Here is a 57,671-nt window from a genome sequence, read left to right on the forward strand (position 1 = left end):
GGTATAGGTGGCTGGTACCTCGGGTACTGGAGGCCATCTCCCCTATTTCTTCCTCAGTTACGCGCGCACGCCTCGCACTCATCCGGATGACGAGAACCCCAACCTTCCCGTGGAAAAGCTCTACAAAGAGCTGTGCCGCGAGATACTGCAGCACACGTCGCTGCCCGCGGGCGTTCCCCCGGGCTTCATGGACATGGACATCCGCCCGGGCGTCGAGTGGGACAAGCGCCTGGCCAAGGAGCTGGCCACCTGCCGGGTCTTCGTCCCTCTCTACTCGCGCCGCTACTTCCAGAGCGAACAGTGCGGAAAGGAATGGGCCGCCTTCGACCTGCGCAGGCGGTTGCATCTCGACGGACGACGGGACATTCCCGAAGTGATCGTCCCCGCGTTCTGGGTTCCGGTTCCGGACTTCGAACTCCCAGATATGGTCAAATCCATTCAATTCACCCATCCGGACCTTGGGACGCACTATCTCGAACGAGGCCTCTACGGCTTGATGAAGATCAGGAGATACCGCGACCATTACAAATCCGCCGTGGACGCGCTGGCCCAGCGCATCATCGAGGTGGCCGAGGGAGTGCGGCTCCCCCCGATCACGCCGTGCGACTACGGCAGCATGAAGAGCGCCTTCAACCGCGACGAGGAACGCCGTTTCCTGATAGCCGTCCTCGCCCACACGACGGCCACGCGTACGGCGGTGCGGGACTCCCGGTTCTACGGGTCCTCTCCGTGCGACTGGAGCCCCTACCACCCCGAGGACCTCCGCCCGGTGGCGCAGATCGCCGCCGGCATCGTGCGCCACCTGGGGTTCGAACCCGACATCGGGACCTTCGACCACCATCAGGACGAGCTGCTGGGCACGGGGGCGCCGAGTTGCCCGGGGATCGTGCTGCTGGACGTGTGGACGGCCCTCGACCCGCGGCTGCGCCCGTTACTCGAGGCGTTCGACCGGGCCGACAAGCCGTGGGTGGGCGTGGTCGTGCCGTGGAGCGGCACCGACTCCCAGACCGGCCAGAACGCGGCGGAGTTACGCGCCGCCCTGCGCGCTCTGCTGCCCGCGAAGCTGGCGCAGGGCCGGCCGGCCGCACGGCGGGCGATGAGCGACACCTCCACCGTGACCGGCTTCGAGATGGCGCTGCGGCCGGTGGTGGAGGCCGCGGGCAACTCCTACCTGCGGCACGGACGGGCGTTTCCGCCGCAGGTGCCCGGCAGCGGCCGCCCACGCCTGTGGCCGCTCACACCGGACGCCCCCGCATCCGGCAACCCCGCATCCAGGGGGCCCGCGCCCGATGACGCGCCAGGACGGAAGGGGAGTTAATGACCGAGTCCCAGGACGGCCACATCGTCACCTTCTACTCCTACAAGGGAGGGACGGGAAGGACGATGGCGCTGGCCAACACGGCCTGGATCCTCGCCTCCAACGGCCACCGCGTGCTGGTCGTGGACTGGGACCTGGAGTCTCCCGGCCTGCACAAGTTCTTCCGGCCCTTCCTCGACGGAGAGATGATCAGCGGCACGACCGGCGTGATCGACCTGATCAAGGAGTTCGCCTGGGCGGCGACCCGCCCCGAGCCGCGTCCCGCCGACTGGCACACGCGCTATGCCGACGTGGGGCGGCACGTCCTGTCGGTCGAGTGGCCCCACTTCCCCGACGGCGGGTCCCTCGACTTCCTGCCCGCCGGACGGCAGAACCGCGACTACTCCTCGCTGGTGTCCACGTTCGACTGGGACAACTTCTACGAGCGGCTGGGCGGAGGGCAGTTCCTCGACGCGCTGCGGGTGGACATGCGGCGCGGCTACGACTACGTGCTCATCGACAGCCGCACCGGCCTGAGCGACATCGCCGACATCTGCACCGTCCACTTCCCCGACACCGTGGTGACCTGCTTCACGCTCAGCGACCAGAGCATCGAGGGGGCCGCGCGGGTCGCGTCGGAGATCGCCGAGCGGTTCCCCGACCGCCGCATCAGAATCCTGCCGGTCCCCATGCGCGTGGACGACGCGGAGAAGGAGAAGCTCGACGCGGGCCGGGCCTTCGCCCGCAGCCAGTTCGAGGGGTTCCCCAGCGGCGTCGGCCAGGACCAGGCCGCAAGTTACTGGGGCGCCGTCGAGATCCCCTACAAGCCGTTCTACGCGTACGAGGAGACCCTGGCGACCTTCGGTGACACGCCCGGCTCGCCCGGCTCGCTGCTGGCCGCCTACGAGCGGCTCACGGGCGTCATCACCGGAGGCCGGGTCTCGTCCCTGCCCCCGTTGGACGAGGACCTGCGGCTGAGTCACCGCGAGCTGTTCGTCCGGCGCCGCCCGTCGCTGTCGAACGACGTCAGCCTGAGCTACGTCCCCGAGGACCGGTTGTGGGCGGAGTGGATCGCCGCCGTGCTGACCCAGGCCGGCATGCGGGTCCGTACGCAGGGAGGCGCACGCGAGGAGGACGAGAGCGGGCAGGCGCGGACGCCGGAGGCGGCGGGCCGCACGGTCGCGCTGCTGTCCCCCGCCTACCTGCGCTCGCGGCAGGCCCGGGACACCTGGCACGCCGCCGAAGGGCCCGCCATGCTGTCTGCTCACCTCCTTCCCGCCCGCGTGTCGGACGTCCGGATCCCGCAGACGTACGCCGACCCGCCCGCGCTGGACCTGTTCCGGCTGGACGAGCAGCACGCGGCCGCCGCGCTGCTGCGCGCCCTCGACCGCCCGGCGGGCACCGAGGCTGTGGGGCAAGGAGGGACGCCGCGGTATCCCGGCATCCAGCCCGCCATCCTGAACCTGCCGACGAGGAACGCCGCCTTCACCGGCCGGGGCGAGGTGCTGGAGCGGCTGCGTGACCAGTTGGTCGGCGGCAGCCAGGCCGTGGTGACCCAGGTGCAGGAGGGCCGCACCCAGGCCTTGTTCGGGCTCGGCGGCGTGGGCAAGACGCAGCTGGCCATCGAGTACGCCCACCGTTTCATGAGCGACTACGACGTCGTGTGGTGGGTGTCGGCCGAGCAGCCGGAACTACTGAACGGCGCGATGGCCGATCTGGCCGAGCGGCTGGGCATCAGGATCGGCGACAACCTGGCGGAGGCGGCGCTGGCGGCCAAGGACGCGTTACGGCGGGGCGAGCCGTACGCCCGCTGGCTGCTCATCTTCGACAACGCCAACAGCGCGGACGACGTGCAGACCTACCTGCCCGGCGGCTCCGGCCACGTGCTGATCACGTCGCGCAGCCAGACCTGGTCGCAGATCGCCAAGCCACTGGAGATCGACGTCTTCACCCGGGAGGAGAGCCTGGAGCACCTGCGGCGCCGGGTGGCCGATCTCGGCGACGAGGACGCCGACCGCGTGGCGGCCGCGCTCGGCGACCTGCCGCTCGCCATCGAACAGGCCGGGGCGTGGCTGCAGGAGACCGGCATGAGCGTGGACGAGTACGTCGACAAGCTCGCGAAGCAGCCCGTGCGGACGCTCGCGCTCGGAGACTCCCCGACGACCTATCCGACGCCGGTCGCCGCCACCTGGAACGTGTCGTTCCAGCGCCTGAGGGAGAAGTCGCCCGCGGCGGTCCGGCTGCTCCAGCTGCTGGCCTTCTTCGCCGCGGAACCGGTGTCGCTGTCCATGCTGTACGGCGACGAGACCGTGCGCTGCCTGGTCCCGTACGACGACTCGCTGCGCGAGAAGATCATGATCGGGCGGCTGGTGCGCGAGCTGAACAGGTTCGCCCTCGCCAAGGTCGACCAGCGCAACAACTCGGTGCAGGTGCACCGGCTGGTGCAGGCCGTGCTGCGCGACCAGATGGACGACGACGAGCGCGAGCGCACCGTCCACGAGGTGCACCGCATCCTCCTGGGCGCCCGCCCGCGTGAGGGCGACACCGACGACCCCGGCAACTGGCCGCGCTACGACGAGATCTGGCCGCACCTCGCCCCGTCCAACGCGGAGGAGTGCGACGAGGAGCAGACCCGGCAGCTGCTGATCGACCGCGTGCGCTACCTGTATCGGCGCGGCGAGTTCGACCGGGCGCTGAGCCTCGGCCGCCGCCTGGAGGAGCTGTGGATCAGGAAGCTCGGCGACTACGACCGGCAGACGCTCTACCTGCGGTTCCACATGGGAAACGTGCTGCGCTCCCAGGGCAGGTACATCGAGGCGTGCGATCTCAACCGGGCGATCCTCGACGACCAGCGCCGGGTCCTGCCCGACCCGCATCCCCACACGCTGCAGACCGCGGGGAGCCTCGCGGCCGACCTGCGCGCGCTCGGCGAGCTGAGCGAGTCGCTGCGCATGGAGCAGGAGACCTACGCGCGCACCAAGGAGCTGTTCTTCGACGACCACCCGCGCGTCCTCGCGGCGGCCAACAACCTGGCCGTCGCCCTGCGGCACGTCGGTGACATCGGCGCCGCGCGCCGGCTCGACCAGGAGACCGCGGACAAGCGCCGTGAGGTGCTCGGTCCCGCGCACCCCTTCACGCTCCTGTCCGAGACGAACCTGGCTCTGGACATCCGGGAGGCCGGGGAGTACGCGAAGTCGGCCGACCTGCTGCGCGAGACGCTGAACAGCTACGGCGAGGTGTCCGGCCCCGAGCTCCCCGACACGTTGAACACGGCGCGCAGCCTCGCCGTGTCGCTGCGGGAGACCGGCGCGCTCGCCGAGGCGCGGCGGCTCACCGAGACGACCTACGAGCGGTGTCTCCAGCGCTTCGGTCCCGAGTCGCCCGACACCGTCGCCTGCAAGCTGAGTCTCGCCTGCGACCTCGCCGCGTCCGGCGACAGGCGGCGGGCGTACGACCTCGCCTCCGAGGTCAGGGCCAGCTACGAAAGCAAGCTGGGCGCGGACAACCCGTACACCCTGATCGCGGCCAACAACCTCACGATCTATCTGCGGCACCTGGGGGAGCTCGCCGAGAGCCGGACGCTGGGCACCCGGACCCTCGCGACGCTGCGGCGCAAGGTCGGGCCCGACCACCCCTTCTCGCTCGCCTGCGGGGTCAACGTGGCCAACACGCTCGGAGACCTGCAGGACTACGCCGAGGCCGAGAAGCTGCAGCGGGACACGCTCGACCGGCTGCGCGCGGTGCTCGGCCCCCATCACCCCACCACGCTGATCTGCGAGGCCGACCTGGCCGTCACCCTCCGCGACGTCAGGCGAACCGACGAGGCACGGGTGCTGCGCGAGCCGCTACTCGGCCGGCTCCGCCGGATCCTCGGGGAGGCGCACCCGGTCATCGCGGCGGTGCTGGACTGGCGGCGCGTCGACCGCGAGCTGGAGCCGCTCCCCTGGTGACCGGGCCGGCCGGTCCGGTCAGGCCGCCCGTTCGTCCCTGGCGAGCCAGCCCAGCAGGTCGGGCAGCACGTGCAGGGCGTGGAAGTGCGCCGCGCCCCGCTGGATCCGCACCGTGGCGGTCGGTATCCGCCCGGCCAGCCAGCGGGAGTGGCTGACCGGTGAGAACACGTCGTCCTCGCCGTGCCACAGGAGAGTGGGGACCCTGATGTCGGCGGGGTCGAACCCCCATGGCGAGCAGAAGGCCATGGCGTCGTCGATCCAGCCGTACGCGGAGTTGCGCACGGCCTCCGCGTAGTTCTGCACCAGCATGGTCCGGATGCCGGCGTCCGCGATCACGCTCCTGTCCGGCTCGGGCAGCTCGTCGTAGAGGGCGTTGACGAGCCGTACGGGGTCCTCGCGGATCTCGGCGGCGGTCGGGCCGAGCCGCGCCGCGAGCCGAGCCCGTCCCTGCATGGCGGTCATGTACTCCGCGACGTTGCCCTCGGCCATGCCGTCGAACCAGTCGAGGCCCTCCGCCTCCGGCGGCGCGAGCCCGACGAGCACGGCGGCCCGGGTCACCCGGTGGGGGATCAGGGCGGCGCAGGCGAGCGCGTGCGGCCCGCCGCCGGAGCGGCCCACGACCGCGAAGCGGTCCAGCCCGAGGTGGTCGGCGATGGCGGCAACGTCCGCGGCGACGTCCCCCACGCTGCGGCCCTCGTGCCGGTCGGAGTCGCCGTACCCCGGGCGGTCGTAGGTGATGAGCCGCACGCCGAGCCGATAGAGCAGTCCTTCACGTGGAAGCGGGCCGATCCGGCTGCCGGGCGTCCCGTGGTGCAGGAACACCGGTCTGCCTCCGTGGATCTTTCCCCGTTGCGCGACCGCGAGGCGCCGCTCGCGATCCGCCGACCACACCCCGTCCGTCAACGCCGGGCCCTCCGTGTCGATCGTCGAAGGATCTCACGCCCAGGATCCTCCGAACCGGTGTAACGCGAAAGGGCCCGGCGGCCTCGGAACGGCAACACCTTTCCCGGACGGGCCCTGGAGCGCTCCCTTTTGGCGGGTTATTTTCGATAAAAGGCACGTGCCGCCCAGCGAAGGACGAGTATTTATGGCCTTTCCCGCGAGCTACGTGGTGCGTGCGGTATTCGCGGGCCTGGCGGTGGCCGCACTGGTGACCGGATATATCGGCCTTCAGACCTATGCGAAAACGCTGAATCTGCCGTCGGCTCCCCTCGACCTTCTCTACTGGGACCTGCAACTGTTCGTATTCGACTCCGCGCCGCTCGACGAGCCGAAACCGCTGCCGGCCCTGCTGGAGTTCGCCCGTTTCGCGGCGCCCGGCGTGACGATCTACACCCTCGTCGACGGAGCCCGCCTGCTGTTCGCCGCCGAACTGCGGCGGTTGCGGGCGCGCAGGTCGAAGGAGCACGTGGTCGTGTGCGGCACGGGATCGCCGGCCCTGGCCCTGGTGGAACGGCTGCGCGCGACGAGCACGCGGATCGTGATGATCGGCTCGGCTCCGGTGGCCACCACCGGTGATCGCCGGGTGCTCTACGTCAGGGGCGACGCGCGCAGCCCCGCGACCCTCCGAGCCGCCGGGATCCAGCGGGCCTCCGTCCTGTACGCCTGTGAGCCGGACAGCTCGGCCAACACGGCGATCGCACTGGCGGCGCACGGCGTGGCCAGAGCCCACGGCAGGCGGCCGCTGTCGGCGTACGCGCTGATCTCCGATCCCGACCTGTGCGCCGCTCTGCGGGCTCGCCGGCTGAGCCTTCCCGGCAGGCCCCGGCTGCGTCTCGACTTCTTCAACCTGGACGAGCTCGCCGCCCGGGTGCTCCTCGACCGGCACCCGATAGTGAACGAGCAGCCTGTCGTCGTCATCGGGCTCGACGCCTTCGGCCGCAGCCTGCTGGTCGAGATGGCACGCAGGCGGCGGCTGACCCTCGCGCCGTACCCGCTGCCCGTGACGATCATCGACGCCGGCGCGACCCGGACCGTCGAGGCCGTGTGCCGCAGATTCGAGTTCGTGGCCGAGACGTGCGCGCTGACCACGCACGAGGCGCCGCCCGGCGACCTGCCGCTGGGAGAGCTGCTGCCGTCCGAGCCGCCGCAGCGGGTGTTCGTGTGCCATCGCGACCAGGACCTCGCGCTCAAGACCGCGCTCACCTCGCTGCGCCTGTGGAACTGCGGGCCGGGGTCGCTCGTGGTGCGGGTCGAGGAGGCCGGCACCTTCAGCCGGGCCTTCGAGGACGTCCACCTGCTGGAGGGGCTGTCCGGCGCCCTGCGCGTCTTCGCGGTCAACGAGGAGGCCGGCGACCCGCGGCTCATCGGGGAGGACCTGGTGGAGACGCTCGCCCGGGCGATCCACGAGAGCTACCTCGCGGAGAACACGGCGCGGCGCCACGTGCGTGCGACCAACCCGTCGCTGGTGCCGTGGGAGAGCCTGCCGTCCCATCTGCGGGCGGCCAACCGGCGGCAGGCCGAGGACATCGGCCGCAAGCTGACGAGCATCCGCTGCGCCCTCGCTCCCCGTGTGGAGCCGGAGCTGCACTTCGCCTTCAAGGACTACGAGATCGAGCAGCTTGCGATGATGGAACACGAACGGTGGCTGCGGGACCTGGTCGCCGACGGATGGACCCGCGGCCCGGTCCGCGACGACGAGAGCAGGAGGCACCCCGACCTGGACAGCTGGGACAACATCTCGGACGCGGCGCGAGAGAAGGACCGCGACACCGTGCGGAACCTGCCGCGCATCCTCGCCACCGCCGGTTTCCAGATCGTACGGGTCGGCTGAGCGAGTGAGCGGGGTGCCCACGATCGCGTTCACCGGCCATCGGGGCCTGCCCAGGGACACGGCGGTCCGGGTCAGCCACGCCCTTCGGGCCGTTCTCGCCGGCCGGCACCGGCCGCTGGTGGGACTGTCGTGCCTGGCCGAGGGGGCGGACCAGCTCTTCGCCCGCGAGGTGCTGCGCGCCGGCGGCGAACTGGACGTGATCGTGCCCGCCGCCGGGTATCGGGAGAGCCTGCCCCGTGCGGCCCGGGCGGGATACGACGACCTGCTGTCACTCGCGCGGCACGTGCACAGGATGCCGTTCGAACGGCCGGAGCCGGTGGCGTACATGGCCGCCTCGGTCTTCATGCTGGAGCGGGCGGACGAGTTGCTCGCCGTCTGGGACGGGCTGCCGGCGCGCGGGTACGGCGGCACGGCCGACGTGGTCGCGCACGCCCGCGAGCAGGAGATGCGGGTGCTGGTGCTCTGGCCGCCCGGCTCCCGCAGGGACTGACGAAAGAGACGGGCACGAAAAGGGACGGGCACGAAAGGGACGGTCGGGGTGAACGTGGCGGCGGACAGGATCCGGCGGGTCGACGCGCTGCGCGGGTTCGCGGTGTGCGGGATCATGCTGGTCAACGCCTGGCAGCAGAGGGTGCGGCACGGGCCGACCTCGCTCGACTGGGTGATGGGCAACCTGTTCCAGAGCCGCTTCTATCCGATGTTCGCGTTCCTGTTCGGGTTGTCCTTCGCGCTGTTCCTGCGCTCGGCCCGGCTGCGCACGCGGCGCCCGCGCGTCGTCATGCTGCGGCGCCTGGCCGTGCTCGCGGCCCTGGGCGCGGGGCACATGCTGATCGATCCCGGCGAGGTGCTGCTGCCGTACGCGCTGCTCGGGGTGGTCGTGCTGCTTCCGGCGAGCCTGCTGCCCCGGGCGGCCGTGCTGCTGGTGGGCTGCGGCGTCCTGGTCGCCTCCGTGCTCGACCCCCATCCGTACGTGCTGATCACCGCGCTGTTCCTGCTCGGCCTGGCCGCCGCGCCCGAGGGGGAGGCGAGGAGGGGCGCCGGGCGCCTCGGCGGGGCCGACGGCCTGGGCAGCGGGCCGCTCCTCGGCGCCGCGTGCGGGACGGCGGCCCTGCTCGCGGCCGGGCTGACCTGGTGGTGGAACCACGCGCCGCCCGGCGGCGGGGTCTACCAGGCGGCGGCGCTGTGCGGCGCGGCGGCGTACGCGACGGCGTTCCTGCTCGTCGCCCGTCGTACGGCGGTGTTCGAGGCGCTGGGCCGGATGACGCTGACCAACTACGTGACGGGCACGACGGTGATCGTGCTGGCGATGCCGCTTCTGGAGGCCGACCGCACGGGGGCCGCCGTCGTGGTGCTCGCCGTCGTCACCGTCGCCGTGCAGGCGGTCTTCTGCAGGTGGTGGCTCGCCCGGCATCGGTACGGCCCGCTGGAGTGGGTGTGGCGCACGCTCACGTGGTGGGGCACCTCCCGGGGCATCTGGTGGGGCACGGCGGCGACCGGGCAGACTGTGATCCGTGACCCGCGTAGCGCTGTGCCAGATTCCCGTCGACCACGACCCGGAGACCAACCTCTCGACCGTGCGTGACGCCCTAGCACGGGCGCGGGGGGCGGACCTCGCCGTGTTCCCCGAGGCGACGCTCTCCCGGTTCGGCCCGGGAATCCTCGAGACGGCCCAGCCGCTGGACGGCCCGTTCGTCACCGGCCTCGCCGAGGCCGCGCGCGAGCACGGCACGGCCGTCATCGCCGGAGTCTTCGAGCCCGCCGCGGACGGCAGGGTGTGGAACACGGCCGTCGCCCTGCGGGAGGACGGCTCGCTCGCCGCCGCCTACCGGAAGATCCACCTGTTCGACTCCTTCGGGGCGAAGGAGTCGAAGCTGGTCGCGCCGGGGGACGTGCCGGAGGTGGTGGAGCTGGCCGGGCTCAGGATCGGCCTGATCACCTGTTACGACGTCCGCTTCCCCGAGCTGGCCCGCGCGCTGGTCGACCGGGGCGCGGACACGTTCGCCGTGATCGCCGCCTGGGGCTCGGGCCCGCTGAAGGAGGACCACTGGACGACTCTGGTGAGGGCCAGGGCCATCGAGAACACCACCTGGACCATCGCGGTCGGTCAAGCCCCCAATCCCGCCATACCGGACGGGTTCGGTGTGGGCCGCAGCATGCTCGTCGATCCGATGGGCGTCGCCCGGCATGACCTGGGCACGGGCCCCGGCGTGCTGATCGTGGAGATCGACACGGCGTGGACCGAGACCGCGCGCGCCACCCTCCCCTCGCTCGAACACCGCCGGCTCGGAGTCGGCAGATCGTAAACTTGGCCCCATGAGCGAGCCGGGACGCAGGACGCGGATGCAGAAGGTGGTTCCGCCGCGGCTGCTCGTGCCGTACCTGTCGGGCCGTCGCACGATCATCTCCGGCTACGTGTACCGGGTGCAGGACTGCGACCGCCTGACCACTCCGGCCGCGCTCGTCGAGGCCCTCGACCTGAGTTTCGACGGATCGGAGCTGACGCCGGACGTGCCCGAGCTGTACATCATGCGCTGGGACGCGCGGGACATCGACACCTATGTCGTCCCGTACGGCCCGCACATGGGCGGTGATTGGAGCGATGCACCACCCTTCACCGGGAACGGCTTCACCGCCTCGCGCGAGCAGGTGGTGCCGCAGTTCCACACGATGCCCATGCCGGTCCCCGCGGGCGCGGAGATCGTCCACCTCGGCGCGGCAGGGGAGCGTCCGTTCGCCGGGTACGACGGCCTGACCTGGCGGCCGGCGCGATGAGCGAGATCGAGCCGGTCGGCCTGGGATTCGTCGCCCGCTACCGCGACCGGGACTACGCCGCCGCGGTCGGGCCCGGCGGGGACGACGTCGTGCTGTTCAGCGAGACGCCGCAGGAGGGGTTCACCGCCGCGGGCGGCTACTGGCGACTGCGGGTGAGCCGTGCCACGCTGGAGCGGCTGACCCTGCTGCGCACGGTCGGGGCGTTCGGCGGCGAGCCGTGCCTCGTGCTGGACGAGGACGATGGCGGCGACGGTGGGGAGGGCGGCCTGCACATCGCCTACACCGGCCACAACGGCCTGAAGGCCGAGGCGCTCGGCTACTGGCTCGTGGACCACGGCGCCTACGAGGTGGTCGTGCCCCGCGACGAGGTCCACGCGATCCGGGTGGAGCGCGTCCCGGTGCCGCTCACCACTGACCGGCCGGACGGTCACGAGGGCCCGTGACGGCCCCGCGCCTCTGAGACGGCCGGTTCAGACGGCCGGTTCAGACGGCCGGTTCAGGAGCCGAGCGACCGATAGCGGGCGAAGCGGGCCGCCGTCCGCTCCTCCGCCGGGCGGTCGAGCAGGCCCGCGATCTCGTGTTCGAGCGTGCGGCCGACCCTGCGGCAGAACTCCTCCGGCTCGTACGCCGCATCGGGCCGTTCCGGCACGATCCGGTCCACGATGCCGTCCCGTCGCAGGTCGGCGGCGCGTACGCCCTGGGCGGCGGCGATCTCCGGGGCGAAATCGACGGTCCGGTACATCAGGGCCGAGGCGCCCTCCGGCGGGAGCGGGGACAGCCAGGCGTGCTGCGCGCTGACGACCCGGTCGGCCGGGAGCAGGGCCAGCGCGGCGCCGCCCGCGCCCTCCCCCAGCAGCAGGCACACGGTCGGCGCGTCGAGCATGACGAGGTCGGCCAGGCAGCGGGCGATCTCGGCGGCCAGGCCGCTCTCCTCGGCCGCCTTCGACAGCTCCGCCCCGCCGGTGTCGACGACCGTGACCAGCGGCAGGCCCAGTTCGCCGGCCAGGCGCATGCCGCGTCTGGCCACCCGCAGCCCGGCCGGGCCGAGCGTGCTGCCCGTCCGCTGCCGGCGCCGGTCCTGACCGAGGACGACGGCGGGCGCGGCGCCGAACCTGGCCAGCGCCAGCAGCAGGCCGGGGTCGCGCTCCCCCGTGCCGGTGCCGTGCAGCGGGGTCACGTCGCGTGCGCCGTATTTGAGCAGCTCGCGCACGCCGGGGCGGTCGTCGCGGCGCGAGCGGGTGATGGCCTCCCACGCGGGTACGGGTTCGGCCGGCTCTTCGGGTTCCCGGCCGGGCTCCAGCCCTTCGCGCGGGGCGCAGAGCACGGCCAGCACCCGGATGGCGATCTCCCGCGCGTCCTCGGCCGAGACGACGGCGTCGACCAGCCCGTGGGCGTAGAGGTTCTCCGCGACCTGGACCCCTTTGGGAAACGGATAGCCGTGCAGCGACTCGAACACCCGCGGCCCGAGGAAGCCGATGAGCGCGCCCGGCTCCGCGGCCGTCACATGCCCGAGCGATCCCCACGAGGCGAGCACCCCGCCCGTCGTGGGATGGCGCAGATAGACGACGTACGGCAGGCCGGCGGCGCGGTGCGCGGCGACCGCCGCGGTGATCTTCACCATCTGGGCGAAGGCCGGCGCGCCCTCCTGCATGCGGATGCCGCCGCTGGCGGGGGCGGCGAGCAGCGGCAGGCGCTCGGCAGTGGCCCTCTCGACGGCCCGGACGAGCCGCTCGGCCGCCGCCATCCCGATGGAGCCCCCCAGGAAGGAGAACTCGCAGGCGACGACGGCCACCCGGCGTCCGTCGAGCGTGCCCTCTCCGGTGACGACCGACTCGTCGTACCCCGTCCTGGCCCGGGCGTGGGCGAGTTCGGCGGCGTACTCCGAGCCGGGCTCGGCCCGGTCGCGCGGGGGCTCGTCCCACGACTTCCACGAGTGCGCGTCGAGCACCCGCGCGATCAGCGTCCGCGCGTCCGGCCTGGCCGCGTCAGCCGTGCTCATGGCGAACGCCGCTCCCGTCCGGCCAGCCAGTCGAGCACGGCGTCGTTGTCCTGGCCCAGGGCGGGAGGCGCCGCATGTCCCTCGCCGGCCGCCGGGGTTCCTGCTTGATCGTCACGGTCGAAGCGTAGCGGCGGGCCGGGGAGCTCGATCGGGCCGAGCACGGGATGATCGACGGTGACGACCAGGCCCTGCGACCGGACCTGGTCCCAGGCGTACACCTCGTCGATCGACCGGATCGCGCCCGAGGGCACGCCGACCTCGCGCAGCGCCGCGAGCCAGTGCTCGCGGTCGTGCGCCGCCAGCGCCTTCTCCATCTCGGCGATCAGCTCTTCCCGATGCGCGAACCTATCCCTGTTTGTCGCATATTTCGGCATTTCGGGATCTATGTCCAGTAGCTGGGCGACCTTGCGCCACTGCCCGTCGTTGGCCACCGCGATCTGGATCATGCCGTCCGCACAGTGGAAGGCGCCGTACGGGGCGATGGAGGCGTGGTGGTTGCCGCCGGCCCTCGGCACCGTGCCGGCGACGGTCCAGGCGGTGCCGTGATAGGAGTGCACACCCACGATCGACGCCAGCAGGGACGTCCTGACGACCCTCCCGCGGCCGGTGCGCTCGCGCTCGTACAGGGCCGCGACCACCCCGTACGCGCCGTGGATGCCCGCGAGCAGGTCGGCGATCGAGGTGCCGACCCGGTAGGGCTCGTCGGACGAGGGCCCGGTCAGCGACATCAGCCCGGCCTCCCCCTGGGCGATCTGGTCGTAGCCGGGCCGGCCGCCCTCGGGACCGTCGTGGCCGAAGCCGGTGATGGACAGGATCACCAGCCGGGGGTTGAGGGCGTGGAGGCGCTCGACGGGGAACCCGAGGCGGTCGAGCACACCCGTGCGGAAGTTCTCCACCAGCACGTCGCTCTGCCGTACGAGCCGCTCGATCAGGGCGCGGCCCTCCTCGGACTTCATGTCCACAGTGATCGACCGCTTGTTGCGGTTGGCCGCGAGGAAGTAGGTGGATATGGCATGGTCCGGGCCGACGAAGGGGCCCCATTCGCGCGACTCGTCGCCCGCCGGGTGCTCCACCTTGACCACATGAGCGCCCAGATCGCCGAGCATCTGCGTGCAGTGCGGCCCGGCGAGGGCCCGGGACAGATCGAGGACGACGATGCCGCTGAGAGGTCCCTGCACGGCCAGCCTCCACGGGGGTTGCTAAGGAGAACGTCCTTCGGTCTCCACCGGCAAGACTGCCAAATCGCCCCGCCCGAAGACAGCCCCCGGCCGTGCCTCCCGGCGCCCCGGGCGGCACGGAGCTGCCGGGCGTTCCCTGTCAGTGGTGAGTGCGATGGCCGCGCCACTGGTCCATCAGCCGGCGCACCCGCTGCCGGTTCTGCGGATCACGCGCCATGGTCTTGGCCTTCTCGACGTTCTCGCGCCCCTTGGGGGTCTGCAGGTATTCCCTGATGCGCTGGACGATAGATGCCATCTGTAACTCACCATCCCGTTTGTGCCGTTACTGAACGGCTACCCACCGGCACCGCCGCCAATCACCGGTGGCGGTCCGGGCATGGGGCCGGTGTCGCCCAGCTTCACCGGCATGCAGCGCGTTCGGACCGGTCGAATCGCGGGCGCCGGGCCTGTCACCGTCGTTCCGGCTCAGCCCCGAGGTCACTGGCCGGTCCGACCGCGCCGGGTTTCTGTCGCGGAGGCCGCGATCGCAGGCGCAGGTCGGCGTACACGCTCGCAGGAGGTGTGGAGGCCGTCCGTGCCGCGAGGTCCTCAAAGTAGATCCAGAAGTGCAGTCCGTGCTTGCGCCGCTCGGTGTACGCATACGGAGCCAGGGCGTCCCACAGGCGCACGATGTTCGTACCGTAGGAGCCGATGACCAAGCTCTGGTCGATCATCCCGTGCGCCACGAGTTTTCCCAGGTCGTCGTAGAACAGCCCGATGGTGTTCGCATAGGAACGTGCCTGCTCGGGCAGACCGCGCCAGCCTCTTTCGGCTTGGTATTCACGGGCCAGCGTGGTCAGCACATATTCCTGCGCCTTGAACCACGTCGCGCTCCGCGAGTGGTTGAAGGCCTCAAGCACCACCGGCAGGTGATTTCCACCACTGGCCAGGCGGATCTGCCGGAGAGTCAGGAGTACGGAGATGACGAGCGCCGTGAGGGAGATCGCCAGCGCGGCGACGTTCAATGCGGTAGTCGCGTCCACGAGCCGAATCTACAGGCCGCTTTCGTCGTTCCGGGAATGCACCAGCCAGCCCCATCACCCAAGGCAGGTGTTCTCGTATACGGCTTGCTCAGTTTCTGTGCACGCATGCAAAACATCCTGGGTCATCTGACTCAGAACCCGCCTTGGCGATGTTCCGCTATAGAGCGCCGGGTGGTCCGCCTTTTGCGCGAGTGATCGTTCCGCTGCCGCGGCAAGGGCAGAGCCGCGCTCAAGGTCGGAAAGACGTCGTATCCGAGCGCCCGCTTCGTCACCTGGCCGAGGCACGGCCGCCCCGCACGCACGACCGCGTGCTGGTCGCCGGGACGGAGCAGATCGTGCCCAACGCCACACCCAGCCACATGCTGCTGCACGGACTGCTGACGAGCGGCGCCACCACCGGCTCATCGGCGCCGCTCCGGCGGCATGTCAGAGGGTGTCCACCTCCGCGTGGGGGAGGCCGCCGGAGAGCTTGGGATAACCGGGGCCGCGGTCGAAGAAGGCGGCGGGGCGGGTCTCGCGCAGGCGTTCCCGCAGTCGCTCGGTCGCCTCCACGTCGACGACGACGTCGTCGCGGTCGCCGGTCAGCACGACGCCGTAGTCCTCCCGCGCGCCCTCGAACGACACCTTCCCGTCGCGGACGTCGGCGGCCACCTTCTCCACGGGCCGGTCGTACGGCGAGCCCCAGCCGCCTCCACCGGTGGTGCGGATGCGGATGACCTGCCCGGCGCGTACGGGGAAGTCGTCGACCAGGCCCTCCATCTCCACCCCGTCCACGGTGACCTGGAAGCGACGGCCCGCCCGGCCGCCGTTGACGCCCCAGCACGACAGGATCGAGCGGTCGGCGATCGACATGAAGGAGGCGTCGCGCAGCATGCGGATGTGCTTGTCGTAGCCCAGGCCGCCGCGGAACTCCCCCGGCCCGCCGCTGTCCACGGCCAGCCCCAGCCGCTCCACCCGGAACGGCCAGCGTGCCTCGGCGAACTCCACCGGGATGTTGCGGCTGTCGGGCACCACGTGGATGGTGTCCTCCCCGTCGGCGTACCAGCGCCCGCCCGAGCCGCCGCCGAGCACCTCGCGCATGAGGTAGGGCCCGTCGTCCGACTCGCCGTACACGCCGGTGTAGCGGATGGTCTCCTGGTCGGCGGGCATGCGGCCGCCGGTCGCCTTGGCCAGCACGCCCGCCAGCACGCCGAGCAGGCGCAGGATCACGAACGTACGGGCGTTGGTGGGCGCGGGGAAGATCGGCGTCAGCAGGGTGCCCTTCTCCGGGAAGACCATCTTGATCAGCGGCACGACGCCCTCGTTGACGTCGAGCTCGGCCATCCGTTCGGGCGTGTCGGCGAGGTTGCGCAGGATCGGCGCCAGCCACTTCTTCAGGAAGACGCCGTCGGCGTAGTCGCCGGCGTGGTTGATCGGCCCCTTGGCCTGCGGCGAGGTGCCGGTGAAGTCGATGGTCAGCGGGGTGTCCGCCGCGTGGTCGACGGTGAGCGTGATGCGCTGGGCGTGCAGGCGCGGCTCGTCCACGCCGTCGTGCTCGGCGTAGTCCTCCCAGACGTGCACGCCTTCGGGGATCTTCGCGAGCAGCTCGCGGCGGAACGTCTCGGTCGTCTTGCCGATGATGGCGTCGAAGCACGCCTCGACCGCCTCCCGGCCGTACCGGTCGAACAGCTCGCCGAGCCGCCGGGCGCCCATGAGGCAGGCCGAGCACTCCGCGTCGAGGTCCCCGGCCAGGGAGTCGGGCATCCGGGAGTTGCGCGTCATGATGGTGAGCGCGGCGCGGTTGGGCACGCCCTGGTCCCACAGCTTGATCGGCGGGACCATCAGGCCCTCCTCGAACGCGCTGCGCGCGTGCGACGGCATCGATCCCGGCACGGCGCCGCCGATGTCGTCGTGGTGGCCGAACGCCTGCACGAACGCCACGACCTCGCCGCCATGGAAGACCGGCACCGTCACGCACAGGTCGGGCAGGTGGCCGATGCCGCCCTCCGACAGGTAGACGTCGTTGTGGAAGAACACGTCGCCCGGCCGCATCGTCTCGATCGGGAAGTCGCGGACGACCGGCTGCACCAGCGCCGAGTAGGAACGCCCGGTCAGCTTGCGCAGCCGCACGTCGTGGATGCCCGCGCGGAAGTCGTGGGCGTCCCGGATCATCGGCGACCTCGCCGTACGCGCGATCGCCGTCTCCACCTCCTGCTCCACCGAGGCGAGCGTGCCCTCCACGATCTCCACGAGCACGGGGTCGGCGGTCCTACCGGTCATCGCTCACCACCACGAGGTTGCCGTAGTCGTCCATGGTCGCCGTGAAGCCGGGATGCACCGGCAGGGTCGATCCGTACTCCTCGATCACGGCCGGGCCGCGCACCACCGCGCCCGCGCCGAGGTCGGCCCGCCGGTAGATCACGGTCCTGGCCCACTGCTCGAAGAACACGTCGCGGGTCGCGACCGGGCTCGGCTCGTCCTCCTGGAGAGGCCTGTGCGCGATCTTCGGCCGGGTGATCGGGCCGATGCCCGACACCCGGAGGTTGACCCACTCGACGGCGTGGCGGGGGTCGTCGCGATAGCCGTACCCGTAGAGCCTCTCGTGCTCGGCGTGGAACCGCTCGGCGACCACGGCGAGCCATGCCGCGTCGACGGGGCCGTCGGGGGCGGGCACCCGCACCTCGTACGCCTGGCCGTAGTAGCGCAGGTCGGCGCTGCGCGCGTACACGTGCCCGGCGAATCCCTCCCGGTCGAGGGCGGCGGCGGCCTCGGCCTCCAGGCCGGCGAGGATCCCGGCGACCACCTCGGGTGAGGGATCGCGGGCGACGTACGTGCGGACGTAGTCGTTCTTCACGTCCACGGTGAGCAGGCCGAACGCGGACACGTTCCCGGGGTCGGGCGGGACGATCGCGGCCCGCAGCCCGAGGATGTCGATGAGCCGGCAGGCCAGCAGCGGCCCGGAGCCGCCGAAGGCGACCATCGGGAAGTCCCGCACGTCGAGGCCGCGCTGCACGGTGATCTGCCTGATCGCGTTGGACTGGTTGAACGCGCTGATCTCCAGGATCCCGGTGGCGCAGCGCTCCGGGGTCAGCCCCAGACGGCCCGCCAGCTCTTCGACTCCCGCCCGGGCGGCGGCGACGTCGAGGGGGATCTCGCCGCCGAGCAGGTGCGGGGGCACCCGGCCGAGGAAGACGTGCGCGTCGGTCACCGTCACCTCGGTGCCGCCCCTGCCGTAGCAGATCGGCCCCGGGTCCGCGCCCGCCGATCTCGGGCCGACCTTCAGCGTGCCCTCGGGGGACGTCCAGGCGATGGACCCGCCGCCCGCCCCGACCGTGACGATGTCGATCATCGGGATCTTGCACGGGTAGCGGCCGATGCTGCCCTCGGTCGTCAGCGACGGTTCCCCGTCCACCACGACGGCCACGTCGGTCGAGGTGCCGCCGCCGTCGAGGGTGATGACGCCCGGGTGCCCCGCGGTGCTCGCGATCAGCGCCGCGCCGAGGGCCCCCGCCGCCGGGCCGGACAGCACGGTCGTGATCGGCTGATGCACGACCTCGGCCGCCGACAGCACGCCGCCGTTGCTCTTCATCACCGAGAACGGCCGGCCCAGCCGCTCCGACAGGTTGTCGATGTATCGCCGCATGATCGGCTTGACCGCCGCGTCCACCAGCGTGGTCACCGACCGCTCGTACTCCCGGTATTCCCGCAGCACGTCGCTCGACAGCGACACGACCGCCTCGGGGTGCTCGCGCTCCAGCACCGCGCGCATCCGCCGTTCGTGCTCGGGGTTGGCGTAGGAGTGCAGGAAGCACACCCCGACCGCGGTGACCCCCCGCTCCCGGAACCACCGCGCGACGTCCGCGGCCTGCTCCTCGTCGAACGGCCGCACCTCACGGCCGAGGTGGTCGAGCCGCCCCCCGACGGTCCGCACCCGGTGGACGGGCACGATCCGCGGCGGCTTGACCCAGAAGTAGGAGTTGCCGTATCCGTCCGGCACGCTCTGCCGGGCGATCTCCAGGACGAACTCGAAGCCCTCCGTGGTGACGAAGCCCAGGTGCGACGTGCCGTCCGGGCGGTCCTCCAGCAACTGGTTGGTGGCGACGGTGGTGCCGTGGACGAGTGCGGACACGGCGTCGAGGGCGCGGAACCCCGCGTGAGCCTCGAGCACCTTGTGAACGCCTGCCATGAACCCGTCGGCCGGGTTGGCAGGAGTCGAGGGAGTCTTGGTCGTGACGATCCGGCCGGACTCCTCGTCGACGAGCACGACGTCGGTGAAGGTGCCGCCTGTGTCGACCCCGATGCGCACGCTGGACATGCTCCGTGTTTACCGATCGCCGCCGATCGGAAGAACCGGCGCACTCTGCCGAAGAATCGCCGTCCTGTCGTCAGACCCTGCCCGGACCGGCGGGCTCACACCGCGCAGGCGCCGTCGTCGCAGTCCTCGCCGCCCGGCACGCGTGCGGCCCTCTCCTGCGCCGTACGCTCCTCGACCTCCCGCAGGGCGGCCACGAGCGTCTCGACGGGCTGCGCGCCCGAGACGGCGAACTTCTCCTCGAACAGGAACAGCGGGACGGCGCGGACGCCGAGCTCGCGGGCGCGGGCCAGGTCCGCGCGCACCTCGCCGGCCCCCTCGCCCGTGTCCTCGACCCCCACCTCGGCGGCGAGGGCGGCCAGCGTGGCGGGGTCGCCGACGTCGAGGCCGTCGGTGAAGTGCGCCCGGAAGAGCCGGTCGGACATGTCCGCGTCGCGCCCCGCGCGGCCGGCCAGCCCGATCAGCCGGTGCGCCTCGAAGGTGTTGGCGGCGATCGCCCGGTCGAAGCGGAGCTCCAGCCCGTCCTCCGCCGCCACGCCCGCGACGTGACCGGTCATCTGCGCCACCTGGGCCGCGCCGCCGAACTTGCGCTGCAGCGCGCCCAGCAGCGGCTCACCGCTGGAGACCCCGTCCGGGTCGAGCTGGAACGGGCGATGGGCGACCTCGACGGGCCCCTCATAGAGGCGTACGGCCTGACGGAGACGGTGGTGACCGATATAGCACCAGGGACACACGACATCGGAGAAGATCTCGACTTTCACGACATGTCCCAACCAGCGCCTCCGACAGCCGATTCCCCGCCGGCGGGGAATCGCCAGGCCTTGCGGCCGCCTACTCGCAGCCGTATATTCGCGTACGAGTAAACAAGCAAGAGGGTGATCGTCGATGGCGAAGCGGCGCAAGGTGTCGAACCTGCTGGCGTTGGCGGTCCTCTCCGCGCTCGCCCACCGGCCGATGCATCCGTACGAGATGGCGGCGGCCCTGCGCGGCTGGAACAAAGAGCACGACATGGGGATCAAGTGGGGATCCCTCTACACGGTCGTCGGAAACATGGCCAAGCACGGGCTGATCGAGGAACTGGAGAGCAGCCGCCAGGGGCGCCGCCCGGAGCGGACCGTCTACCGGATCACCGAGGCGGGCCGGGAGGAGCTGGTCGACTGGACCCGGGAACTGCTCGGCGTCCCCCACACGGAGTTCCCGTGGTTCCGCGCCGGGCTGTCGGTCATGTCCGTGCTCCACCCGGACGACGTGGCCGGGCTGCTCACCGACCGGCTCGCGGCGATCAGGAGGGGGATCGCCGAGCTGGAGGAGCTCCGCGACCGTGACAGCCCGCAGGTGCCGCGTCTGTTCCTCATCGAGACGGAGTACGACCTCGCGATGCTCAAGGCGGAAGAGGGCTGGATCGCGGCCCTGCTCGGCGAGCTGACCTCCGGCACGTTCCCCGGCCTGGCGGAGTGGCGGGCCTTCCACGACGACGGAGGGCTGTCGGCCGAGATGAAGGAGCTCGCGGAAGACAAGATCACCGACATTTAGTCCTGGTGGCGGTGCTGCAACACCGCCACCAGGCAGACCTTCGAACCGGCATGTGGTGGCCCGAAGATGCGACGAACCGAGGATAACGGGTCTCCTCCCCTGGCGGTTCGGCGTGCACGTCAAACCACAGGAGGAGAAATGAAGCACGTCGCGATCATCGGCGGTGGCATCGCCGGTCCGGTCACCGCGCTGGCGCTACGCAGGGCGGGCATGGACGTCACCGTCTACGAGGCCTATCCGACCGGCGCCGACGAAGCCGGCGGATCGCTCGGCCTCGCCCCCAACGGCCTGGCCGCGCTGGAGATCGTCGGTGTGGCCGACGCGGTGCGTGCGGCCGCGCAGCCCACCACGCGCTCGGTCATGACGCTCGCCAACCGCACGCGCCTGGAGCTGCCCAGCCTGGCGGAGGTCGGACCGCTGCACATGGTGCGGCGCGCCGACATCTACCGGGCGCTCCGCGACGAGGTCGTGAAGCAGGGCATCACCGTCGAGTACGGCAGAAGGCTCACCGGAGTCGAGGGCACCACGGCGATCTTCGCCGACGGCAGCCGGGCCGGGTTCGACGTCCTGGTCGGCGCCGACGGCGTCCACTCCACCGTCCGCCGGCTCATCGACCCGGCCGCGCCCGGCCCGAAGTGGACCGGGATGCTCAGCCTGGAGGGCGTGTCGCCATACGAGGTGCCCGAGGATCCGGAGACGACGGTCTTCGCCTTCGGCAGGCGCGGCTACTACCTCTACTGGCGCAACGCCGCAGGCGGCACCACCTGGGGCGTCAACCTGCCCTACCACCGGCCCCTCTCCCTCGCCCAGGCCCGCGAGGTGCCGCGCGAGGAGTGGATGCGCACCCTGCGGGAGACGTACGGCGACGACGTGCCCGGCGGTGACCTCATCCGGCACACCCCCGTGGCGTCGATGCTGGTGACGGGGGCGCTCTACATCATGCCCAGCGTGCCGCGCTGGCACCGCGACCGGATGGTCCTGGTCGGCGACGCCGCCCACGCGCCGTCGAACAGCTCCGGCCAGGGCGCGTCGCTCGCGATCGAGAGCGGCGTCCAGCTCGCCCGCTGCCTGCGGGACATCGAGGACGTGCCGCAGGCGTTCGCCGCGTACGAGCGGCTCCGCCGCGGCCGGGTGGAGAAGGTGGCGGCGCGCACCGCCAAGATCATCCATGCCAAGACACCGGGCCGGGTCATGCAGAAGCTGATTCCGCTTCTCATGCCGCTGATGCTGAAGACGGTCATGAATCCGGACAGGACCGTGGGCCCGGAGCAGCGCTACCGCATCGACTGGGACGCACCGGTCGCCGCCGTCTCCTAGGCAGGCAACGAGACGACGACGGGCCGGTTCCGCCTCGGCGCGACCGGCCCGTCCGTGGGGGTCGCCGGAAGGCGCCGTGACCCACGACCCGATCGTTCGGCCTACCGGCGGCGGCCCTGGCGGCCGAGGAGCCAGCCGATGACGGCGCTCCCGAGCGCCACCCCGGCACCGGCGCCGAACGCCGCGAGCATCGTCCAGGCCGGCACGCCGTGGCGACGCGCCGCCGGGGCGGCCTCCCGCGTGAACACCCGGGGCGCGGCCTCCCCGGTCACCGCCGCCGTCACCGCCGCACGCTCGTCGCCGGCCACCGCCACCGGCCCCGCCGCGACGACGGCAGTGCCCGCGGACACGGCGGGGACCGACAGCAGGTGCCGCTCGACGGCGGAGAAGAACTCCCCCGCGGTCTTCTTGGCGACCGAGGCGAGCATCCGCTGCCCCACACCGCCGATCATGCCGCCGACGACGGCGTCGGCGTCGTAGTCGACCCGGGTGCCGCCCTCGGCGTCGCTGAGCCGTACGGCCACGGTCGCCTCGACCGTGCCGGGCGCGCCCTGGCCGCGCGCGCCGAGCGTGAACCGGCCGGGCTCCTCCTGGTCGCGCAGCGCCACCTCGCCCTGGTAGACGCCCTTGATCGAGGCGACCCCCGCCGTCACCGTCATCGCGTACACGTTCTCGCCGATCGTCTCCAGGCGCTCGCAACCGGGGATCGTCCGAACCAGGACGCCGGGGTCCTGGAGGGCGTCCCAGACCCGCTTGCGCTCCGCCGCGACCAGCGCGCTGCCTGAGACCTTCATGAGCCCACCTCCGATGCCGAGCACCCTAGAGAATCACCGGTTCGGCGAGAACGGCAAGATCTGCCCCGGCACGGCGTCGTGCTCGTGCAGAGTTCACATGCCCGGCGGCGCGGCCGGCTATCGGCCGTTGTCCGGCCCGCCACCGGGGTGAAGCCCCCGAGACGCGTACGCCCGTCCACCGGGCCTCCGCATGGTCAACCGCGCGGCGTACGGGGGAATCACCCGCGCGACGGACGCGGCACTTGTCCTCGTTCGCCCATCCTTGATCCCGTGCCTCCCCAGGAGGCGCTCCCGGCGGTTCGGGACCGTCGTCCCTGGCGGCCGGGACGATCCGGCCGCCATGGTCGGCACTGCAGGCAACGGGGACACGGCACCGCGAACGGGGCCCGGGCGGCGCTCCGCCCGGCTGTGACGAAGATCGCACACTGCGGAACCCCATTGCTCTACAGCTTGTAGTACTACTGAAGATAGAACTACAAGCTGTAGAGCTTGGCGTGAGGGAGACATGGACGCGCTTGACCTGGCACGGTGGCAGTTCGGGGTGACCACCGTTTACCACTTTCTCTTCGTACCTCTGACGATCGGCCTGGGCGTCTACGTCGCCGGGCTCCAGACCGCCTGGCTGCGGACGGGCAAGGAGCACTACCTCAGGCTCACGAAGTTCTTCGGCAAGCTCTTTCTGATCAACTTCGCCATGGGCGTGGTCACCGGCATCGTCCAGGAGTTCCAGTTCGGCATGAACTGGAGCGAATACTCGACCTTCGTCGGCGACGTGTTCGGCGCGCCGCTGGCGCTGGAGGCGCTGCTCGCGTTCTTCCTCGAGTCGACGTTCCTCGGCCTGTGGATCTTCGGCTGGGACCGGCTGCCCAAGCGGGTCCATCTCGCCTGCCTGTGGGCCGCCGTCATCGGCTCCAACCTGTCGGCGTACTTCATCCTCGCGGCCAACGCCTGGATGAAGCACCCGGTCGGCTACGAGGTCGTGGACGGCAGGGCCAGGATGACCGACCTGTGGGCGGTGCTGACCAACTCGACGGCCCTCGCCCAGGTGCCGCACGTCGTCGCCGGTTCGTTCGTCGTGGCGGGCGGGTTCGTCATCGCCGTCGCGGGCTACCGCATCCTGCGCGAGCGCGGCCTCCGCGTGCTGCCCGGCCGCCGGAACGCCCCGGCCGTCCAGGACGCGACCGTGCCGATGCGCCGCCTCCCGGACATGTGGCGCACCAGCCTGCGCGCCGCGCTCGTCATGACGGCGATCGCGGGGGCGGTCGTCGCCGGCACCGGCGACCTGTCCGGCCAGTTGCTGCACGAGCAGCAGCCGATGAAGCTCGCCGCGGCGGAGGGCCTGCGCCACGACACCGCCGGGGCGCCGTTCTCGATCGTGCCCGGCGTCGAGGTGCCCGGCCTGCTCAGCCTGCTCTCCGCGCACGACCCCGGCGCGACGGTCCAGGGCGTCGACGACATCCAGGCGCGGTATGCGAAGGCCTTCGGACCGGCCGACTACATCCCGAACCTGCCGGTCGTCTTCTGGTCGTTCCGCGTGATGATCGTCTTCGGCATGGCCACGGCCGGCCTGTCCGTGCTCGGCCTGTGGCTGACCCGGCGGCCGCGGCGGCAGCGCGGCGGAACGGCGAAGCCGGTGCCCGGCTGGTTCGCCCGCCTGTGCGTTCTGGCGCTCCCGCTGCCCATCGTCGCGATCATCTCGGGCTGGCTGCTCAGCGAGATCGGCCGTCAGCCGTGGACCGTCCAGGGCGAGCTCATGACGGCCGCGAGCGTGTCGCCGGGCGTCTCGCTCGGCGAGGTCGCGATCACCCTGACGGTCTTCACGGTCCTGTACGGCGTGCTGGCGCTGGCCGAGGGCGTGCTGCTGGTGCGGCACGTCAAGGCGGGCCCGGAGCTGCCGCCGGTCGAGACCGCGCCCGCCGGCCCCGCTCCCGCCCGGCCCGACGAGGCGCGGCTCACGCCGACGCTCATGTACTGAGGAGACACGAGATGACGACCTTCTGGTTCATCGTGATCGCGTTCCTCTGGACGGGATACTTCGTCCTGGAGGGGTTCGACTTCGGCGTGGGGGCGCTGCTGCCGCTGCTGTCGCGGTCGGAGTCCGACCGCAGGCAGGTGCTCGGCACCATCGGGCCGGTCTGGGACGGCAACGAGGTGTGGCTGATCACCGCGATCGGGGCGATGTTCGCCGCCTTCCCCGCCTGGTATTCGGGCCTGCTCAGCAGCTTCTACCTGCCGGTCTTCCTCGTCATCGCCGGCCTGATCCTCCGCGGGGTGGGCCTCGAGTGGCGGGGCAAGGTCCACTCCCGGCGCGAGGTCGCGCTGTGCGACGCCGGGATCGTCACCGGCAGCGTGCTGCCGGCGTTCCTGTGGGGCGCGATCTTCGGCAACCTGCTGTTCGGCACGGCGCTGGCGACCGTGCTGGGCGGGGCCCTGTCGCTGTCGGTGGCCGTGCTGCACGGCGCGGTGTTCGTGGCGCTCAAGACGACCGGCGGAGTCCGCGCCCGCGCCCGGCGCGCCGCGCTGCTCGCGGCCGTCGGCGCGCTGCCGGTCGCGCTCGCCGTGCTGCCGTCCGTGCCCGGCATGGGGCCGGTGTGGACGCTGGGCACCGCCCTGCTCGCCGCCGCGGCGCTGGCGGCCGGGGTGACGCTGGTGTGGGGCCGCCGGGAGGGCTCGGCCTTCGTCGCGACCGCGACGGCGATCGCCGCCACGACCGCCACTGTCTTCGGCGTGCTGTGGTCCGCTCCCCTGCCCGGGCTCACGCTGGCCGAGGCGGCGTCGGCGCCGTACACGCTGACCGTCCTCACCTGGATCGGCCTGCTCGCCCTGCCGGGCGTCATCGCCTACCAGGCCTGGACCTACTGGGTCTTCCGCAAGCGCCTCACCGCCGAAGTGTCCTGACTCATGAAGGGCAGAAAGGGTAGATTCGAAAGGTAGAGGGGGTAGAAAGGAGCGGCCGTGAGCTTGAACATCAAGAATCCCGAGGCCGAGCGACTGGCGGCGGAGATCGGCGCGCTGACCGGTGAGAGCAAGACCGCAGCCGTCATCTCCGCCCTGCGGGAGCGGCACGAGCGGCTTCTCGCGAAGCTCCGGCAGACCGAGGACGCCGCGATGGCAGACGACATCCTCGCCCTTGCCGAGAGGATCCGCTCGCGAGTAGGTGGAATCGAGCTGTCCAGCGACTTCCTCTACGACCCTGAGACCGGGCTTCCGTCGTGATCATTGACACCAGCGCGATCATCGCGATCATCAACGGAGAGCCGGACGCCATCGACCTGGCCAGAGCCATCAGGGACGCGCCGACGCGACGGATCTCGGCGGGGACCTACGTCGAGTTGGCCGCGGTGGTCGAGCGCGCCCGTGACCCCGCCGCGTCACGGCTCCTGGACGACCTTCTCGCCCGGATGAGGGTGCAGATCATGCCGGTCACGCCTGAGCAGGCACGGACCGCCCGCCGGGCTTATTGGGACTACGGCAGGGGGAGCGGTCACAAAGCAGGACTGAACTTCGGCGACTGCTTCTCCTACGCCGTCGCGAGAGAGTGCGGGGAACCACTCTTGTTCAAGGGTGACGACTTCGTTCATACGGACGTGACCCCGGCGCTCTGACGGTGGTCACCGGTCCTGGCGGAGGGCGTACAGGTCGGAGGGGGAGATGGGCATCCGGGTGATCGTGATGCCCTCGGCGTCCTCGACCGCGGAGGCGATGACGGCCGAGACAGGGATGACTCCGGCCTCCCCCGCGCCCTTGATGCCGAGCGGGTTCAGCGGTGAGGGCGTCTCCAGGTGGGCGGTCTCGATGTGCGGCACCTCCGTGGCGTACGGCATCAGGAAGTCCATGAACGAGGCGTTCAGCAGCTGGCCGTGCTCGTCGTAGGCCATCTTCTCGTACAGCGCTCCGCCGACGCCCTGGGCGACCCCGCCGTGGATCTGGCCCTCGACGATCATCGGGTTGATCAGCCTGCCGCAGTCGTGGACGACGGCGTACCGCAGGATCCTGATCTCGGCGGTGTCGGGGTCGGTCTCGACGATCGCCGCGTGCATGCCGGCCGCGAAGGTGGACCTGATCGGCGAGTAGTAGTCCCGGCCCTCCAGCCCCGGCTCCTCGCCCTCGGCCACCGGGGGCCGGTCGTCGGAGCCGGACGCGGCGAACTGCGTGGCCCGTCTGGCCTCCTCGTCGAAGGCGTAGCGCAGCGGGTTGGACAGCACGGCGACGGTCGCCAGCGGGATCGACGCCGACGGCACGCCGGCGACGTGGACCATCCCGTCGGTGATCTCCAGGTCACGCGGGTCGGCCTCCAGCGCCTCGGCCGCGATGCGCAGCGCCTTCTCCCTGACCTTGCGGCAGGCGAGCGCGATCGCGTTGCCGCTCATCACGGCCGCACGCGAGGCGAAGGTGCCCACGGCGTACCCGAAGCGCCGGGTGTCGCCGGTGACGACCGACACCTTCTCGATGGGCACGCCGAGCTCGGTGGCCGCGATCTGCGCGAACACGGTCTCGTGGCCCTGCCCCTGCGAGGTCAGCCCGGTCGAGACGTGCACCCGGCCGTCGGAGGTGACCTGCACGTGCCCGCCCTCGTAGGGCCCGACGCCCGTGCCCTCGACGTAGCAGCCGACGCCGATGCCGATCCTGCGGCCCTCGGCCGCCGCACGAGCCCTCTCCTCGGGGAAGGAGTCCCAGCCGATCAGCTCCTTGAGCAGGCGCAGCGCCTCGGGGTAGTCGCCGCTGTCGTAGATCAGCGGCCGCCCGTCCTGGAACGTCAGGCCCTGGTCGTACGGGAACTCGTCCGGCTGGATGAAGTTGGCCGCGCGGACCTCGGTGCGGTCCCTGCCGAGATGGGCGGCGATGCGGTCCATCGTCCGCTCCATGCAGTACACGCCCTGCGGGCGGCCCGCGCCCCGATAGGGCGTGACCTGGACCGTGTTGGTGTAGATCGAGGAGAACTCGACCCGGTAGGCCCCCACCTTGTACGGCCCGAGCAGCTGCGTCGAGGTGATGATCGGCACGATGATCCCGTACGGCGTGTACGCGCCGTGGTCGTGCAGGATCTCGACGTCGAGGCCGAGGACGCGCCCCTCGTCGTCGAACCCGGCCCGCACGTGCTGGACCTGGCCGCGCTCGTGGGAGGAGGAGACGAAGTGCTCGCGCCGGTCCTCGGTCCACTTCACCTCGCGGCCGAGCAGCCGGGCCGCCCACGGCACGAGGACCTCCTCCGGCCACGGATGGACGATCTTGACGCCGAAGCCGCCGCCGACATCGGGCGCGATCACCTCCACCTTGGGCAGCGGCAGCCCGAGCTTGGCCGCGATCGCCATCCGCACGCTCGTGGACGTCTGGGTGGAGGAGTAGACGCGCAGCGACTCGTCGTCGGCGTCCCAGCGGGCGTACACGCCCTTCCCCTCCAGGGGCGTGCACGCGCTGCGCTCGATGTCGAGGCGGAACTCCAGCGTGTGCGGGGCGGCGTCGATCGCCTCCCGCGCGGTCACGCCGCCCGGCCCCGCCACCTCCTGCACGAGGTGCGCGCCGACGTTGCCCGGCACGTCCTCGTGCACGAGATGGACCCCGCGCACGGCCTCCTCGATGCCGACGACCGGCTTGAGGATCTCGTAGTCGACCCGGATCAGGGCGCAGGCGTCCTCGGCGAGGTAGCGGTCGCGGGCGACGACCATCACGACCGGCTCGCCGACGTGCCGCACGATCTCCCGGGCCAGCGGGTAGGCCGTACGGCCGTGGGTGAGCGCGGGATGCGGGATCAGCAGCGGCAGCGGCTCGGCCAGCGCGCCCGGCAGGTCCTCCCACGTGTAGATCGCGACCAGGCCCTCGACGTCGATGGCGTCCGACACGTCGATGTCGAGGATCCGCGCGTGGGCGTGCGGCGACCGGACGAAGGCGGCGGCCAGCGCGCCCTCGCCCAGGTCGTCGAGGTAGCGCCCCCGCCCGGTGATCAGCCGGTCGTCCTCGCGCCGCCGGACCGGCTCACCGAACAGCTTCGTCGTCACCGGCCCTCCTCCGCCTGCAACTCGGCGGCGCGGTGGACCGCCTTGAGGATGTTCTGGTAGCCGGTGCACCGGCACAGGTTGCCCGCCACGGCCTCCAGCGCCTCCTCCTCCGTCGGCACGGGGTTGTCCCGCAGGAACGCGGTGACCGTGCACAGGAACCCCGGGGTGCAGAACCCGCACTGCAGGGCGTGACGCTCGGTGAACGCCCGCTGCACCGGCGACAGTCCGCCGTCGCGCGCCAGCCCCTCCACCGTCGTGATCTCGTGGCCGTCCGCCGTGACGGCGAACGTCAGGCACGACCGCACCGGCTCGCCGTCGAGCAGCACCGTGCAGGCGCCGCAGACGCCGTGCTCGCAGCCCACGTGGGTGCCGGTGAGGCCGAGGTCGTGGCGCAGGCAGTCGGACAGCAACCGCCGCCCCGGCACCGTCGCCTCCCGTACGACGCCGTTGACCGTCAGCGTCACGTGATGGCGTGTCTCGTTCACGATTCCTCCCCGCGGGCCGCGAGGGCCGCGTCCCGCAGCGCCCGTGCGGCGAGCACGCCGGTGAGGTGCCGCCGATATTCCGCCGTCGCGTGGATGTCGCCCTCCGGATCGACCCGATCCTGTACGGCTCCCGCCACGGCCTCCCAGCCGGCCGCGGCGGCCGGGCCCGGGCCGCACGCGGAGGTGACGTCCACCACGACGGGGACCGGTCCCACGCTCACGCAGGCGACGCGGGCGGCGGCGACGCGCAGGTCCTCGTCGAGCGTGACGGCGGCGGCGACCCCGGCCACCGCGTAGTCGCCGTGCCGCCGGGCCACCTCGTAAAAGGCCGTGCCCGACCGTGGGGGCAGCGCCGGGAAGAACGCCGACAGGGCCAGTTCGCCGGGCCGCAGCGCCGACTCCATGGGGCCGGTGAAGAACTCCGCGGCCGGCACCTCCCGCTCCCCGTCCCGGCTCGCCAGCCGTACGGACCCGCCGAGCAGGGCGAGCACGGCGGGCATCTCGGCGGCGGGGTCGGCGTGCACGAGGCTGCCCACCACGGTCCCGCGGTTGCGGATCACGGGATGGGCGACCAGCCGCAGCGCCTGCCGCAGCAGCGGCAGCGCGGCGGCGGCCCCGGGCGAGCGCTCCACGGCGGCGTGCCGTGCCAGGGCCCCGACGCGTACGCCCTCCGGCCCGGCCTCGATCCCGTCCAGGCCGGGCACTCGGTTGACGTCGACGATGTGTGCGGGCGCGGCCAGCCGCATGTTGAGCAGCGGGATCAGGCTCTGGCCGCCCGCCAGCACCTTCCCGCCGGGCCCGGCCTCGGCGAGGACGTCGAGCGCCTCGCCGAGGGTGACCGGGCCGTGGTAGTCGAACGGAGGCGGTTTCACCGCGATCGCACCCGCGGTGCGGGCCGCTCAGACCGCCGGGTCGCGTTCGAGCCCGATCTCCCCACCCGTGACCTCCTTCGCTCGACTGCTCGCGATGGCGCGGAGCAGGTGATAGCCGGCGAGCACCACGATCGTGCCGAGCGCGATCCCGGCGAGCGAGAAGTCGCCGGTGATCTGGTGGGTGACCGGCCCGATCGCGAGGATGATGCCCGCGCCGATCGGCACCATGTTGACCGGATCGGCGAAGTCCACCCGGTTCTCCACCCAGATCTTCGCGCCGAGCAACCCGATCATGCCGTACAGGATGACCGTGACGCCGCCGAGCACGCCGCCGGGCGTGGCGGCGACCAGCGCGCCGAACTTGGGGCACAGGCCGAACAGGATCGCGATGATCGCGGCGATGTAGTAGGCGGCGGTCGAGTAGACCCGGGTGGCCGCCATGACGCCGATGTTCTCGGCGTACGTCGTGGTGGGCGAGCCGCCGACGGCGGTCGCGACCGCGGTGCCGACGCCGTCGGCGACGATCGCCCTGCCCATCTGGGGGTCGACGTCCGCGCCGGTCATCTGGCCCACGGCCTTGACGTGGCCGACGTTCTCCGCGATCAGGGCGATCACGGCGGGCAGCACGACCAGCACGGCCGACGCCTGGAACGACGGGGCGTGGAAGTGCGGCAGCCCGATCCAGTCGGCGTCGGCGACGGCCTGGAAGCTCACCCGGGGGTGGGTGTCGATCTTCCCGGTGCCCGCGTTGTAGGCGGTGATGTTCCCGAAGACCTTGTCGGCGAGCCAGGACACGACGAACCCGAAGACCAGCCCGAGCAGCACGCCGATCCGGCCGAGGAAGCCGCGGAACAGCACGATGAACACGAACGTCGCGACCATCGTGATCAGCGCGATCCACGGGTCCTGCGGCCAGTAGACGTCGGCCACGACGTACGCGAGGCCGAAACCGATCAGCATGACCACCGCGCCGGTCACGACCGGCGGGAAGACGCGGTGGATGATCTGCACGCCGAGCACGTGGATCGCCACGCCGCACAGGGCGAGCACCAGGCCGGCGACGAGGATCGCGCCGGTCACCACCTGGTCGGCGGCCGGGGTGTCGCCGCCGAACGCCGCCCGCACCGCCACCACGCCGCCGACGAACGACGCCGACGTGCCCAGGTAGCTCGGGATCCGCCCCTGGGTGAAGAGCAGGAACAGGATCGTCGCGACACCCGACATCATCACGGCCGTGTTCGGGTCCAGCCCCATCACGAGGGGGAAGACGAAGGTCGCGCCGAACATCGCGATCACGTGCTGGGCGCCGATGCCGACCATGCGCGGCCAGCTCAGCCTCTCATCGGGCTTGACGACCTCCCCGGGAGCCAGCCCTTTCCCGTTGCCGTGCACCGTCCATCTGAAAGCCATATACGCCCCTCTTGCTCACCGGGCCGTGGGCCGGTCGGCCACCCCGCAGGCGTCCCTCCGCGGCGTTCACCGTTTGGGGCACTGTAGGACTGGCGTGCGCGACAGACATGGGCATGATCTGCCAAACCGGTGAGCTCCGGGGCGTCATACCACGCGGATCGTGTACCCGTCGCCGGTGACGACCTGGCCCGCCCGGATTTTGCAGGCCTTGCGCAGCTCCACGCGCCCGTCGACGCGCACCCGGCCCTCCGCGACGAGGTGCTTGGCCGCGCCGCCGCTGTCGGTGATCTGGCAGAACTTGAGGAGATCGCAGAGCGGGATGTAGTCGCCGTCCAGCTCGAAGGTGATCGCTGGGGCCTTCGCGTCGTTCACGCCGCCAGCCTAGATGCCCCTCATGCGCAGGACGTGCAGGGCCAGGGTGAGGTTGAGCCGCAGATGGGCGTCCTCGGTGAAGTTGCCCAGCATCCGCTCCAGCTTCCCGATGCGGTAGCGCAGGGTGTTGTAGTGGAAGTGGAGGCGGCGCGCGGTCTCCGCGACGTTGAGGTTCGTCTCCAGCAGCGCCTGCAGGGTGCGCCGCAGGTCGGCGTTCTCCGCGTCGTCGTCCCCGGCCAGCGGGCCGAGGGTCTCGCGGACGAAGGCATGCAGCTCGTCGGTGTCGTTCACCAGCGACAGCAGCCGGTAGACCCCCAGCTCGTCGAAGTGGGCGACCGCGCCGGCCCCGTGGAGCTGCCGGCCCACCCGGGCGGCCTTCAGCGCCTGGCCGTACGCGCCGGGCAGGGCGTCCACCCCGGAGGCGACCCGGCTGAGGCCGGTGGAGAAGGTGCCCTCCGAGACGGCGGCGAGCGCGTCCCTGGCCACCTTGGCCGGGTCGGCCGCCGCCCCGACGATCGCCACGACCTCGTGGGAGAAACCGGCGACCGCGCCGCGCGGGTCGTGCTTGCGCACCGACGCCTGCCACGCCGCCAGCATGCGGTCCTGCACCGGGCGTTCCTCGGTGTCCGGATCGATCTCCGCGACCAGCACGCTGACCGGGCGCTCCAGGTCCCAGCCGAACGCCTGGGCGCGCTCGGCCACCCGCAGCCCGCCCCTACCGGTGAGCACGTCGCGCAGGAAGTCGGCGCGATATTTGCTCTCGACGGCGGTGACCGCCTCCTGCTTGGTGATCACCAGCGCGGCGACGGTCGCGGCGCGTTCCAGGATATTGATGTCGCTGGGGGTCAAGGTGCCGCGGGCGCTGTAGGCCGCGATCCTCCCGTGGTGGTGCCCGCCCGCGACGACGGGCACCGCCGCGTAGTGACCGTCGCCGCCCGGGGGCGTGGCCGCCGGCGTCCGCGCGAGGGCCGCGTTGATCTCCCGCAGCCGCGCCACCTGCGCCGACTCCCCGGCGGCCGCGAGGAGATGACCCGCGGCGTCGGTCGCCCCCACCGCCACCTGCAGCAGCCCGGCGACCTCCGCCGTGACCTCCCGCATTCCGCCCCCGGCCAGCACGATCTGCACGAGCGCCCGGTGCGCCTCCTCCGTACGGGCGAGGATCGCCGCCTGGCGGTTGAGGATGTCGGTGAGCACCTGGTTGAGGATGTCGTCGAAGCCCACGTCGTTGGGCAGCAGGATCAGCGGGAAGCCCAGCCGGTCGGCCTGCTCGACCATCTCCCCCGGCAGCTCGTCCAGGTAGCGGCCCAGCTTGATCGCCAGCGCGGCCAGGCCGCGCTCGTCCAGGTCGGCCACGAGCCGGTCGAGCGACTGCGGCGTGTTGCGCAGCGGATAACCCGTGGTGAGCAGCAGCTCGTGCGGCTTCACCCAGGCGAGGATGTCGGGCACCTCCATCACGTTGAGGCGCTGCACGATGCGGTCGAGGCCGCCCCGCCCGGCGATCAGGCGGGCGTCCGCCAGCGTCGAGACCCCGAGCACCTCGCCCACCGACACGCCGTGAAGGATCGTCCCCGTGCTCGCCAGGCGCATGGCGGGCGGGGCCGGGTCGTTCTGCAATGCCGTCTCCGCAACTGCCGTCAACGGGGTCGCGCGTTCTGTGACCATGGGGTCGCGGACCTCTCAGGGCGATTGTGCACGACGGCGGTCCTGGCAGGAAGAGCCAAGCATTCGGCCGACTGTTGGCATCTTTCTCCGTACGGAGGGGGGAAGGCGGGGCTTAGCGTCGGCAGCGACTGCTTCGGGAGGTCCGGTGAGTGTTGGCACGCGCCCGAGAGGGCGGCGGGCGACGACGCCCGCAACCCGCCCCCCGGCGGCCCCCGCTTTCATGAGCGGCGCCGCGAGCGTCGCCGTGCGGCCCGCCCTTGAGGCGCCCCGCCGCCCGGCCAGAGTGCTCGCGGTCTTCCCCCTCGCGCTCTACCTGGAGATCAGGAGCGAGTCCGAGCCGCACGTGCTCGCCGTCGTGACGGGCGAGGCCACCCGGCTGCCCAACGCCGTGCTGCTCCCCGAACGCCTCGACGGGGTGTCGGCGGGCGACGACGCCTGGGTCGGCGAGGGCTCCGTCGAGGTCGGCGGCGTGTCGATCTGCGTGCGCCGCTGGTGGGACCCCGCTCCCCCGCCCGGCCCCGCCGATCCCGTACGGCTCGCGCCCGCCCTCGGCCTGCTCGCCCGCACCCGCGCCGCCTCGCCCCGTCGGCCGGGGCTGGACCCGGACGGCGCCCCGGCGCTGCTCGAACACGGGTGCCGGGCCGGTTCGCTGGTGGAGAGCATCACCGCGGCCGAGCGGCTGATCGGCCTCGGCCCGGGGCTGACGCCGAGCGGCGACGACATGCTCGCCGGGCTGCTGGTCGCGCTGCGGCACCTCGGCGTGGCGGCGGGCGTGCCGCGCGCAGTATGGCTGGCCGACTGGCTCGCCGCGGCGGTCACCTACGACGCGCGCACCAGAACCACGCCCATCTCGGCCACCCTGCTGCACTGCGCCGCGAGGGGCGAGGCGAGCCCGGAGGTCACCGGGGTGCTGCGTGCCGTGGCCGGGCACCAGCCGCTCGAGCCCGCCGTGCACCGCCTGCTCCGCCTCGGCCACACCTCGGGAGCCGACCTGGCGTGGGGAGTGCAGATCGGCCTGTCCGCCGTCCTCGCCCATCGGGAGGGCCGTTGAACGACCTGGTCGAGGTGCGCCCCGGGGTCTACCGCGACTCCGTGACGCTGATGCGGGTGAGCCGGACGCTCACCGAACGGCCCGGAGTGTCGGTCGCCGTCGTCGCGATGGCGACCGAGCTCAACCTTGGCCTCGCCCGCGATCTCGGTTTCGCGGTGCCGCCCGCGACGCCCGGCGACCTGCTGGTGGCGGTCAGGGCCGGTTCGCCGGCGGAGCTGGAGGACGCCGCCGCCGAGCTGGAGCGGCAGCTCGCCGCGCGGGAGCAGACGGGCGGCGCACCGGGGGGCGAGGCGCCGCCGCGCACCACCCGGTCGGCGGCGCGGGCCTTCGAGGCGAGCCTGGCGCTGGTGAGCGTGCCGGGCGAGCACGCCTTCGCCGAGGCGCTCGACGCCGTGGAGGCCGGACTCTCGGTGATGATCTTCAGTGACAATATGCCCGTGGAGCAGGAGATCCTGCTCAAGGACCGGGCACGGGCCAGGGGCGTGCTCGTGATGGGCCCCGACTGCGGCACCGCGGTCGTGAGCGGAGCCGGCCTCGGCTTCGCCAACGTCCTGCGCCCCGGACACGTCGGCGTCGTGGCCGCCTCGGGCACCGGCGCCCAGCAGGTGACGAGCCTGCTCGACCTCGCCGGCGTCGGCGTCTCCCACGTGCTCGGCGTGGGCGGCAGAGACCTGTCCGCCGAGGTGGGCGGGCGCTCGGCCGTACAGGCGCTGCGCGCCCTCGACGACGACCCGGCGACCGAGCTGATCGTGCTGGTCTCCAAGCCCCCCGCCCCCGAGGTGGCCCGTGCCGTACGGGACCTCGACCTGGCGACGCCGGTCGTCGGCGCGCTGCTCGGGCCGGGGCAGGACGACCTGACCACCGCCGCGGAGAAGGTGCTGCGGGCGCTCGGCCGCGACGTGCCCGAGTGGCCCTCCTGGCCCGCTCCCACCCACCGTACGGAGGCGTCGGGCCCCCGCCGGGCCCTGCGGGGGCTCTACGCCGGCGGCACGCTGTGCACGGAGGCGGCCCTCGTGGCGGGCACCGGCGAGTTCACCGACTTCGGCGACGACGCCTACACCCGGGGCCGCGCCCATCCCATGATCGACCCGGCGCTGCGCCTGGAGGCCCTGCGCGGCGTCGCCTCCGGCGTCGTGCTGATGGACGTCGTGCTCGGGCACGGCGCCGACCCCGACCCGTCCACCTGGCTCGCGCCCGCGGTCCGCGACGCCGTCGACAGGGGCGTGGACGTGGTCGTGGCCGTCGTCGGCACCGACGGCGACCCGCAGGGGCTGCGGGCCCAGGCCGCCCGGCTGAACGCGGCCGGGGCGGCGGTCTTCACCTCCAACGCCGCGGCCGCCCGGCATGCCCGTCTCCTCGCGGGCGGGTGACGGGCGTGGCCGCGCCGACCCGGATCGGAGCCCGATGACCCTCTCCATGCTGTACGGCGAGCCGCGCGTCATCACCGTCGGCGCGCAGGTGCTGGGCGAGGCGCTGGACCGGCAGGCCGTGCCGCGCCGGGAGGTCGGCTGGCGGCCTCCACTGCCGGGCACCGCCCCGGCCCTCGCACGGGTGCTGGCCGACCCCCGGCGCGAGAGCGCCAACGCGACCGCCGTGGGGAGGATGCTGGCGGCCCGGCCCATGCTGACCGGCGTACGCCCGGCGCGCGAGGCCCTCGGCCTGGCAGCCGGGGAGTTCTTCCACGCCGGTCCGCCGATCAGCTGGGAGCGCGCCTCCGGGCCGATGCGGGGGGCGCTCGTCGGGGCGATGCTGTTCGAGGGCCTGGCGGCCACACCCGAGGAGGCGGAGGACCGCCTGGCCTCGGGCGCGGGGATCACCCTCGACTCCTGCCACCACCACCGCACGGTCGGCCCGATGGCGGGGCTGGTCAGCCCGTCCATGTGGATGCTGGAGGTCACCGACGCCGAGCACGGCGGCACGGCCTACTGCTCGCTCAACGAGGGGCTGGGCAAGGTCCTGCGCTACGGGGCGTACGGCCCCGAGGTGATCGAGCGGCTGCGCTGGATGGGCGAGGTGCTCGGGCCGGTGCTCGCGGCGGCGGTGGAGCGGTGCGGCCCGCTCGACCTGCGCACGCTCATCGCGCAGGCCCTGCAGATGGGCGACGAGCTGCACAACCGCAACCGCGCCGCGACGTCCCTGCTGGTGCGCGAGATCGCGCCCGCGATCGTGGAGGCGGCCCCGGACCACGCGGCCGAAGTGCTGCGATTCATCAATGGCAATGATCATTTCTTCCTGAACGCGGGAATGGCGGCGGCGAAAGTCAGCGCCGACGCGGCGCGCGGCGTGCCCGGATCGAGCCTGGTCGTGGCGATGGCCCGCAATGGGACCGATTTCGGAATACAGGTGTCGGGCCTGGGCGACCGGTGGTTCACCGGCCCCGCCGGCGTGCCCGACGGCCTCTACCTCGGCGGGTACGGCCCGGACGACGCCAACCCCGACATCGGCGACTCCACCATCACCGAGACGACCGGCCTGGGCGGCTTCGCGATGGCGGCGGCCCCCGCGATCGTCCGGTTCGTCGGCGGCGAGGTGTCCGACGCCGTGGCGGCCACGACGTCGATGTACGAGATCACCCTGGCCGAGCACCCGGCGTACCAGATCCCGGGGCTCGGCTTCCGTGGCACGCCCGTCGGCATCGATGTCGCGCTCGTGGCCAGGACCGGTCTGCTGCCCGTTGTGAACACCGGCATCGCGGGCAGGGTCGCCGGAACCGGGCAGGTGGGAGCGGGTCTGGTGAGCCCGCCGGCCGAGGCCTTCACCGCCGCGCTCGACGCGCTGTGCGATGTGTGAATTCCCATCGACCGTCATCAGACCGTAATATCGTCGTCAACCTCAGATATCCGATGCAATTCGCACGGTCCGTTCGGAAGATCTTGCGGAACGAGCGTGAATTGGGGACCTAATCTATGACGACAGATCGCCTGCTCGGTATGGTCCCCCCTATGCCAGAGGGTCAGGGACCTGTGGGTCGCGTCCCCGCGGGAGGCGCCCCCGAAGGGCAGGGACGTCTCGTCGGCCGGCGCTACCGGCTGCTGTCCCCGGTGGGCCGCGGCGGCATGGGGATGGTGTGGCACGCCCACGACGTGCTGCTCGACCGGGACGTCGCGGTCAAGGAGCTGCTCCTGCCGTTCGGGCTCGACAACGCAGGCGCGCAGGCCGCCCATCGGCGCATGCTGCGCGAGGCGCGCTCGGCAGCCCGGCTCAGCCATCCCGGCATCGTCACCGTCCACGACGTCGTCGAGGAGGACGGGCGCCCCTGGATCGTGATGGAGCTCGTCCGCGCGTGGTCCCTGGAGCAGGCCGTACGGCAGAGCGGGCCGCTGCCGGTCGTGCAGGCCGCCGAGATCGGCATCCGGGTTCTCGACGCGCTGCGGCACGCCCACGCCGCCGGCATCCTCCACCGCGACGTGAAGCCCGGCAACGTGCTGCTCACCGCCGACCGCGTGGTGCTCACCGACTTCGGCATCGCCGCCATCGAGGGCGACGTCACGATCACCCAGACCGGGCTGCTCATGGGCTCGCCCGCCTACATCCCGCCGGAGCGCCTGCAGGGCCGCCCGATCACCCACGCCGCCGACCTGTGGTCCTTCGGCGCGACGCTGTACGCCGCCGTGGAGGGCCGCCCGCCGTACGAGGGGCCGGACGCGGTCGCCGTGCTCGGCGCGGTGCTGACGCAGGAGCCCAACCGGCCGCGCCGGGCGGGCGCGCTGCTGCCGGTCATCGAGGGCCTGCTCCGCAAGAACCCGGCCGACCGCCTTCCGGCCGCGCAGGTCGCGGAGATGCTGGAGCGGGTGCTGCACAGCCACGGCGCCGGGCTGCCGGGCCGCGCGGGCACGCCGACGTCGGTGCCGACCCCGCAGGACTCCACGCCCGCCGGGTTGCTGCCGCCGCTCGACATCCCCTCGGGGCCGCTGCCCTCGCGCATCATCGAGACGCCGTCGGGCCCGGTCCGCGTGCCGCTCACGGCGGAGAGCCTGCCCGGAGGCGCGGCCGTCCCGCCCGGCGCCGCGCCCCGTCCGGCCGAGCCTCACGCCGGGGAGCCCCGGCCCGCCGACCCCGCGTACGAGCCTCCGGGCGCGTTCGGGCCCGTGAACCCCTTCGGGCAGCCCCCAGCTTTCGACCCTGCCTTCGATGCCGCCTTCGACACGGGCTTCGACCCGCTGTCGTCCCCCTCGGGCTCGACGCACGCGCCTGAGCGGCCGAAGGAGGCCATGTGGCCGACGCCCGCGCCGGGCGACATGCCCGGCGATCTGGGCGGCGCAGCATGGCCGCAGCACCGCACCGGGCCGCACGCGGCGCCCCAGCAGACGGGACCGCACGCGGTGCCGCAGCAGGCCGCCGCACAGGGCACCGGACCGCAGGTCGTCTCGTCCCAGGACGACTTCGGGGCGATCGGGGACGCCACGGGTCCGCACAGCCCCCGGGCGGGACGCAGGCGCAAGGAGCAGGCCGACGAGCTCGCCGAGAGCGAGGGCCGGTCGAAGCTGCTGCTCGCCGTCGCCGCCGCGGCCGTGGTCGCGGTGATCGTCGGGATCGTCTTCGTGCTGCTGCCGAGCGGCCCGGACGAGGCCGTGGTCTCGCAGCAGGACGGCAGGTCGGGCCACACCCTCGCGCCGCCCGACGCCACCACGCCGACCGCGCGCCCCCTGTCGGCCGTACGCGTGCCCCAGGGCTACCACCTGGTGACCGAGGGCGGGGTGTCGCTCGCGGTGCCGAAGGAGTGGAGCACCGCGGTCGACGACGGCGTCGTCAGGCTCACCGGCCCGAAGGACAGCGGGCAGAGCATCACGATCAAGAGGATCCCCGACGGCAGCCTGTCGGCGCTTCAGTCCGCCGAGCAGAACCTGGACATCAAGGGCTTCACCGACTACACGCAGGTCCAGCTGCGCAAGGTGGGGGACTACCGCTACCCCGCGGCCGACTGGGAGTACACCTACACCAACGCCAGCGAGGTCACGGTCCACGCGGTCATCCGCTATCTGGAGGCGGGCGACCGCGCCTACGCGATCATGTTCGCCTCTCCCGACTTCGACTGGAACGAGTCGGCCGCACCCGTACGGCAGGCCCTCTGGAGCACCTTCCGCCCCGCCTGACGCCTGGACTCGAGACCGGGGGCTGGTGCCAGGGCCTGACGCCGGGACCTGGTGCCGGGACCTGGTGCCGTGACCTGGTGCCGTGACCTGGCGTCGAAACTTGACGCCGGGCTCCGGTGCCGGGCTCCGCTGCCGGGACGTGATGCGGGGACGGCGGCGCGGGGACGGCGGCGCGGGCGACGCGCCGCCATGGCACTCCTGGTGCTCCTCGCCGACTTGAGGGGCACCGGCCACCCTCCCACCGCTTCGAGGCCCCCGCCGCGCCGCCGACCGCCCTCCTCGCCGCCTTGGGGGCACCGGCCGCGTCGCCGGCCGCGCGGCCGGACGGCCTCCCGCACCTCGCCCACCACGTCGAGCAGGCAGGGTGCACGGTCGCCCGGCCACACGTTCCCGCGCTTTTGGCGAGAATGGCCTGATCGATCACGCGTTATCCCGGATCCGAAGGAGTGCCGGTGCGGACCTTCGAAACGCTGCGGGAGGACGATCCGCAGCAGGTAGGGCCCTTCCGCATCGAGGCACGCCTGGGTGAGGGCGGGATGGGCCGCGTGTATCTCGGGCGCTCGCGGAGCGGGCGGGCCGTCGCGGTGAAGGTCGTGCGGCCCGAGCTGGCCGACGACGCGGACTTCCGCCGCAGGTTCGACCGCGAGGTCGCCACGGCCCGCAAGGTCAACGGCTTCTTCACGGCCGGAGTGGTCGACGCCGACCCGCAGGGGTCGCCGCCGTGGCTCGCCACCGCGTACGTGCCCGGAATGTCGTTGGAAGACGCCGTGGAGGAGCACGGGCCCTGGCCGGAGGAGTTCGTCCTGGCCCTGGCCGCAGGGCTGGCCGAGGCCCTGGAGTCGATCCACGCGGCCGGGGTCGTCCACCGCGACCTCAAGCCGTCGAACGTGCTGCTTGCCGACGACGGCCCCCGCGTCATCGACTTCGGCATCTCCCTGGCCGCCGAGGGCGGCTCGCTGACGAAGACCGGCATCACCATGGGATCCCCCGGGTTCATGTCCCCGGAGCAGCTCAGGGGCACCCGGGTCGGACCGGCGAGCGACGTGTTCTGCCTCGGGCTGGTGCTCGCGTTCGCCGCGACGGGCAGCGGGCCGTTCGGACAGGGGTCCTGGCAGGGGCTGTGGTATCGGATCGTGCACGAGGAGCCGTCCCTCGACGGCCTGCCGCCCACGGTGCGGCCGCTGGTCGCGCGATGCCTGGCCAAAGAACCCGAAGGACGGCCGACCGTGTCGGCCGTGCTGAACGAACTCGCCGGCAGCGGCCGTGACTTCGCCTCGCCCATTCAGCAGGGCCGGTGGCTCCCCCCGAGAGTGGCGCAGGCGGTGCGCACACGCGTCGCCCCGGCCGTCGCCCCGACCCGCACCTTGACCGCGTCATCGGAGGCACCGCGCTCGTTGCTGTTCGACGAGCCCGGCGCGGTGGCACCCGGCGCGGCGGTGTCCGGCCCGGGGACACCCGACGGACCCCGTGCGGCGGCGCACGGCGCGGTCGCCCCGGGCCCAGGGACACCCGGCGCGGCGGTGCCCGGCCCAGGGACACCCGACGGACCCGGCACCGTCGCCCCCGGCCCGGGCACGCCGAGGGGCCCGGGAACGCCAGGGGCGCCGGGGATGCCGGGGACGCCGCATCCGCAGATGGCCGGCCCGTTCGGGGGTCCCCGCGCGGGCGGCGGATCGGCTCCACCGGCGTTCACACCCGGTCCGCGGCCGGCCTTTCCTGCGCCGGGCCCTCCGTATTCGCATCCCGCCCCCTACGCCGCGGGACCCGTTCCCCACCCGGCGGGACCCGCTCCCCACGCGGCACGCCGCCCTGCGAGACCGTACGCGCCGCAAATGCCTGCCGCACCGAGAGCACCGGGAGCACCGGGAGCACCGGGAGCACCGGGAGCACGACGACCCAGGCGATACCCCGCCTGGTTGCGGCGCACCACGCGCGCCTGGCTGATCCTCTGCGGGCTCCTCGTGGCGGTCGCCGGGGTGTGGGAGGTCGGCATGGCCATCTCCGCCACGCCGAGGAGGATCTCCTCCGACGGTTCGGCGCTGACGGTCACGCTGAATCCGACGCTGAAGCCCGCGATCTACGTCTCCGACGCGTCACCCGATCCGCGCTGCCGGGTCGAGAACGGCAGCGGCCGGAACGTCAGGCTCACCCGGCCGGCGGCGAGCTACCGACCGTTGGCCACGGGCGACACCAAGTGGCGGCTGGTCTACGAGATCCGCCCGCCGAAGACGGGCAGCTACACGGTGGCGTGCTCCGGCGACGACACCGTGTTCGGCGTCGGAGCGGCGCCCTCCTCCGGCGCCCGGGACGTCGTCACCGCCGCCGTGGCGCTCCTGGTGCTCCTCGCCGTCTTCGGAGCGCCGGCTCTGCTGGTGGCCGCTTTCATCACCAGGAAGTGACGCCCGGTCTCCTGAGCCGGAGGCGTCCCGCCCCCGTGTCACTTGGCGTCGGCGTAGCAGGTGACGGCCACCGCCTCCATCGGGAAGCGGACCATGGTCTCGCCGAACAGCAGCCGGGTCGCCTCGCCGGCCGCGCGGCCGACGGCCTCCCGCACCTCGCCCGCCACGTCGAGCGGGCAGTGCACCATCACCTCGTCGTGCTGGAAGAACACCAGCCGCGCCGGGTCCGGCAGCAGCCCGCGCAGCACGGCGAGGAGCGTCAGCGCCCACTCGGCCGCCGTCGCCTGCACGACGAAGTTGCGGGTGAACCTCCCCCGGTCCCTGGCCGCCCTCCCACCCTCGGGACCGGACACCAGCCGCCGCCACCGTTCCGAGGGGGGCGGGCAGGTGCGGCCCAGCCACGACCGGACCAGCCGCCCCTCCTCCCCCGCGCGGGCCGCGTCCTCCACGAACGCGTACGCCTTCGGGAACCGCTGCCGCATCACGGCCAGCAGCTTGGAGGCGTCGCCGCTGGTCCCGCCGTACATCGCGGACAGCATGGCGATCTTGGCCGACTCGCGGACCCCGCCGAACGCCTGGGCCAGCGCGGCGTACAGGTCGATCTCCCCGGCCGCCCGCGCGAGCCCGAGGTCACCGGACAGCGCGGCCAGCACCCGGGGTTCGAGTTGCGCGGCGTCGGCGACCACGAGCGTCCAGCCGTCGTCGGCCATCACGACCTTGCGCATGACCTTGGGGATCTGCAGCGCGCCGCCGCCGCTGGTGGCCCACCGGCCGCTCACCACCCCGCCGACGACGTATTCGGGCCGGAAGCGGTCGCCGCTGACCCACTGCGCGGCCCAGGTCCAGCCGTGGGAGCTGTAGAGACGGGCCAGTTCCTTGTACGCCAGCAGCGGCGCGACGGCCGGATGGTCGACCGTCTTCAGCACGTGGGAACGGGTGGACGGGATCTCGATCCCCATGCTCTTGAACGCCCTGACGATCTGCTGCGGCGAGTCGGGGTTGACCACGTGGCCGAAGACGGCCGACACCTCGTCGGCCAGGGCCTGGAGCTTCGCGGGCCGCATGCCGTGGGCGGGGCGGGGCCCGAGCAGGTCGGTCAGCAGCGTGTCGTGGACGTCCTCACGCCAGGGCATGCCGTCGTGGCCCATCTCGGCGGCGATGAGCGCACCGGCCGACTCGGCGGCGACGAGCAGGCGGAACCGCCCGGGATCGGCGGTACGCGCGACGCGGCGGCGCTGGTCCTCGAAGACGTCCGCGACCATGTCGGCCTCGGGCACGCCGTGCCGCGGCGGCGCCGGGTCGAACAGGCTCGCCTGCGTCCCGCCCCCCTGATGCGCGTCAGACGCCTCGTGCGCGTCGTCGGGCACCGGGAGGCCGTGCAGGCGCGCGTAGGCCGCCTGGACCCCTCTGGGCTCCCCGTAGCGCCCGTCGGCCGCCAGCAGCAGGTTTTCTGTCAGCGCGACGTCGTGGCAGCGCGACAGCCGCACCCCGGCGGCCAGGAGCGCCGGGTAGACGCGGCGCGCGTCGGCCCACACCCAGCGGGGCCGCTCGGCGGCCTCCAGCGAGCGGACGGCCGCCGCGAGATCGGAGACCCGGCTCTCCGGCCCGTCGAGGGGCTTCACGGTGCCGCCCCCCTCGGCGTCGGCCGCCACCACAACGTGCACCCCACCAGCGTGCCAGGCGCCGCCGACATTTCCCCAGCCGACGTTTCCCCCGGCCGTTCACCGACGGCGTCGCCCCGCCACGCCCGGCCGGTCAGAGCGGGATCTCGACCTCGTCCTCCAGTGGCGGCTCCTCCTCCTGCGGCAGGCAGCCGGTCGCGGCGAAGCAGCGCAGCCGGACCGTGTCCCCGACGACCGACAGGTGGAGGAAGCTCTTGAAAAAGGGCGGGGTGTCCCAGTCGGACAGTTCGGAGATGTACCGATGGAAGACCCGCCCCACCGGCAGGCGGAACGGCATCGGCCAGCCGCCGAGCAGCCGGGCCGCCCACTTCACCCGCGCGCCGATCGGCGCCCCCGGCGTGGGCCTGGGCGGGGTGTTGCCGATCCGCCGGGACATCAGGGCCAGGCCCTCCTCCGGCGTGATGTACAGCCTGGGCAGGCGCAGCCGCCTGCTGTAGAGCAGGCTGTAGAAGGACAGCGAGTCGCCGCGCAGGGGATAGCACTTGAAGTCGTCCTCGTGCACGCCGCCCGCGTCCACCCGGGGGATCGTGTGGGTGGCGTGCATGAACGCCCCGCCGCCCCCGGAGACCACGTACTGGATGAGCCGCCCGTCCACGCGGACCGGGTAGCGCTGGTAGTTGTGCACGTCGCCGCCGATGGCCGCCACGTAGTTGTGCGCCGGGTCGCGGACCACGTCGTCCACCGTGCCGCCGCCCTCGATCTCGCATGGGTGGTAGGCGTTGTTGACGTAGATCGGCTTGCCGGTGATCAGGATCTTGGGCCGGGGGTCGGCGGAGACCCGGCGCAGCCACTCGCCCTGCTCGCGGTCGAGCGTGCCCTTGATGCCGGTGTCGATGCCGACGAGCAGCAGGCGGCCGGTGTCGATCACCCAGTAGGGCCCCGGCAGCGCGGGGCCCGGGTTGGGCCGCATCTTCCTGGCCTCGGCGAGGGCGTCCTCGTCGATCGTCTCCGGCTTCCGCCACAGGAGCCCGCGCAGGCCGCCGGGCGACAACCGGAATCCCCGGCTCTCGGCGGACAGGGGATGGGCGTCGCAGAAGACCCGCATGAAGCCGCCGAGCCCGTCATACCAGTCGTGGTTGCCGGGCACGGCGAAGATCGGGGCCGGGTAGTCCTTGTAGGGCCGGAAGAACTTGTCGCCATACTCGTCGCCCGAACCGGTCGGATAGATCACGTCGCTGGCGATGACGGCGAACGCGGTGTCCGCGCCGAGCTTGAGCAGCCCGGGCACCACCGCGTACTGCGAGGCGTCGCCCTCGCCGGTGTCGCCGAGCACCAGGAACGAGAACTCCTCCCCCATGTCGAGCCTGACGCGGAAGTCCTCGTCGACGCCGCGGTCGCGCTGGGCCGCCACCCAGCGGCGGCGCACCCGCGGCGAGGGGTCGCCGAACAGCTGGGCGAGGACCTCGTTGCGGGAGCGCCACAGCGTCGCGGGGTTCAGCCAGCTGAAGGAGTTCCGGGTGGGCCGCAGCGCGTCGAACGTGCCGATCTGCGCGCAGTCCCAGCCCGCTCCGGCCTGCGACACCCGTGACGAGACCTGCTTCCCCCGCGCGGCGGCCGCGCCCATATCGACCATGGGAACAATCTTGGCAATTTCATGGGATCAGCACACCCGGGTTGAGGATCCCGGCGGGGTCGAGCCGCTCCTTGACGCCCCGCAGGATCTCGGCGCCCAGGTCGCCGATCTCCGCGGCGTACGCCTCGCGGTGGTCGCGGCCGACGCCGTGGTGGTGCGAGATCGTGCCGCCCGCCTGCACGATCGCCTCGTTCGCCGCCCGCTTGGCCGCCGCCCACTGCCCGAGCGGGTCGCCGGTCTGCGCGGTCACCACGGTGAAGTACAGCGAGGCCCCCGTGGCGTAGACGTGGGAGATGTGGCACATCACCAGCGGCGACCCGAGCGCGCCGAGCAGGGCCAACCGTACGGCGTCGTACAGGCGCGGCAGGTTCGACCAGAAGCAGGCGGTCTCCAGCGTCTCCACCGTCGCCCCCGCGGCCAGCAGGGAGTCGCGAAGGTAGGGGGCGGAGAACCGGCCCTGCGCCCACTTCTCCCCCGGTTCCGGGCCGAGGTGCACGCCGCCCGCCTCGACCAGCACGGCGGAGGCCCGCTCCCGCCGGTGGGCCACGTCGCCCGGGGAGCCCTCGAAGCCCGCCACCAGCAGGCAGCCGGAGTCACGTCCGGCCGCACCGAGATCGGTGGGTTTGGCCAGCCCGACCAGGGTCTCGGTCTCGTCCGACAGCCTCAGCACGGTGGGCGGCGGGCCCTCCTGCTGCGCGAGCCGCCGCATCGCGGCCGTGCCCTCGGCGAAGCCGGCGAACCGCCAGCCCTCGTACGCCCTGACGGCCGGGGCCCGGCGGACGCGCAGCCGCAGCGAGGTGATCACCCCGAAGGCGCCCTCGGAGCCCAGGAACAGCTGCCGCAGGTCGGGCCCGGCGGCCGACCGGGGCGCGCGGCCGATCTCCAGCGTGCCCTGTGGGGTCGCCACGGTCATGCCGGCGACCATGTCGTCGAACCTGCCATACCCGGCCGAGGCCTGCCCGCTGGACCTGGCCGCCGCGAAGCCGCCCAGCGTCGCGTACTCGTACGACTGGGGGAAGTGCCCGAGCGTCAGCCCGTGCGCGGCGAGGAGCTGCTCGGCCTGCGGCGCGCGCAGGCCCGGCTCCAGCTCGGCGATCATTGACACGGGGTCGACGGAGACGAGCCTGTTGAGCCGGGCGAGGTCGAGCGCGACCACACCCGCGAAGCCCCCCTCGGAGCCACACCGGGCCGCCACGAGGCCGCCGACCACCGAGGTGCCCCCGCCGAACGGCACCACGGCCACCCGATGCTCAGCGCACAGGCGGAGCACGGCGGCCACCTCGTCGTGCGAGCCGGGGAGCACGACGGCGTCGGGCGCGTCCGAGGCGTCCCCCGCGCGCATGAGCAGCAGGTCGGGGGTGGACTTGCCGCGGGTGTGGCGGATGCGGGCGTCGTCGTCGGCCCGCACGTGCTCGTCCCCCACGATCGCGGCCAGCGCGGCCAGGACGGGCAGCGGCAGCACGACCGGCGGCAGCCGCACCTCGCCGAACGTCGCCGGCGGCGTGGCGGGCGGCCGGACGCCGAGGAGCTCCGCGAGCAGGTCGCGCACCGGCGCGGGCAGCTCGGCGGCCTTGGCGGGATCACCCCAGCCCGACCAGAGCATGGGTTCCGCCGCGATGAGAGGGGTTTCCATAGCCGTCGCGCCTCCAGGTAGGTTACTAAAGAGTAATGCGCGAGTAGTGGAGTGGGCATGAAGTCCTCACTGAATGCGGCCAGGCGGGAGTGGGACCTCGACGAGGCACGGACGGACGTCGTCGACGTCCTCGTGGTCGGCCTGGGGGCCACGGGGGCCGGAGCCGCGCTCGACGCCGCCTCGCGCGGGCTGTCGGTGGCCGCCGTGGACGCCCACGACCTGGCGTTCGGAACGTCCCGGTGGAGCTCCAAGCTGATCCACGGCGGGCTGCGCTACCTGGCGAGCGGGCAGGTCGGCGTGGCGTGGGAGAGCGCGGTGGAGCGCGACGCCCTGCTGCGCTTCACCGCGCCCCATCTGGTCACCGCCCACCCCTACCTGCTGCCGCTCACGCCGGATGTCCCCCGGGCCCAGGCCGCGACGCTGATGGCCGGCTATCGCATGGGCGACGCGCTGCGGGCCGCCGCCGGGACACCGCGGCGGCTGCTGCCCGGCCCGTCCCGGCTCGCGGCCGGCCGGGCGCTCGCGCTCGCCCCGTCGCTGCGCACGGACGGCCTGCGCGGGGCGCTGCTGTCGTGGGACGGACGCGTGGTGGACGACGCCCGCCTGGTCGTCGCGCTGGCGCGTACGGCCGCCGCCCACGGCGCGCGGATCCTCACCCGGTGCCGGGCGCTGGCGCTCTCCGGCGACGGCGCGCGGGTGCGCGACGAGCTGACCGGCGAGGAGTTCGACATCCGGGCCCGTGCGGTGATCAACGCGACCGGCGTGTGGGCCGGAGAGCTGACGCCGTCGGTGACGCTGCGTCCCTCGCGGGGCACGCACCTCGTGCTGCGGCCCGGGGCCCTCGGCGAGCTGCGCGCGGGGCTGCACGTGCCGATCCCCGGCAAGCGCGCCCGCTTCGCGCTGGTGCTCCCCCAGGCCGACGGGCGGATCTACGCCGGACTGACCGACGAGCCGCTCGACGGACCGATCCCGGACGTCCCCGAGGCGCCCGAGAGCGACGTCACGTTCCTGCTCGACGTCGTCGGGACGGCGCTGGACCGGCCGCTGCGGCGCTCGGACGTCGCCGGCGCCTTCGCCGGGCTGCGGCCCCTGGTCGACACGGTGGAGACGGCGGACACGGCCTCCGGTCGGGCGGGGGGACGCACCGCCGACCTGTCCCGCCGCCACACCGTGCTGCGATCGCCGGACGGCGTCGTGACGGTCGTGGGCGGGAAGCTCACCACCTACCGGCGGATGGCCGAGGACGCGGTCGACGCGGCCTGCCCCCACGCCCGCGCGAGCCGTACGGCGCGGCTGCCCCTCGTCGGCGCAGGACCGGTGCGGCCGGGCACACCCGGCCGGCTGGCCCGCAGGTACGGCTCCGAAGCGTGGGCGGTGCGCGACCTCGTGCGCGAGGACCCGGACCTGGCCGAGCCGGTGGCGCTGGGGATCACCCGGGCCGAGCTGGTCTGGGCCGTACGCCACGAGGGTGCCCTCGACGCCGCCGACCTGCTCGACCGGCGCACCAGGATCGGCCTGGTGGCCGAGGACCGCGCGGCGGCCCTCCCCGCCGCCGAGGCCGCCCTGGCCTACTCCTGAGCGCCACCCCGGCCCTCCCCGTCACTGAGGCCGCCCTCGCCCGCTCCTGAGCGCCGCCCGGCCCCTTTCCGCCGTCCCCGCCCTCGCCCGCTCCCGAGCGCCGCCCGGCCCTTTCCGCCGTCCCCGCCCGCGCTCGGCCCGCGCCACCCATACCGGCATCATCCGGACATTTATGGATTTAACGGAGATTTACCGGCCCGCTCCCGTGACCCTCGGCGCCATTGGTTAAGGTTAGTCTTACCTAAGAAACGCGAGAGAAGGACGGGACCGGATGGCCAACGGGTGCGAGCACCCCGCCGCCTGCCACACAGGGGAGGCGCCGATCCTCGCGAGCGCGACCAAGAAGGGCCGGTTCTGGCTGCTGATCGAGCACGCGGGGCCCTGGGCCGCGGAGCTGGAGGAGTGCCGCCTGCCCGACGACGTCCACCGGCTGATCTCCCGCGCCAGGGCTCTTGACATCCGGCCGCAACTCATCCGCCGGCCCGGCCGCCGCGGGGCCGCCACGCGCCCCCTGCACGTCTACGTCGCCGCCTGCGCGGTGGACGATCCGTGGCTCGCCGAGGCCTTCCTGGATCGCCCCGACGATCTTGACCTGGGCGCTCTCGTGCACGGAGTGGTTCCGGAGTCCTGCATACTGGTTAACGAGCCGATGTACCTGGTCTGCACGCACGGCCGGCACAACGCGTGCTGTGCGCGTCTCGGACTCCCGCTGGCGCGGTTCCTCGACGAGAACCTGCCCGGCGAAGTGTGGGAAACCACACATGTCGGCGGCGATCGATACGCCGCCAACCTCGTATGCTTGCCACACGGGCTTTACTACGGCAGCATGTCTCAGGCTGCTGCGATCGCGGCGGCAAACGCGTACCGGCACGGCGAGGTCGTCCTCGACCGTTTCCGGGGACGCGCGGGTATCCCTGAGCCACTGCAGGCCGCCGAGCACTTCGTCCGGGCGCATACCGGCGAGATCTCGGTCGGCGGGGTGGCCGTGGAATCCTCCCGGTCGGTTGACGACTCCACGATCTGCGTCGTGCGCTGCACGACGGAGCGTGGGACGTCGCGGTTTCGGGTCGTGGTCGAACCCACGGTGTTCACGGCACCGTGCGGGTCGCTCTGCGCCGACGGAATCCCGACCTACAGGTTGGCCGAGCTGAGCGAGCTCACGCCGGTGTTGACCTGAGGGCTCCGCCCCGGAGCCGGGAACACCACGGCCTATCCCGGCGTTGGCACAAGGGATGCCACAAGCGTCCAATGCGGCACAAACACTGAAATACCTCTCACCAAAGGTGGTTTCTCATGTCTCAGGTACGTCGGCAGCTCGCCCGCCCGCGCCCCAGCTGGGGTTGGCAGGATGATGCCGCGTGCCGGGGAGAGGACCTGGTGCTGTTCTTCGGTCCTGACGGCGAGCGTCAGCCCGAGCGCGACATCCGGGAGCGCAAGGCCAAGGCCATCTGCGCTCAGTGTCCTGTGCGAGCGGAGTGCCTCGACTACGCGCTCTCCCGCCCGGAGAAGTACGGCACGTGGGGTGGCCTCAACGAGGACGAGCGCGCATCGGAGCGTCGCCGTCGTATGCGCCGCGCCGCCAGCGCCGGAATCAGCGCTGTCGCCTGAGCATTTCCCCCTTCCCCGACACGCGTCACCGCTGGGCGCTTCGCGTCCCGTCCCCCGGCCTGGGCGACGGCGCACGCGGAGCGCCCTTCAGGTGTCATCCGCTCCTCCTCGCCCCGCCTCGGCCAGCAGGCCCAGCACATCGTCATCGGTGAGCTGGTCGAACCGCCGATACCACTGGCCCACCGCGCGGAAGTTCTCCGGTGTGACCGGCACGACTATCTGGTCCGCCTCGCCCCGCAACGCCGCCACCGTCTCCGGAGCGGCGACCGGCACCGCCAGAATCACCCGGCCCTGCCCCGCCTGGAGCGCCCGTACGGCCCGCAGCGCCGCGCGCGCCGTTCCCCCGGTCGCCAGGCCGTCGTCCACCACGATCACGTCGCGGCCGCGCAGCTCCGGCAGCGGCCGGTCTCCCCGGTAGACCCGCACCCGTCTGGCCAGCTCACGCCGCTCCCGCCCGACCACCTCCGCCACGTCCTCCGGCTCAAGGCCGAGCCGGTCGAGCATCTCGTAGTCGAGCACGAGCAGCCCGCCCTCCGCGATCGCGCCCACTCCGAGCTCGGGCCGGGCCGGATGCCCGATCTTCCGGGTCACCAGCACGTCGAGCGGGGCGCGCAGCCGCTCCGCGATCGGCGCGGCCACCGCGACGCCGCCGCGCGGCAGGGCGAGCACCACCGGATCCCGCGGGTTCATGTCCCGCAGGATCTCGGCGAGCAGCGCCCCCGCCTCGGCGCGGTCGGCGTACGGCAGCCGCACCCGCATTGTCTTCACGCCCCGGTCATACCCGCCCAGAATCGGACGCACCTGGGCCTACGGGCGGCTCATTCCCCGCATCTGCTTGTGAATGGTCTTCCATTTGCGGGTCTGCTCGGCACGCAGCCGGGCATCGGTGCGGCGGGCCATCCAGGCGGCCTCGCGCTGGAGCCTGTTCCAGCTCTCCAGCCGCCGCTCGGGCAGCTCGCCCGACTCGACCGCCGCGAGCACCGCGCAGCCCGGTTCCGACTGGTGCCGGCAGTCGGAGAAACGGCAGCCCTCGGCCAGCTCCTCGATGTCGGAGAAGACCAGGTCGACGCCCTCGCTCATCTCGTACAGCCCGACCCGGCGGATGCCGGGCGTGTCGATGACGAGCCCGCCGCCGGGCAGCGGGATGAGCTGCCGGTGGACGGTCGTGTGCCTGCCCCGCCCGTCGGCGGCCCTGACCTGCTGGGTCTCCATGACCTCCGCACCGGCGAGTGCGTTGACGAGCGTGGACTTGCCCGCGCCCGACGGGCCGAGGACCACCGCGGTCCCAGAGGGGCCGAGGTGGGCGCGCACCAGGTCGACGCCGTCGCCGGTGAGCGAGCAGACCGGATGGACGTCGACGCCCGGCACCGCCGCCGCGACGTCGGCGAGGAGATCGTCCAGTCCCTGGTCGAAGAGGTCGGCCTTGGTGACGAGCACGACCGGACGGGCGCCGCTCTCCCAGGCGAGCGCCACGAGGCGCTCGATCCTGCCGAGATCCGCACTGTGCTTGCCCGGGGGGACGACCCCCCGTAGCCCCTCGGGAGGCGTCGCGTGCATGGACGGCTCGGCCACGAAGACCACGTCGACGTTGGCGGCAAGCACCTGGCCCTGGCCGTCGCCCGACAGCCCTCCGCGCGAGTCGCGGCTCACGCCGCCCCGCACGAAGGCCGTACGGCGGGGCAGCACCTCGGCCAGCTCGTAGTGGCCTCCGTTGGACGAGGACAGGTCGAGCCGCGCGAGCGCGACCCAGTCCCCCACGCACGGAAGCTCCAGTGGATCGGCCGCCGCGGCCCTGCGTACACGGGCGCCGAACCGCGCCTGATGGGTTCCGTCGGCGGCGATGACCTCGGCGGCCCCCCGGTCGACCCGGGCCACGCGCGCGGGCGTGACGCCGCCGGGCAGGTCGGGGAGCTCCTCCGCGAGCCCGTCGTGCCAGCCGAGAAAAGAAAGATCGTTGAACACTGCTGGTGAACACCCTTCGGGAAACCGGGTGTCCCAGCGAGAAGAGCCTAGGCGGGCACCCGGGAGTTGACGGACGGCATGGTCGTCAGAAAGACCCGCATAGTCCTCACCTCCCTGGTCCTGGCCGCGCGACGGCGGCGATGGGGGAACACTAGCAGCGCCCCCGCGGCCCCGCGCAACCGATTAATCCGTCCCGGCCCGCGGCGTGCGAGGAAACGGCTCCCCCGGCTCGTGAGGGCGGGGGAGCCGTCGCTCGACGATTCCGGCGATCAGGACAGGCCGGGCGCGGGGAACCGGCTCGTCAGCTCGGTGACCTCGCCGTGCACCCGTGCGATCACGTCCTCCGCGTCGCCCTTGGCGACGGCGGTGACGACCTCGTCCATCCACGCCGCGATCTGGCGCATCTCGGCCTCGCCCATCCCCCGGGAGGTGACCGACGGCGTGCCGATGCGGATGCCGGACGGGTCGAACGGCTTGCGCGGGTCGAACGGCACGGTGTTGTAGTTGGTCTCCAGCCCCGCCCGGTCGAGGGCCTGCGCGGCCGGCTTGCCCCCGACGCCCTTGGACGTGAGGTCCATCAGGATCAGGTGGTTGTCGGTGCCGCCGGAGACCAGGTCGAACCCGCGGGCGAGCAGCTCGTCGGCGAGCGCCTTGGCGTTCTTCACGATCTGCGCCGCGTACGCCTTGAACTCCGGCTGGGCGGCCTCGTGCAGGGCGACCGCGATGGCGGCGGTGGTGTGGTTGTGCGGGCCGCCCTGAAGGCCGGGGAACACGGCCTTGTCGAGCGCCTTGGCGACCTCGTCGGTGTTCGCCATGAGCATCGCGCCGCGCGGGCCGCGCAGCGTCTTGTGGGTGGTCGTGGAGATCACGTCCGCGTGCCCGACCGGCGAGGGGTGGGCGCCGCCGGCGACGAGGCCCGCGATGTGGGCGATGTCGGCCGCCAGCACCGCGCCGACCTCCTTGGCGATCTCGGCGAACGCCGGGAAGTCGATCGTGCGCGGGATCGCGGTGCCGCCGCAGAAGATCAGCTTGGGCCGGTGCTCCAGCGCCAGCGCGCGCACCTCGTCCATGTCGATACGGCCCGTGTCGCGGCGCACGCCGTAGCGGACCGAGTTGAACCACTTGCCGGTGGCGGACACCGACCAGCCGTGGGTGAGGTGGCCGCCGAACGGCAGGCCCATGCCGAGCACGGTGTCGCCCGGGTTCAGGAACGCCAGATAGACGGCGAGGTTGGCGGGCGAGCCCGAGTAGGGCTGGACGTTGGCGTGGCTCACGCCGAAGACCGACCTGGCCCTCTCGATCGCCAGCGTCTCGATCTGGTCGATGACCTGCTGGCCCTCGTAGTAGCGCTTGCCCGGGTAGCCCTCGGAGTATTTGTTGGTGAGGACGGTTCCGGTCGCCTCCAGGACGGCCCTGGACACGTAGTTCTCTGACGCGATCAGCTTGACGGTGTCGGCCTGCCGCCGCTCCTCCGCCCTGATCAGCTCGGCGATCTCGGGATCGACGACGTCCAGCGAGTTCTCAGCCATTGCGCCTTCCTTCTCCACGTCGACGGCGGCGGCGACCCAGGCGCACGGCCTCCGCGAATTCGCTCCCCGGTGGTGCCCCACCTAGCGACGCGCCACAGGAGCACGTCAGCGCCAGTCGCGACCTTCCCCACTTTATCGGAGCGGGAGGCCCCCCTCATTCCGACGAGACGGGCACGTCGGCGAAGAGCCCGAACCCCGGGACGTCGAGGCCGATGGTCTCCAGGTCCTCGGGGACACCCGTGTACGTGGCGTACAGAGGGATCACGTCGCTCGGCTGCAGCCACTGGGCCGGAAGCGTGCTGCACAGGCAGCCGCCGTCCCTGCGCGCGGGCGTGAACTTGGAGCCGCTGGGCGGATCGACGAGGGCGGCGTCCGACACCTGGTCGCCGAACAGATCCTTCGGCCACCACTGGTGCCCGTCCTTCAGAGTGACCGTCAGCTGCACGCTCACCGAGGTCCCCCGCCGCCGGACCGCGTCGACGGTCAGGTGGAGCGAGGAGCCGTTGAACGCGGCGTCCCGGGCCGTCAGCGGGCCCTTGGGCTCCGTCCCCCCGCCGCCGAAGGGGCGTAACGCCACGAGCAGAACCGCCGCCGACACCGCGAGCGCCCCGCAGACCGCCGCCACCGGCGCCCAGCGGCGGCCGCCCCGCCTGTCCGTACCGGTTCCCGCGCCGTCCGCCTTCGCCGCGCCCTCCGCGCGGAGGGTCGTCTGGGCGGGGGCCGCCCAGATGTCGCTGACGATCCTCGTGGCGGCCTCGACCGCCACCTCCTCCCGGCCGAGCAGCCGGTCGAGGAGCCGCTGGGCGTTCGGCCGCCGGCCCGGATCCTTGTCCAGCGCCTGCTCGACCAGGGACCGCAGGCGCTCGTCGAGCCCGGTCAGGTGCGGCACGTGGTGCGCCACCCGGTAGAGGACCTCGGGCGCCGCGCCGCCGCCGAACGGCGGTCTGCCGGTCGCGGCGTACGCGATCACGCAGCCCCAGGCGAACACGTCGGCCGCGGAGGACACCGGCTCCCCGCGCGCCTGTTCGGGGGACATGTAACTGGGCGTCCCGATCACGGTCCCGGTCCGCTCGGCGAGCGTGTCGGCGAGCTGGGCCACGCCGAAGTCGATCACCCGGGGGCCGAGGGGCGACAGCAGGATGTTGGACGGCTTGAGATCGCGGTGCACGATCCCCGCCTCGTGGATGGCGGCGAGGGCGGTCGCGACGCCGACGGCGAGCGCGTCGAGGTTCGAGCCGGCCAGCGGGCCCTGCGCGTCGATCACCGACGACAGATCGGGGCCGTCGACGTACTCGGTGACGAGGTAGTGCCGGTCGCCGTCATGACCGGCGTCGAGGAGCGGAGCCGTGCAGAACCTGGCGACCCGCTGGGCGGCCTCCGCCTCCTTGCGGAACCGGGCCCGGAACTCCTCCTGGGCGGCCAGCTCCGGCCGCATGACCTTGAGCGCCACCTGACGGCCCCGCGGGTCCGTGGCGAGATAGACGATGCCCATGCCGCCCTCCCCCAGGCGGCGTACGGGGACGTAGGGGCCGATCGTGCGCCGGTGGGTCGTGGTGGGGTCGCCGGCGGAAGGCTGCGCGTCCATCGAAGCCATCCTGCCACCGCTGTCGGGATGGATCAGCCTTTGCCGGATTTGCGGTGATGGTGCTCGCGCCGGCTGGCGCCGCCCAACGGCCAGAGCCGGTCCACCTCCGCGTTCAGCGTCGCCCCGATGAGCACGGCGAGCGCGGTGATGTAGAGCCACAGCAGCACGGCGATCGGCGCCGCGAGCGAGCCGTAGATCGACAGCGGGGTGAACCAGGCCGCCAGCACCTCGCGCAGGAACGCGGCGCACACGATCCAGATCAGCAGCGCCAGCACGGCCCCCGGCACCTCGCGCCACCAGCGCGTGCGGTGCGGCACGCTCACGTGATAGAGCAGCGTGAGCATCAGCACCGAGCCGATCACGAGCACGGGCCAGTAGAAGATCGTCACCAGCGCGGCATACCTGGGCAGGGCGGTGGACATCAGCGTGGGCCCGATGACCAGGATCGGCATGACGACCAGCCCGATCAGCAGCGCCGCGATATAGAGGGCGAACGACATGACCCGGGTGCGGATGATCCCCCGGGTCTCCCCCAGGCCGTACGCGATGGATATCAGGTCCACATAGACGAACAGGGCCCGCGAGCCCGACCACAGCGACAGCAGGAAACCGACGGAGATCAGCGAGACCTGGCCACCGCTCAGCACGTCGGCGAGCAGCGGCTTGACGACCCTCTGGACGGTGTTGTCCGTGAACAGCAGCTCGGACTGGTCCACGACCCAGCGCCTGATCTCGTTTATGGCCGCCGGGCCGAGCAGCCCGCTCAGGTGGCCCATGACACCGAGCAGCCCGAGCACGAACGGCGGCAGCGACAGCAGCGCGAAGAACGCCGCCTCGCCCGCGAGGCCGGTCACCCGGTAGTTGACGCCCGCCATCGTGGTCGCCTTGACCAGGGCCCAGACGTTCGTCTCGCGCAGCCAGGTGAGCCGGGCCCGGGCGAGCGCCATGCCCTTGCGCGTAAGCCGCGGCCTGCGCGATGGCGCGTCCGTGGAGGTCATGGCACCCAACCGGTCATGAGAACTGGGCTCTACCCGCTGCCGCGGCGGTTAGTACGTGGCCTGCGGGCGGATTGTCGCCGCCCAGAATAGGGGCCCCCGCCCCCTGCTCGCGAGAACCGGTCGTGCCGCAGGCGCGCCATGGGCACTTCCCGCGTCGCGCTCTGGTCGCTTCGCTCCCGCGCGCTCCTCAGTCCAGACCGGCGGCTCAGTCCAGACCGGCGGCGCGCCCCTCCGGTTCGCTCGGTCCGCAGCATGGCGTTCACAATGGAGACATGATCTGCAGAGCGTGCAGGGAGCGCCGGCACGAGGAGTGCCGCGGCGGGTCCTGGTGCGACTGCCAGCATCAGGAGCCGTCCAAGAAGGAGCACGAGGCCGAACCGCCGGTGAACTGGGTCCGCAAGGGCTGACCCGCGTTACATTGCCGTCACAATCCCGCATCCTGGACACGAACTTGGACATCCAGGATCTCAGAGGTATCGTTTGGGACATGCCAGCGGACCCGTTGCTCGTCGTGCGACGCCACGTCGATCTCCTGCGTGTCCGTAGCGCGATCTGTATCGACGCCGGCTGACCGTCGCCCCTCCGCTGATCCATCCGGGCGCTCGGCCAGGCGTCGTTTTCGTATGCCCTCACACTCGACGGCGAGGTGAGAGGCCGCCTGCGCCGGTGTCCGCCGAAACCCGATCTCAGACCGAGCCTCGGAGAAGGACGTGTGCCCATGAGCACTCCGGCCCGCCCGGCGAACCGCCACCACAAGCGCCCGCGCGGCGAAGGTCAGTGGGCTCTCGGTTACCGTGAGCCGCTGAACAAGAACGAGGAGAACAAGAAGGCCGATGACGGGCTGAACGTCCGCCAGCGGATCATCGACATCTACTCCAAGCGCGGCTTCGACTCCATCGACCCCGCCGACCTGCGCGGACGCTTCCGCTGGTATGGCCTGTACACGCAGCGCAAGCCGGGCATCGACGGCGGCAAGACGGCCGTCCTGGAGCCCGAGGAGCTCGACGACCGCTACTTCATGATCCGCGTCCGGACCGACGGCGGCCAGCTCAGCCTCGAACAGCTCCGGGTGATCGCCGACATCTCCAACGAGCACGCCAGGGGCACCGCCGACGTCACCGACAGGCAGAACATCCAGCTCCACTGGGTGGAGATCGAGTCGGTGCCGGACATGTGGGAGCGGCTGGAGGCCGTGGGCCTGTCCACCACAGAGGCGTGCGGTGACACGCCACGCGGCATGCTCGGCTGCCCCCTGGC

The 57,671-nt window shown here is 72.5% G+C and carries 47 protein-coding genes and 1 riboswitch (1 of these 48 running past the window's edge); of the genes, 24 read left to right on the forward strand and 23 right to left on the reverse strand.

What is annotated here, in order from left to right; all coding sequences use genetic code 11:
* The first annotated feature begins 7 nt into the window (after positions 1–7).
* The gene (locus FLX08_RS33090) at positions 8–1,318 is read left to right on the forward strand and encodes a TIR-like protein FxsC (RefSeq protein ID WP_142624195.1); all 1,311 of its coding nucleotides are present in this window, start codon (positions 8–10) and stop codon (positions 1,316–1,318) included.
* Positions 1,318–5,247, forward strand: a complete 3,930-nt coding sequence (gene fxsT / locus FLX08_RS33095; protein ID WP_142624196.1) for an FxSxx-COOH system tetratricopeptide repeat protein — start codon at positions 1,318–1,320, stop codon at positions 5,245–5,247. The genes FLX08_RS33090 and fxsT overlap by 1 nt, the downstream gene beginning before the upstream one ends.
* An 18-nt stretch (positions 5,248–5,265) precedes the next feature.
* On the opposite strand, the gene FLX08_RS33100 is transcribed toward fxsT, so the two are convergent.
* Positions 5,266–6,150 carry an alpha/beta fold hydrolase gene (locus FLX08_RS33100; RefSeq protein ID WP_142624197.1) on the reverse strand — a complete coding sequence of 295 codons (885 nt, stop codon included), beginning with the start codon at positions 6,148–6,150 and terminating at the stop codon, positions 5,266–5,268.
* 184 nt (positions 6,151–6,334) lie between these two features.
* Here FLX08_RS33100 and FLX08_RS33105 point away from each other — a divergent pair, with 184 nt between their 5' ends.
* Genes FLX08_RS33105 through FLX08_RS33130 form a run of 6 tightly spaced genes read left to right on the forward strand, consistent with a single transcriptional unit; the run spans position 6,335 to position 11,235 of the window.
* Complete coding sequence (locus FLX08_RS33105; protein ID WP_142624198.1) at positions 6,335–8,020, forward strand: RyR domain-containing protein; 1,686 nt, start codon at positions 6,335–6,337, stop codon at positions 8,018–8,020.
* Positions 8,021–8,024: 4 nt separating this feature from the next.
* Positions 8,025–8,510 (forward strand): hypothetical protein, encoded by a 486-nt coding sequence (locus FLX08_RS33110; RefSeq protein ID WP_341874367.1) that lies wholly within the window; start codon positions 8,025–8,027, stop codon positions 8,508–8,510.
* Between the two features lie 48 nt (positions 8,511–8,558).
* Positions 8,559–9,602 (forward strand): DUF418 domain-containing protein, encoded by a 1,044-nt coding sequence (locus tag FLX08_RS33115; protein WP_142624199.1) that lies wholly within the window; start codon positions 8,559–8,561, stop codon positions 9,600–9,602.
* Positions 9,595–10,323 (forward strand): carbon-nitrogen hydrolase family protein, encoded by a 729-nt coding sequence (locus FLX08_RS33120; protein ID WP_244313085.1) that lies wholly within the window; start codon positions 9,595–9,597, stop codon positions 10,321–10,323. Before FLX08_RS33115 ends, FLX08_RS33120 begins: the two co-directional genes overlap by 8 nt.
* A 10-nt stretch (positions 10,324–10,333) precedes the next feature.
* The gene (locus FLX08_RS33125; RefSeq protein WP_244313086.1) at positions 10,334–10,792 is read left to right on the forward strand and encodes a hypothetical protein; all 459 of its coding nucleotides are present in this window, start codon (positions 10,334–10,336) and stop codon (positions 10,790–10,792) included.
* On the forward strand, positions 10,789–11,235 hold the full coding sequence (locus FLX08_RS33130; RefSeq protein ID WP_142624201.1) for a hypothetical protein: 447 nt from the start codon (positions 10,789–10,791) through the stop codon (positions 11,233–11,235). Before FLX08_RS33125 ends, FLX08_RS33130 begins: the two co-directional genes overlap by 4 nt.
* 53 nt (positions 11,236–11,288) lie before the next feature.
* On the opposite strand, the gene FLX08_RS33135 is transcribed toward FLX08_RS33130, so the two are convergent.
* The 7 genes from FLX08_RS33135 to FLX08_RS33160 all read right to left on the reverse strand — a co-directional run bounded on the left by FLX08_RS33135 (position 11,289) and on the right by FLX08_RS33160 (position 20,043).
* Positions 11,289–12,791, reverse strand: coding sequence for a carboxyl transferase domain-containing protein (locus tag FLX08_RS33135; protein ID WP_142624202.1), 1,503 nt, complete (start codon positions 12,789–12,791; stop codon positions 11,289–11,291).
* Positions 12,788–13,969 carry a CaiB/BaiF CoA transferase family protein gene (locus tag FLX08_RS33140; protein ID WP_142624203.1) on the reverse strand — a complete coding sequence of 394 codons (1,182 nt, stop codon included), beginning with the start codon at positions 13,967–13,969 and terminating at the stop codon, positions 12,788–12,790. The genes FLX08_RS33135 and FLX08_RS33140 overlap by 4 nt, the downstream gene beginning before the upstream one ends.
* A 139-nt stretch (positions 13,970–14,108) precedes the next feature.
* The gene (locus tag FLX08_RS40955; protein WP_167530667.1) at positions 14,109–14,264 is read right to left on the reverse strand and encodes a hypothetical protein; all 156 of its coding nucleotides are present in this window, start codon (positions 14,262–14,264) and stop codon (positions 14,109–14,111) included.
* A 154-nt stretch (positions 14,265–14,418) separates the two neighbouring features.
* Positions 14,419–14,991: a DUF4760 domain-containing protein gene (locus tag FLX08_RS33145; RefSeq protein ID WP_142624204.1), complete on the reverse strand. Its 573-nt coding sequence runs from the start codon at positions 14,989–14,991 to the stop codon at positions 14,419–14,421.
* 426 nt (positions 14,992–15,417) lie between these two features.
* On the reverse strand, positions 15,418–17,250 hold the full coding sequence (locus tag FLX08_RS33150; protein WP_142624205.1) for a hydantoinase B/oxoprolinase family protein: 1,833 nt from the start codon (positions 17,248–17,250) through the stop codon (positions 15,418–15,420).
* Positions 17,240–19,285, reverse strand: a complete 2,046-nt coding sequence (locus FLX08_RS33155; RefSeq protein WP_142624206.1) for a hydantoinase/oxoprolinase family protein — start codon at positions 19,283–19,285, stop codon at positions 17,240–17,242. The genes FLX08_RS33150 and FLX08_RS33155 overlap by 11 nt, the downstream gene beginning before the upstream one ends.
* 95 nt (positions 19,286–19,380) lie before the next feature.
* Entirely contained in the window at positions 19,381–20,043 is a 663-nt protein-coding gene (locus FLX08_RS33160; RefSeq protein WP_142624207.1) for a DsbA family oxidoreductase, read from the reverse strand.
* A 124-nt stretch (positions 20,044–20,167) separates the two neighbouring features.
* Between FLX08_RS33160 and FLX08_RS33165 the strand changes: the two genes are divergently transcribed.
* Together FLX08_RS33165 and FLX08_RS33170 are read left to right on the forward strand one after the other, a co-directional pair.
* Complete coding sequence (locus FLX08_RS33165; RefSeq protein ID WP_142624208.1) at positions 20,168–20,815, forward strand: PadR family transcriptional regulator; 648 nt, start codon at positions 20,168–20,170, stop codon at positions 20,813–20,815.
* Positions 20,816–20,953: 138 nt separating this feature from the next.
* Positions 20,954–22,132 carry an FAD-dependent oxidoreductase gene (locus tag FLX08_RS33170; protein WP_142624209.1) on the forward strand — a complete coding sequence of 393 codons (1,179 nt, stop codon included), beginning with the start codon at positions 20,954–20,956 and terminating at the stop codon, positions 22,130–22,132.
* Between the two features lie 101 nt (positions 22,133–22,233).
* Here FLX08_RS33170 and FLX08_RS33175 read toward each other — a convergent pair whose 3' ends face one another.
* Positions 22,234–22,926, reverse strand: coding sequence for an SRPBCC family protein (locus tag FLX08_RS33175; RefSeq protein ID WP_142624210.1), 693 nt, complete (start codon positions 22,924–22,926; stop codon positions 22,234–22,236).
* Between the two features lie 505 nt (positions 22,927–23,431).
* Between FLX08_RS33175 and FLX08_RS33180 the strand changes: the two genes are divergently transcribed.
* The 4 genes from FLX08_RS33180 to FLX08_RS33195 are packed head-to-tail and all read left to right on the forward strand — an operon-like array spanning position 23,432 to position 26,531.
* Complete coding sequence (locus FLX08_RS33180) at positions 23,432–24,901, forward strand: cytochrome ubiquinol oxidase subunit I (protein ID WP_142624211.1); 1,470 nt, start codon at positions 23,432–23,434, stop codon at positions 24,899–24,901.
* An 11-nt stretch (positions 24,902–24,912) separates the two neighbouring features.
* Positions 24,913–25,824, forward strand: a complete 912-nt coding sequence (cydB, locus tag FLX08_RS33185) for a cytochrome d ubiquinol oxidase subunit II (RefSeq protein ID WP_142624212.1) — start codon at positions 24,913–24,915, stop codon at positions 25,822–25,824.
* Positions 25,825–25,881: 57 nt separating this feature from the next.
* A complete protein-coding gene (locus FLX08_RS33190) occupies positions 25,882–26,142 on the forward strand; it encodes a type II toxin-antitoxin system VapB family antitoxin (protein WP_142624213.1) in 261 nt (86 codons plus the stop codon).
* Positions 26,139–26,531, forward strand: a complete 393-nt coding sequence (locus FLX08_RS33195) for a type II toxin-antitoxin system VapC family toxin (protein WP_142624214.1) — start codon at positions 26,139–26,141, stop codon at positions 26,529–26,531. The genes FLX08_RS33190 and FLX08_RS33195 overlap by 4 nt, the downstream gene beginning before the upstream one ends.
* A gap of 6 nt (positions 26,532–26,537) precedes the next feature.
* Here the strand turns inward: FLX08_RS33195 and cutA are convergent, their stop codons facing one another.
* The 6 genes from cutA to FLX08_RS33225 all read right to left on the reverse strand — a co-directional run bounded on the left by cutA (position 26,538) and on the right by FLX08_RS33225 (position 33,648).
* Positions 26,538–28,922 carry an aerobic carbon-monoxide dehydrogenase large subunit gene (gene cutA / locus FLX08_RS33200; RefSeq protein WP_142624215.1) on the reverse strand — a complete coding sequence of 795 codons (2,385 nt, stop codon included), beginning with the start codon at positions 28,920–28,922 and terminating at the stop codon, positions 26,538–26,540.
* Positions 28,919–29,407 (reverse strand): (2Fe-2S)-binding protein, encoded by a 489-nt coding sequence (locus tag FLX08_RS33205; RefSeq protein WP_142624216.1) that lies wholly within the window; start codon positions 29,405–29,407, stop codon positions 28,919–28,921. The genes cutA and FLX08_RS33205 overlap by 4 nt, the downstream gene beginning before the upstream one ends.
* Positions 29,404–30,279 carry an FAD binding domain-containing protein gene (locus tag FLX08_RS33210; RefSeq protein ID WP_142624217.1) on the reverse strand — a complete coding sequence of 292 codons (876 nt, stop codon included), beginning with the start codon at positions 30,277–30,279 and terminating at the stop codon, positions 29,404–29,406. Before FLX08_RS33210 ends, FLX08_RS33205 begins: the two co-directional genes overlap by 4 nt.
* Before the next feature lie 27 nt (positions 30,280–30,306).
* Positions 30,307–31,689, reverse strand: coding sequence for a uracil-xanthine permease family protein (locus FLX08_RS33215; protein WP_142624218.1), 1,383 nt, complete (start codon positions 31,687–31,689; stop codon positions 30,307–30,309).
* 144 nt (positions 31,690–31,833) lie between these two features.
* Positions 31,834–32,061 (reverse strand): RNA-binding S4 domain-containing protein, encoded by a 228-nt coding sequence (locus FLX08_RS33220; RefSeq protein WP_231513690.1) that lies wholly within the window; start codon positions 32,059–32,061, stop codon positions 31,834–31,836.
* A 9-nt stretch (positions 32,062–32,070) separates the two neighbouring features.
* The gene (locus FLX08_RS33225; RefSeq protein ID WP_142624237.1) at positions 32,071–33,648 is read right to left on the reverse strand and encodes a PucR family transcriptional regulator; all 1,578 of its coding nucleotides are present in this window, start codon (positions 33,646–33,648) and stop codon (positions 32,071–32,073) included.
* 295 nt (positions 33,649–33,943) lie between these two features.
* On the opposite strand from FLX08_RS33225, the gene FLX08_RS33230 reads away from it, so the two are divergent.
* The 5 genes from FLX08_RS33230 to FLX08_RS43110 all read left to right on the forward strand — a co-directional run bounded on the left by FLX08_RS33230 (position 33,944) and on the right by FLX08_RS43110 (position 42,266).
* On the forward strand, positions 33,944–34,774 hold the full coding sequence (locus FLX08_RS33230) for an oxamate carbamoyltransferase subunit AllH family protein (protein ID WP_142624219.1): 831 nt from the start codon (positions 33,944–33,946) through the stop codon (positions 34,772–34,774).
* Entirely contained in the window at positions 34,771–36,144 is a 1,374-nt protein-coding gene (locus FLX08_RS33235; RefSeq protein ID WP_142624220.1) for an FdrA family protein, read from the forward strand. The genes FLX08_RS33230 and FLX08_RS33235 overlap by 4 nt, the downstream gene beginning before the upstream one ends.
* A 34-nt stretch (positions 36,145–36,178) precedes the next feature.
* Complete coding sequence (locus tag FLX08_RS33240; protein ID WP_142624221.1) at positions 36,179–37,564, forward strand: YlbE family protein; 1,386 nt, start codon at positions 36,179–36,181, stop codon at positions 37,562–37,564.
* 152 nt (positions 37,565–37,716) lie between these two features.
* Complete coding sequence (locus FLX08_RS33245) at positions 37,717–39,867, forward strand: serine/threonine-protein kinase (protein ID WP_142624222.1); 2,151 nt, start codon at positions 37,717–37,719, stop codon at positions 39,865–39,867.
* Positions 39,868–40,319: 452 nt separating this feature from the next.
* On the forward strand, positions 40,320–42,266 hold the full coding sequence (locus FLX08_RS43110; RefSeq protein ID WP_208761810.1) for a protein kinase domain-containing protein: 1,947 nt from the start codon (positions 40,320–40,322) through the stop codon (positions 42,264–42,266).
* 38 nt (positions 42,267–42,304) lie between these two features.
* Here FLX08_RS43110 and FLX08_RS33260 read toward each other — a convergent pair whose 3' ends face one another.
* The 3 genes from FLX08_RS33260 to FLX08_RS33270 all read right to left on the reverse strand — a co-directional run bounded on the left by FLX08_RS33260 (position 42,305) and on the right by FLX08_RS33270 (position 47,154).
* Positions 42,305–43,930: a bifunctional 3'-5' exonuclease/DNA polymerase gene (locus FLX08_RS33260; protein ID WP_142624224.1), complete on the reverse strand. Its 1,626-nt coding sequence runs from the start codon at positions 43,928–43,930 to the stop codon at positions 42,305–42,307.
* A 91-nt stretch (positions 43,931–44,021) separates the two neighbouring features.
* A complete protein-coding gene (locus tag FLX08_RS33265; RefSeq protein ID WP_142624225.1) occupies positions 44,022–45,521 on the reverse strand; it encodes a metallophosphoesterase family protein in 1,500 nt (499 codons plus the stop codon).
* 19 nt (positions 45,522–45,540) lie between these two features.
* Positions 45,541–47,154 (reverse strand): FAD-binding oxidoreductase, encoded by a 1,614-nt coding sequence (locus tag FLX08_RS33270; protein WP_425280659.1) that lies wholly within the window; start codon positions 47,152–47,154, stop codon positions 45,541–45,543.
* A 57-nt stretch (positions 47,155–47,211) separates the two neighbouring features.
* Between FLX08_RS33270 and FLX08_RS33275 the strand changes: the two genes are divergently transcribed.
* The 3 genes from FLX08_RS33275 (at position 47,212) to FLX08_RS33285 (ending at position 50,340) form a co-directional block, all read left to right on the forward strand.
* The gene (locus FLX08_RS33275; protein WP_142624226.1) at positions 47,212–48,732 is read left to right on the forward strand and encodes a glycerol-3-phosphate dehydrogenase/oxidase; all 1,521 of its coding nucleotides are present in this window, start codon (positions 47,212–47,214) and stop codon (positions 48,730–48,732) included.
* Positions 48,733–49,003: 271 nt separating this feature from the next.
* Positions 49,004–49,909: a sucrase ferredoxin gene (locus FLX08_RS33280; protein WP_142624227.1), complete on the forward strand. Its 906-nt coding sequence runs from the start codon at positions 49,004–49,006 to the stop codon at positions 49,907–49,909.
* Between the two features lie 116 nt (positions 49,910–50,025).
* Positions 50,026–50,340 carry a WhiB family transcriptional regulator gene (locus tag FLX08_RS33285; RefSeq protein WP_076434697.1) on the forward strand — a complete coding sequence of 105 codons (315 nt, stop codon included), beginning with the start codon at positions 50,026–50,028 and terminating at the stop codon, positions 50,338–50,340.
* Between the two features lie 87 nt (positions 50,341–50,427).
* On the opposite strand, the gene FLX08_RS33290 is transcribed toward FLX08_RS33285, so the two are convergent.
* The 5 genes from FLX08_RS33290 to FLX08_RS33310 form a co-directional block, all read right to left on the reverse strand.
* Positions 50,428–51,099, reverse strand: coding sequence for a phosphoribosyltransferase (locus FLX08_RS33290; protein WP_167530669.1), 672 nt, complete (start codon positions 51,097–51,099; stop codon positions 50,428–50,430).
* 48 nt (positions 51,100–51,147) lie between these two features.
* Positions 51,148–52,302: a ribosome small subunit-dependent GTPase A gene (gene rsgA / locus FLX08_RS33295; RefSeq protein WP_142624228.1), complete on the reverse strand. Its 1,155-nt coding sequence runs from the start codon at positions 52,300–52,302 to the stop codon at positions 51,148–51,150.
* A gap of 269 nt (positions 52,303–52,571) precedes the next feature.
* Complete coding sequence (gene glyA, locus FLX08_RS33300) at positions 52,572–53,849, reverse strand: serine hydroxymethyltransferase (protein ID WP_425280660.1); 1,278 nt, start codon at positions 53,847–53,849, stop codon at positions 52,572–52,574.
* Between the two features lie 9 nt (positions 53,850–53,858).
* A riboswitch (ZMP/ZTP riboswitch) is annotated at positions 53,859–53,960 on the reverse strand.
* A 25-nt stretch (positions 53,961–53,985) separates the two neighbouring features.
* Entirely contained in the window at positions 53,986–55,416 is a 1,431-nt protein-coding gene (locus FLX08_RS41655; protein ID WP_208761811.1) for a serine/threonine-protein kinase, read from the reverse strand.
* Positions 55,417–55,448: 32 nt separating this feature from the next.
* Positions 55,449–56,414, reverse strand: a complete 966-nt coding sequence (locus FLX08_RS33310) for a YihY/virulence factor BrkB family protein (RefSeq protein WP_244313087.1) — start codon at positions 56,412–56,414, stop codon at positions 55,449–55,451.
* A 272-nt stretch (positions 56,415–56,686) separates the two neighbouring features.
* On the opposite strand from FLX08_RS33310, the gene FLX08_RS43115 reads away from it, so the two are divergent.
* Together FLX08_RS43115 and FLX08_RS33315 are read left to right on the forward strand one after the other, a co-directional pair.
* Positions 56,687–56,821, forward strand: a complete 135-nt coding sequence (locus FLX08_RS43115; RefSeq protein WP_280117148.1) for a hypothetical protein — start codon at positions 56,687–56,689, stop codon at positions 56,819–56,821.
* Positions 56,822–57,132: 311 nt separating this feature from the next.
* On the forward strand, positions 57,133–57,671 hold the beginning of the coding sequence (locus tag FLX08_RS33315) for a nitrite/sulfite reductase (protein WP_142624231.1). Its footprint extends 1,144 nt past the window's final position; the window shows 539 of its 1,683 coding nt (coding positions 1–539); it begins with the start codon at positions 57,133–57,135; its stop codon lies beyond the right edge, outside the window.

The sequence above is a fragment of the Microbispora hainanensis genome (assembly GCF_006874475.1).
Taxonomy (GTDB): Bacteria; Actinomycetota; Actinomycetes; order Streptosporangiales; family Streptosporangiaceae; genus Microbispora; species Microbispora hainanensis.

Excerpts from the sequence above, each read along its gene's own strand:
- fxsT (WP_142624196.1), top strand. The coding sequence starts at position 1,318 with ATGACCGAGTCCCAGGACGGCCACATCGTCACCTTCTACTCCTACAAG.
- FLX08_RS33105 (WP_142624198.1), top strand. The coding sequence starts at position 6,335 with ATGGCCTTTCCCGCGAGCTACGTGGTGCGTGCGGTATTCGCGGGCCTG.
- FLX08_RS33125 (WP_244313086.1), top strand. The coding sequence starts at position 10,334 with ATGAGCGAGCCGGGACGCAGGACGCGGATGCAGAAGGTGGTTCCGCCG.
- FLX08_RS33130 (WP_142624201.1), top strand. The coding sequence starts at position 10,789 with ATGAGCGAGATCGAGCCGGTCGGCCTGGGATTCGTCGCCCGCTACCGC.
- FLX08_RS33135 (WP_142624202.1), bottom strand. The coding sequence starts at position 12,791 with ATGAGCACGGCTGACGCGGCCAGGCCGGACGCGCGGACGCTGATCGCG.
- FLX08_RS40955 (WP_167530667.1), bottom strand. The coding sequence starts at position 14,264 with ATGGCATCTATCGTCCAGCGCATCAGGGAATACCTGCAGACCCCCAAG.
- FLX08_RS33150 (WP_142624205.1), bottom strand. The coding sequence starts at position 17,250 with ATGACCGGTAGGACCGCCGACCCCGTGCTCGTGGAGATCGTGGAGGGC.
- FLX08_RS33155 (WP_142624206.1), bottom strand. The coding sequence starts at position 19,285 with ATGTCCAGCGTGCGCATCGGGGTCGACACAGGCGGCACCTTCACCGAC.
- FLX08_RS33165 (WP_142624208.1), top strand. The coding sequence starts at position 20,168 with ATGGCGAAGCGGCGCAAGGTGTCGAACCTGCTGGCGTTGGCGGTCCTC.
- FLX08_RS33170 (WP_142624209.1), top strand. The coding sequence starts at position 20,954 with ATGAAGCACGTCGCGATCATCGGCGGTGGCATCGCCGGTCCGGTCACC.
- FLX08_RS33175 (WP_142624210.1), bottom strand. The coding sequence starts at position 22,926 with ATGAAGGTCTCAGGCAGCGCGCTGGTCGCGGCGGAGCGCAAGCGGGTC.
- FLX08_RS33180 (WP_142624211.1), top strand. The coding sequence starts at position 23,432 with ATGGACGCGCTTGACCTGGCACGGTGGCAGTTCGGGGTGACCACCGTT.
- cydB (WP_142624212.1), top strand. The coding sequence starts at position 24,913 with ATGACGACCTTCTGGTTCATCGTGATCGCGTTCCTCTGGACGGGATAC.
- FLX08_RS33215 (WP_142624218.1), bottom strand. The coding sequence starts at position 31,689 with ATGGCTTTCAGATGGACGGTGCACGGCAACGGGAAAGGGCTGGCTCCC.
- FLX08_RS33225 (WP_142624237.1), bottom strand. The coding sequence starts at position 33,648 with ATGCGCCTGGCGAGCACGGGGACGATCCTTCACGGCGTGTCGGTGGGC.
- FLX08_RS33230 (WP_142624219.1), top strand. The coding sequence starts at position 33,944 with ATGAGCGGCGCCGCGAGCGTCGCCGTGCGGCCCGCCCTTGAGGCGCCC.
- FLX08_RS33240 (WP_142624221.1), top strand. The coding sequence starts at position 36,179 with ATGACCCTCTCCATGCTGTACGGCGAGCCGCGCGTCATCACCGTCGGC.
- FLX08_RS33245 (WP_142624222.1), top strand. The coding sequence starts at position 37,717 with ATGCCAGAGGGTCAGGGACCTGTGGGTCGCGTCCCCGCGGGAGGCGCC.
- FLX08_RS33265 (WP_142624225.1), bottom strand. The coding sequence starts at position 45,521 with ATGGTCGATATGGGCGCGGCCGCCGCGCGGGGGAAGCAGGTCTCGTCA.
- FLX08_RS33270 (WP_425280659.1), bottom strand. The coding sequence starts at position 47,154 with ATGGAAACCCCTCTCATCGCGGCGGAACCCATGCTCTGGTCGGGCTGG.
- FLX08_RS33275 (WP_142624226.1), top strand. The coding sequence starts at position 47,212 with ATGAAGTCCTCACTGAATGCGGCCAGGCGGGAGTGGGACCTCGACGAG.
- FLX08_RS33280 (WP_142624227.1), top strand. The coding sequence starts at position 49,004 with ATGGCCAACGGGTGCGAGCACCCCGCCGCCTGCCACACAGGGGAGGCG.
- FLX08_RS33285 (WP_076434697.1), top strand. The coding sequence starts at position 50,026 with ATGTCTCAGGTACGTCGGCAGCTCGCCCGCCCGCGCCCCAGCTGGGGT.
- FLX08_RS33290 (WP_167530669.1), bottom strand. The coding sequence starts at position 51,099 with ATGCGGGTGCGGCTGCCGTACGCCGACCGCGCCGAGGCGGGGGCGCTG.
- FLX08_RS41655 (WP_208761811.1), bottom strand. The coding sequence starts at position 55,416 with ATGGACGCGCAGCCTTCCGCCGGCGACCCCACCACGACCCACCGGCGC.
- FLX08_RS33310 (WP_244313087.1), bottom strand. The coding sequence starts at position 56,414 with ATGACCTCCACGGACGCGCCATCGCGCAGGCCGCGGCTTACGCGCAAG.
- FLX08_RS43115 (WP_280117148.1), top strand. The coding sequence starts at position 56,687 with ATGATCTGCAGAGCGTGCAGGGAGCGCCGGCACGAGGAGTGCCGCGGC.